This window comes from Cyclobacterium xiamenense, from assembly GCF_042140265.1.
In the GTDB taxonomy this organism is placed as follows: Bacteria; Bacteroidota; Bacteroidia; order Cytophagales; family Cyclobacteriaceae; genus Cyclobacterium; species Cyclobacterium xiamenense_A.
The window spans coordinates 3,381,955-3,439,625 of record NZ_CP159481.1 but is presented as its reverse complement, the minus strand read 5'-3'; the positions used below and the strand labels follow the sequence as shown (position 1 = coordinate 3,439,625).

44 protein-coding genes (2 of these 44 only partly in view) are annotated in these 57,671 nt (G+C 47.9%); 32 read left to right on the top strand and 12 right to left on the bottom strand.

Annotated features, from left to right (window positions below):
- Positions 1-1,021, top strand: the 3' portion of a protein-coding gene (locus ABWH99_RS14100; RefSeq protein WP_375582490.1) for a class I SAM-dependent RNA methyltransferase. It extends 176 nt beyond the left edge of the window; only the last 1,021 of its 1,197 coding nucleotides appear in the window; its start codon lies off the left edge, out of view; the stop codon is at positions 1,019-1,021.
- A 63-nt stretch (positions 1,022-1,084) separates the two neighbouring features.
- On the opposite strand, the gene ABWH99_RS14095 is transcribed toward ABWH99_RS14100, so the two are convergent.
- The 5 genes from ABWH99_RS14095 to ABWH99_RS14075 all read right to left on the bottom strand — a co-directional run bounded on the left by ABWH99_RS14095 (position 1,085) and on the right by ABWH99_RS14075 (position 8,794).
- On the bottom strand, positions 1,085-3,193 hold the full coding sequence (locus ABWH99_RS14095) for a M28 family metallopeptidase (RefSeq protein WP_375582489.1): 2,109 nt from the start codon (positions 3,191-3,193) through the stop codon (positions 1,085-1,087).
- 2 nt (positions 3,194-3,195) lie between these two features.
- Positions 3,196-4,356, bottom strand: coding sequence for an NlpC/P60 family protein (locus ABWH99_RS14090; protein WP_375582488.1), 1,161 nt, complete (start codon positions 4,354-4,356; stop codon positions 3,196-3,198).
- Between the two features lie 61 nt (positions 4,357-4,417).
- On the bottom strand, positions 4,418-5,713 hold the full coding sequence (locus tag ABWH99_RS14085) for an amidohydrolase family protein (RefSeq protein WP_375582487.1): 1,296 nt from the start codon (positions 5,711-5,713) through the stop codon (positions 4,418-4,420).
- Positions 5,714-5,733: 20 nt separating this feature from the next.
- Positions 5,734-7,122 carry an amidohydrolase family protein gene (locus ABWH99_RS14080; RefSeq protein WP_375582486.1) on the bottom strand — a complete coding sequence of 463 codons (1,389 nt, stop codon included), beginning with the start codon at positions 7,120-7,122 and terminating at the stop codon, positions 5,734-5,736.
- Entirely contained in the window at positions 7,112-8,794 is a 1,683-nt protein-coding gene (locus tag ABWH99_RS14075) for an amidohydrolase family protein (protein WP_375582485.1), read from the bottom strand. Before ABWH99_RS14075 ends, ABWH99_RS14080 begins: the two co-directional genes overlap by 11 nt.
- A 275-nt stretch (positions 8,795-9,069) precedes the next feature.
- On the opposite strand from ABWH99_RS14075, the gene ABWH99_RS14070 reads away from it, so the two are divergent.
- From ABWH99_RS14070 to ABWH99_RS13950, 25 genes are all read left to right on the top strand, one after another.
- A complete protein-coding gene (locus ABWH99_RS14070; protein ID WP_375582484.1) occupies positions 9,070-9,615 on the top strand; it encodes a class I SAM-dependent methyltransferase in 546 nt (181 codons plus the stop codon).
- A 41-nt stretch (positions 9,616-9,656) separates the two neighbouring features.
- Positions 9,657-10,721 carry a PA0069 family radical SAM protein gene (locus tag ABWH99_RS14065; RefSeq protein WP_375582483.1) on the top strand — a complete coding sequence of 355 codons (1,065 nt, stop codon included), beginning with the start codon at positions 9,657-9,659 and terminating at the stop codon, positions 10,719-10,721.
- Positions 10,718-10,969, top strand: a complete 252-nt coding sequence (locus ABWH99_RS14060; RefSeq protein WP_375582482.1) for a hypothetical protein — start codon at positions 10,718-10,720, stop codon at positions 10,967-10,969. Before ABWH99_RS14065 ends, ABWH99_RS14060 begins: the two co-directional genes overlap by 4 nt.
- Positions 10,970-10,978: 9 nt before the next feature.
- Entirely contained in the window at positions 10,979-11,548 is a 570-nt protein-coding gene (gene msrA / locus ABWH99_RS14055; RefSeq protein WP_375582481.1) for a peptide-methionine (S)-S-oxide reductase MsrA, read from the top strand.
- Between the two features lie 94 nt (positions 11,549-11,642).
- Positions 11,643-13,313 carry a DUF6909 family protein gene (locus ABWH99_RS14050; protein WP_375582480.1) on the top strand — a complete coding sequence of 557 codons (1,671 nt, stop codon included), beginning with the start codon at positions 11,643-11,645 and terminating at the stop codon, positions 13,311-13,313.
- 675 nt (positions 13,314-13,988) lie between these two features.
- Positions 13,989-14,585, top strand: a complete 597-nt coding sequence (locus ABWH99_RS14045; protein ID WP_375582479.1) for a DUF4255 domain-containing protein — start codon at positions 13,989-13,991, stop codon at positions 14,583-14,585.
- A gap of 2 nt (positions 14,586-14,587) precedes the next feature.
- On the top strand, positions 14,588-15,445 hold the full coding sequence (locus ABWH99_RS14040) for a hypothetical protein (protein WP_375582478.1): 858 nt from the start codon (positions 14,588-14,590) through the stop codon (positions 15,443-15,445).
- 11 nt (positions 15,446-15,456) lie between these two features.
- On the top strand, positions 15,457-17,430 hold the full coding sequence (locus ABWH99_RS14035) for a phage tail sheath family protein (protein ID WP_375582477.1): 1,974 nt from the start codon (positions 15,457-15,459) through the stop codon (positions 17,428-17,430).
- Positions 17,431-17,464: 34 nt separating this feature from the next.
- The gene (locus ABWH99_RS14030; RefSeq protein ID WP_375582476.1) at positions 17,465-17,893 is read left to right on the top strand and encodes a phage tail protein; all 429 of its coding nucleotides are present in this window, start codon (positions 17,465-17,467) and stop codon (positions 17,891-17,893) included.
- Positions 17,894-17,895: 2 nt separating this feature from the next.
- The gene (locus ABWH99_RS14025; protein WP_375582475.1) at positions 17,896-18,339 is read left to right on the top strand and encodes a phage tail protein; all 444 of its coding nucleotides are present in this window, start codon (positions 17,896-17,898) and stop codon (positions 18,337-18,339) included.
- Positions 18,339-18,488: a DUF5908 family protein gene (locus tag ABWH99_RS14020; RefSeq protein ID WP_375582474.1), complete on the top strand. Its 150-nt coding sequence runs from the start codon at positions 18,339-18,341 to the stop codon at positions 18,486-18,488. The genes ABWH99_RS14025 and ABWH99_RS14020 overlap by 1 nt, the downstream gene beginning before the upstream one ends.
- 5 nt (positions 18,489-18,493) lie before the next feature.
- A complete protein-coding gene (locus tag ABWH99_RS14015; protein ID WP_375582473.1) occupies positions 18,494-19,174 on the top strand; it encodes a LysM peptidoglycan-binding domain-containing protein in 681 nt (226 codons plus the stop codon).
- Positions 19,175-19,178: 4 nt separating this feature from the next.
- On the top strand, positions 19,179-19,820 hold the full coding sequence (locus ABWH99_RS14010) for a phage late control D family protein (protein ID WP_375582472.1): 642 nt from the start codon (positions 19,179-19,181) through the stop codon (positions 19,818-19,820).
- Complete coding sequence (locus tag ABWH99_RS14005) at positions 19,762-20,925, top strand: phage baseplate assembly protein V (RefSeq protein ID WP_375582471.1); 1,164 nt, start codon at positions 19,762-19,764, stop codon at positions 20,923-20,925. The genes ABWH99_RS14010 and ABWH99_RS14005 overlap by 59 nt, the downstream gene beginning before the upstream one ends.
- Before the next feature lie 11 nt (positions 20,926-20,936).
- Positions 20,937-21,230, top strand: coding sequence for a PAAR domain-containing protein (locus tag ABWH99_RS14000; protein ID WP_375582470.1), 294 nt, complete (start codon positions 20,937-20,939; stop codon positions 21,228-21,230).
- 19 nt (positions 21,231-21,249) lie between these two features.
- Complete coding sequence (locus ABWH99_RS13995) at positions 21,250-21,660, top strand: GPW/gp25 family protein (RefSeq protein WP_375582469.1); 411 nt, start codon at positions 21,250-21,252, stop codon at positions 21,658-21,660.
- A 5-nt stretch (positions 21,661-21,665) separates the two neighbouring features.
- A complete protein-coding gene (locus ABWH99_RS13990) occupies positions 21,666-24,839 on the top strand; it encodes a baseplate J/gp47 family protein (RefSeq protein ID WP_375582468.1) in 3,174 nt (1,057 codons plus the stop codon).
- Between the two features lie 10 nt (positions 24,840-24,849).
- Entirely contained in the window at positions 24,850-27,531 is a 2,682-nt protein-coding gene (locus ABWH99_RS13985; protein WP_375582467.1) for a hypothetical protein, read from the top strand.
- An 11-nt stretch (positions 27,532-27,542) separates the two neighbouring features.
- The gene (locus tag ABWH99_RS13980) at positions 27,543-30,176 is read left to right on the top strand and encodes a hypothetical protein (protein WP_375582466.1); all 2,634 of its coding nucleotides are present in this window, start codon (positions 27,543-27,545) and stop codon (positions 30,174-30,176) included.
- 255 nt (positions 30,177-30,431) lie between these two features.
- Positions 30,432-31,961: a contractile injection system tape measure protein gene (locus tag ABWH99_RS13975; RefSeq protein WP_375582465.1), complete on the top strand. Its 1,530-nt coding sequence runs from the start codon at positions 30,432-30,434 to the stop codon at positions 31,959-31,961.
- Positions 31,962-31,973: 12 nt separating this feature from the next.
- The gene (locus ABWH99_RS13970; protein WP_375582464.1) at positions 31,974-33,512 is read left to right on the top strand and encodes a DUF4157 domain-containing protein; all 1,539 of its coding nucleotides are present in this window, start codon (positions 31,974-31,976) and stop codon (positions 33,510-33,512) included.
- 17 nt (positions 33,513-33,529) lie between these two features.
- Positions 33,530-37,087, top strand: a complete 3,558-nt coding sequence (locus tag ABWH99_RS13965) for a DUF4157 domain-containing protein (protein WP_375582463.1) — start codon at positions 33,530-33,532, stop codon at positions 37,085-37,087.
- 9 nt (positions 37,088-37,096) lie between these two features.
- Complete coding sequence (locus tag ABWH99_RS13960) at positions 37,097-37,969, top strand: tetratricopeptide repeat protein (RefSeq protein WP_375582462.1); 873 nt, start codon at positions 37,097-37,099, stop codon at positions 37,967-37,969.
- Positions 37,970-38,018: 49 nt separating this feature from the next.
- On the top strand, positions 38,019-39,323 hold the full coding sequence (locus ABWH99_RS13955; protein WP_375582461.1) for an ATP-binding protein: 1,305 nt from the start codon (positions 38,019-38,021) through the stop codon (positions 39,321-39,323).
- 50 nt (positions 39,324-39,373) lie between these two features.
- Positions 39,374-40,156 (top strand): M15 family metallopeptidase, encoded by a 783-nt coding sequence (locus ABWH99_RS13950; protein WP_375582460.1) that lies wholly within the window; start codon positions 39,374-39,376, stop codon positions 40,154-40,156.
- Positions 40,157-40,497: 341 nt separating this feature from the next.
- On the opposite strand, the gene ABWH99_RS13945 is transcribed toward ABWH99_RS13950, so the two are convergent.
- The 3 genes from ABWH99_RS13945 to ABWH99_RS13935 all read right to left on the bottom strand — a co-directional run bounded on the left by ABWH99_RS13945 (position 40,498) and on the right by ABWH99_RS13935 (position 45,168).
- Complete coding sequence (locus ABWH99_RS13945; RefSeq protein ID WP_375582459.1) at positions 40,498-40,722, bottom strand: hypothetical protein; 225 nt, start codon at positions 40,720-40,722, stop codon at positions 40,498-40,500.
- Positions 40,723-40,845: 123 nt separating this feature from the next.
- Positions 40,846-43,155 (bottom strand): SUMF1/EgtB/PvdO family nonheme iron enzyme, encoded by a 2,310-nt coding sequence (locus tag ABWH99_RS13940; RefSeq protein ID WP_375582458.1) that lies wholly within the window; start codon positions 43,153-43,155, stop codon positions 40,846-40,848.
- Positions 43,156-43,302: 147 nt separating this feature from the next.
- The gene (locus tag ABWH99_RS13935) at positions 43,303-45,168 is read right to left on the bottom strand and encodes a hypothetical protein (RefSeq protein WP_375582457.1); all 1,866 of its coding nucleotides are present in this window, start codon (positions 45,166-45,168) and stop codon (positions 43,303-43,305) included.
- Between the two features lie 291 nt (positions 45,169-45,459).
- Here ABWH99_RS13935 and ABWH99_RS13930 point away from each other — a divergent pair, with 291 nt between their 5' ends.
- From ABWH99_RS13930 to ABWH99_RS13915, 4 genes are all read left to right on the top strand, one after another.
- Positions 45,460-46,320, top strand: coding sequence for an AraC family transcriptional regulator (locus tag ABWH99_RS13930; RefSeq protein ID WP_375582456.1), 861 nt, complete (start codon positions 45,460-45,462; stop codon positions 46,318-46,320).
- 455 nt (positions 46,321-46,775) lie between these two features.
- Positions 46,776-47,066 (top strand): DoxX family protein, encoded by a 291-nt coding sequence (locus ABWH99_RS13925; protein ID WP_375582455.1) that lies wholly within the window; start codon positions 46,776-46,778, stop codon positions 47,064-47,066.
- A 12-nt stretch (positions 47,067-47,078) separates the two neighbouring features.
- A complete protein-coding gene (locus ABWH99_RS13920) occupies positions 47,079-48,425 on the top strand; it encodes a DEAD/DEAH box helicase (protein WP_375582454.1) in 1,347 nt (448 codons plus the stop codon).
- 33 nt (positions 48,426-48,458) lie between these two features.
- Positions 48,459-49,688, top strand: a complete 1,230-nt coding sequence (locus tag ABWH99_RS13915; protein ID WP_375582453.1) for an NAD(P)/FAD-dependent oxidoreductase — start codon at positions 48,459-48,461, stop codon at positions 49,686-49,688.
- A gap of 82 nt (positions 49,689-49,770) precedes the next feature.
- Here the strand turns inward: ABWH99_RS13915 and ABWH99_RS13910 are convergent, their stop codons facing one another.
- From ABWH99_RS13910 to ABWH99_RS13900, 3 genes are all read right to left on the bottom strand, one after another.
- Positions 49,771-51,513 (bottom strand): ABC transporter ATP-binding protein, encoded by a 1,743-nt coding sequence (locus tag ABWH99_RS13910; RefSeq protein WP_375582452.1) that lies wholly within the window; start codon positions 51,511-51,513, stop codon positions 49,771-49,773.
- Positions 51,514-52,030: 517 nt separating this feature from the next.
- Positions 52,031-53,728, bottom strand: coding sequence for a gamma-glutamyltransferase (gene ggt / locus ABWH99_RS13905; protein WP_375582451.1), 1,698 nt, complete (start codon positions 53,726-53,728; stop codon positions 52,031-52,033).
- Positions 53,729-53,873: 145 nt separating this feature from the next.
- A complete protein-coding gene (locus ABWH99_RS13900) occupies positions 53,874-54,227 on the bottom strand; it encodes a hypothetical protein (RefSeq protein ID WP_375582450.1) in 354 nt (117 codons plus the stop codon).
- Between the two features lie 438 nt (positions 54,228-54,665).
- Here ABWH99_RS13900 and ABWH99_RS13895 point away from each other — a divergent pair, with 438 nt between their 5' ends.
- Positions 54,666-55,310, top strand: coding sequence for a hypothetical protein (locus ABWH99_RS13895; RefSeq protein ID WP_375582449.1), 645 nt, complete (start codon positions 54,666-54,668; stop codon positions 55,308-55,310).
- Here ABWH99_RS13895 and ABWH99_RS13890 read toward each other — a convergent pair whose 3' ends face one another.
- The gene (locus tag ABWH99_RS13890; RefSeq protein ID WP_375582448.1) at positions 55,311-55,928 is read right to left on the bottom strand and encodes a deoxynucleoside kinase; all 618 of its coding nucleotides are present in this window, start codon (positions 55,926-55,928) and stop codon (positions 55,311-55,313) included.
- A gap of 468 nt (positions 55,929-56,396) precedes the next feature.
- On the opposite strand from ABWH99_RS13890, the gene eat reads away from it, so the two are divergent.
- Positions 56,397-57,671 carry the 5' portion of an ethanolamine permease gene (eat, locus tag ABWH99_RS13885; RefSeq protein WP_375582447.1) on the top strand. 51 nt of this gene lie beyond the right edge of the window, so only the first 1,275 of its 1,326 coding nucleotides appear in the window; it begins with the start codon at positions 56,397-56,399; its stop codon lies beyond the right edge, outside the window.

The window sequence follows — 57,671 nt, the reverse complement described above, 5'->3', positions numbered from 1 at the left end:
GGCCAGCCATGTGCTGTTCGAGATCGAATCGTTTTCCCTGGATCATGTTCAGAATTTATATAAAATTGTAAAAAATATCGCCTGGGAAGATTTTATCGATCCAGACGGCTATTTCTCCGTAATCAGCAATGTCAAACACGAATCGGTAGATAATCCCCTATTTGTAAATGTAAAGATAAAGGATGCCATTGCGGATCGCTTTCGAGAGAAATTTGGTGTTCGACCAGACTCGGGTTCCAGTTTAAACGAAGCCGTATTTCAGTTTTTCTGGAAAGAGGAAGCCGCCAGCCTGTACATCAATACCAGTGGCGATACGTTAATCAAACACGGCTACCGGAAAATTCCGGGAGCAGCTCCGATGATGGAATCCTTGGCTTCCGCATGCATTCTGGCTTCCGGTTGGGATGGAAATAGTCCCTTTGTAAACCCAATGTGCGGATCGGGTACGGTGGCGATTGAGGCGGCATTGATGGCTACTCATCGGTATCCGGGTTTTTTTCGGGACGATTATGCCCTGATGTACATCAAAGGCTACGACGCGGGTGTCTATTACGGGTTGAAGGAAAAAATGAAGAGCCGTATACGGTCGATCGATCCTCAAATAATCTGGGCTTCGGACATTAGCGAGCGGGCGGTAAAGGCCAGCCGGGAAAATGCCCGGTTTGCGGGTGTTGAAGAGTTGATTCAGTTTGAAGTCTGCGACTTCAGGGACTCGACTCTACCGGAAACCGAAACGGGCCGGGTTTTCCTGAATCCCGAGTACGGGGAAAGGCTGGGCAATGCGGAGGAACTGGAGGAGACCTATCGGGAAATTGGTGATTTTATGAAAAAACGATGCCCGGGATACACCGGGTTGGTTTTTACCGGAAATTTGGACCTCGGTAAAAAAATTGGGTTAAAGCCGAAACGAAGAATCCCCTTTTATAACGGCACGATAGACAGCCGCCTGCTGGTTTTTGAATTGTACCGCGGAAGCCGCGTTCCGGGCAAAGAAGGATTCCAATCCCAGCAAAAAGGATAAAAACAACGCGCCATTGATGGCGTCTAAAACTCTATTTTATTGAAGCAGGCCCGTCACTACGGATCAATCTGCAGTCAATACACGTTCGATACGTTGGACGGTTTGAATCAGGCGATGCAGGGCAGCCTCGTATTGTTCGTCCAGCAGCAGGAGATTTTCCGTGCTCTTTTTGGCAATTTCGTATTGGATCGCGGGTAACATCCAGGAGGCGTACCCACTGAACGGGTCATTGGATGCGTACAGGGATTGGTACCAAGGTCCAAAGGGCATGCCTTCCTCTACCAAAAAGCTTTTTTCCAACCGCAGCAATTCCCGGTTGACGGCAGTGATTTTCCGGGCTTTGGGTTCACCGGTTGCAAGGGTAGTTTGCAGGAGGCTTGCCACTTCGGTGCTTGCTACTTTTAGCGTTTCCAATGCTTCCTGACTGCGGGTAAAGCCTTCGAATCCGGAAGCATAGGCTTGAATGCCTGAGGTCGCATTGCTTAAATGGAGACTCAGATCTTCAGCGTACCGGGGCAGCTGGTAGGGGATAAACGAGGCGTTTGCCAGGCGAAGGGCCATGATACCTGCCCATTGGGCGATTGTTCCGCCCATTTGAAACGTTGGGTCTGCAAATTTCTCGTAAAAGTAAAAGTCGTCATAGTTAGTGTGGTACAAGGTTGGTCCGCCGGCCCCTCCGCTGAGGGACGGAATCCCTGCATGCATGTAAAATGCGATATGGTCCGAGCCCCCACCCAGGTTGCCCAGACTTGGCTCTTTCTTGTCCCCGGCCCAAACTTCGAATACAGTTTTAGAGGAATCGGGGTATTTGACCCTTTTTGCGGCCTCCGTCATGACTTTCTTCAAGCTGGGTGCTGCAGAACCCCCCATGTTTTTTCCGGAAACACCCGCATCGAAGTTCAAATAAGCCACGGCTTTCGCGGACAACTCCTCTTTCATTTGTTCCACCCACTCGGTGGATCCGATTACTCCGTGCTCCTCGCCGTCCCAATGGGCGATCAGTATGGATCGTTTGGGGCGATGCCCCTCGCGCGCCAGCTTTCCCAGGGCTTCGCTGAGGGTAAGTAGCATGGACGTACCGCTGTTGGGGTCCGTGGCCCCGAAAGCCCAGGCATCGTAATGACATCCTAGGATGACCCATTCATCGGGATATTCACTTCCTTTTATCGTGCCAACTACGTTGTAAATAGGCACCAGGTCGATGGGCTGGTCCACCATCAATCGCAGGGTAAGCTGAGGTCCACCTTCCAACCGATAGGTAAAAGGAAGGCCGCCCTGCCAACCTGCGGGAACGGGCTTTCCTTTCATCTGTGCCAAAATTTTTTCCGCTTCTCCATAAGGAATGGGCGTTACCGGGATGCGGTGTAGCTGGGTTTCCTCTGGGCGCAACCGTTTCGTTTTGGTTTTGCCATCGGTAGGCAATGCAGGCTCGAAGGGAGTCAGGGGGTCTCCCGTAAAATTTTCGGTTACCAGCGAGCCCCGTTGAATGGCACTTTCGTTGTAAAAGGGGCCTTCAGGGAAGACCAGTCCCCTGGTATAGCCGCTGTCCCCTGGGTCGGTATAGATAATCAGGCCTGCCGCCCCGTACTGCTCGGCAAATTTCGCCTTATAGCCCCTGAAATTTCTACCGTAGCGGGCGATGACTATTTTTCCGCGCACCTCGATTCCCATGGATGCAAGCTTTTCAAAATCGGCCTGGGTTCCGTAATTGGCATATACAATTTCTGCGGTCACGTCTCCCGAACCGGAAAAGGCATTCCAGCCTTTTTTCAGTTCCGGATGTCTGGAAAAGGGATCTTCCTCCAAAATGTATTCCCGTTGATTGAGCAAACTGCGTTTGGGCGTGACAATCTCTACCAGGGATTCACCGGGCTCACTTGGCAGGTAAACATCGTAAGGGTATAGGGTCGTTTCCAGCCCGGCAGCATCCATCACCGCTGCCAGGTAATCCCTCACGGCTTCGTTCGCTTTGGTTCCGGCACTATGTGGGTGCCGGGTCATGGTGGCCAAATGGGTCTTGAAACTTTCAAAGTCGACCGTTTCCAAAAACAAGTTTTCCAATTCCTCTTGCGCACGGCTTCCCTCTGTGGAAAACCCGTCCAGGTGTACTTCTTGGGAAAAACCGCTACTTAGGCTGCATGCGAGGAAAAAGAATACCGTTAATTTTTTCATGACTATTGGAGAATTTGATCTACCGAAAGGATACGCTCACTTGGTTGATTACGGATTCGTTTGGTTCGCAAATACCGATCGAGCTCATAGGCATCGAAATTCTCATCGTCGGGATCAAAGCTACTGATTCGTACCCGGCCTCTGGAGTGAATGAACCGATTTTCCCCGATCCACATCCCCACGTGCACCACCCGTTCTTTGGTGTCTGCGGTAGCCGGAACGCCAAAAAATAACAAGTCACCCACTTCCAGGTCCTCCCAGTTTTTTTCGGTATCAACCAATTCTCCTTCCAGGATTTGCTGCGAGGCGTCTCTGGGAATCACCTTTCCGTTTAGGAAATAGATGGTTTTGGTAAACCCGCTGCAATCCATCCCCTTGGGAGAAGTGCCCCCCCACAGATACGGGGAGCCCATCATTTGTTTGGCAGTGTTTATCAGCGAAAGGTCATCGGTGCTTCGACTGTTTTTCCAACGTTCGTACGGTACTGCGTGAGCAATTGGTACATATCCGGTTCTTCCATCGGGCAATTGGACGCGAAACGTCTGCTCGTTAGTTTCAAGCAATTCCAAAACGTTACCGGCGGTGACGTCACTAACAATCTCGTTTTTATTTTCGTCGCGATAGATGTTGCCGATCATTTCGGTTACGACCACTTTTTCTCTTCCCATCCATTCTTCCATAGCCTGTGGATCCAGGCGGACGATGGCAGCTGCGTCTACCCAGGAAATGTATTCATCCGGGGTTTGCACCAGGTACCAACTTCCGGATTTCTTGAGAACCTTCAGCGGAGTGCCCATCAAGGCCTGCATAGCCAATTCGGCGGAGTGCCTGGGGTCGCTGCGAATATTGGCTACGGAATTGGTGACCAATGCCAGATGAGCGGCGCCGAGATCGGTTTCCGGGAGCAGGCGCACACTGTCTGTATAGTCAATCTCTTTTTCTCTCAGACGTTCAAGCAGTGTCCGGTGGGCTTCCGGTAGATTGGTTTCTCCGGATAATACCCCTTGTTCCCAGGTAAGGTCGAAACGTGCAATGCGCTTGTCCGGAGCAAATTCTTCCCGAGTGGCCTCTATAAGTGGCTGCACCAACTCATCCCGGTTGCTTACCTGGCAGGCTGGGTATAAAAAAAGTAGCAGAGAGTAAACAGAAACTAACTTTTTCATGAAATTACGTTTATCTACGGGCAAATCTAGTTAAAATGTCAGGATAAGCGAAAAAAGGAGTTTAATTCTCTGGTTGCATCTCTCGGTCCAGAAATTCCTGATACAGGCGAATGTGACGATTGGTCATCGGGATCTTGTACCCATCGATAAAGACTTGCTCGATTTGGGTTTTGGGCTCGAAAGGGTCCCCGTCCGCAAGGAATAGGGTGGCACTTTTCCCAACTTCCAGGGAACCAAGCTTGTCATCCACTTGAAATATCTCGGCGGGATGTAGCGTAATGGCCTTTAGCGCCTCCTCGGTACCCATTCCGTAAGCGGCCGCAAATCCGGCATGGAAGGGCAGATTCCGTACATTCTCGGAATCTTGTGTTCGAAGAGCTACTTTTACACCGGCTTTTTGAAGCCTGGAAGCATTCGTATACGATGCATCGTAGGGATCAGATTGCCTGGATGGCAGGGACAGTACCGGTCCGGCAATGACCGGGATTCCGGCCGCGGCCAGTTTTTCTGCGACCTTCCAGCCTTCCGCTACGCCAGTAAATACCGGACGGATGGACTTTCCATCTACCCATTCCATGGCCCGCAAAATATCCCCGGCTGCATTTACTTCAATAAATAGGGGTAGCTCTCCGGAGCTAACCTTTGCCAGCTGGGCCATTTCCGGATAGTAAGCGAGGCGGCCCCCTTTTTCCTGAATGGCTCGGTAGGCTTCTGCTTTTTCCCAAAGCGCATCAATTTCTTTGATTGCTTTATCGGCTTCCTCTTGAATCGTTTCCGCAGACCTGTTATCGTAGCTGCCCGCTTTTGCTGCAGAAGGAAAATTCATCAATACAGCCCGGAAACCGGCATCCATTTGATCCGGTGTATAGCCATTCAATTGAATCAAGGCGGCCGTTCCTGGGAAGTAGCCTCCCCGGGGTTGGGTAAGCACGGTGGTCACCCCGCTCACCCGCGTTACCGGTATGGCGACCGCATTGGGATTGACCGCGGTAAGGGCCTGCATTTGGGGGGTTACCTTTCCGAGTTCCAGATAATCCTGTGTTTCCGGTAGAGAATTTACCTCTACCAGTCCCAGGCTTGTGCCACTATCGATAAGCCCGGGATACAGGCGCTTTCCGGTGCAATCGATGAGCAAATGATTCTCTTCTGGCAGGTTTTTCCCGATAGCAGCGATTTTCCCATCCCTAATCAGCAAGTCGGTGTCTTCCAGTGTTCCCTGGGATACGGTATAGATTTGCGCGTGTTGTAACAGGAAATTGCCTTTATAAGGCTTGATTACCTCCCCGTCAATCTGTGCCCGGAGGCTGAAGCAAATAAAAAGCAGTGGAAACAGTAGCGGTAGGAATTTATGTATCATGATGGTGCTGGCGGGTAGGTTTAATGGCTGTGTTGAAATAAGTTTCTACCAAATCCGGTAAAAAAGAAATCCACATCACGCATGCAATTATTGTGCGAAACGTGCAGGTACATGGGTTCCAGGGTTTCTTCAGGGTCAACCTTTAAGCGCTGATCGGTCGTATCGCTCGTTCGGTTAAAATAGTTCACACCATCTACCCAGGTCATTTCCGGGATGGCATAGATGGACAGAGGATGGTGGTTAAACAATACCAAATCTGCCTGTTTCCCTTCCTCAATGGATCCCACCCATTCATCGATTCCCAATTGGCGGGCGGGATTTATCGTGATCAATGCGAGCGCCTCGTCATCCGTCAAGCCTCCGTACCGCTGGGTTTTGGCCGCTTCGTGGTACAAATGCCGGATCAATTCCGCCGAATCGGAATTGATAGAGGTGATGACTCCGTTTTTGGTAAGGATGGCCGCATTGTAGGCCGTGGAATAATACACCTCAAATTTATACGCCCACCAGTCGGAAAAAACGGAGGCTCCCATGGTATGTGCGGCCAATTCTGGCGCCACTTTAAAACCCTCATTAACGTGAGAAAATACGATCTTGTCAATTCCGTACTCTTTACATACTTGAATGAGCATGTAAATCTCGTCGGCGCGGTAGGAGTGGCAGTGAATGATGATCTCACCCTCCAGAATGTCTACCAGCGTTTCCATTCTGGAACTGAAAGAGGGAGGGGACTGTTGTTTCCTGGTTTGTTCGGAAGCTTGATTCCAGGCTTCCCACTTGCTTTTGTACTGCAGGGCTTCTTCAAACCCGTTTCGGATCACTGCTTCTACGCCCATTCTGGACCTTGGCTGGAGATTTTTACCTCTTCCATGTACGCGAATGGGATTTTCTCCAAGGGCGAACTTGATGGTACGAGGGGCCTCTTTCATAATCAGCTCGGCAGGATCTCTGGTACCATAGCGGTGCTTCAGTGTGGTATTTTGTCCCCCAATCGCGTTCGCAGAACCATGCATGGCGTGGGAAATGGTCGTACCGCCCGCCAAAGCCCGGTAAATACCGATATCAAAAGGGTCCACGACGTCTTCCATTTTAACTTCGGCCGTAATCGGGCTACTTGCTTCATTGATCGACTCAAGTGCCACGTGAGAGTGGGCGTCAATGATGCCTGGCATCAGGTATTTTCCGGTGCCATCAATGACCGGAACGCCCTTGGGAGCCTGAAGTTGGGTTCCGATACGATGAATCAACCCATCTTTTACCCAGACATCCGTATTTTCTTTCAGACCGTTCGTAATGGTAAGTACCCGCGCGTTCCGGATAAAAACGTTTCCCTTTTTTACGTCCTGGCCCGGACTCGTTGTGACGAAACCAAGCAGGGCTAGTCCTGAAAGTAGTAGCTTATAATTCATTGCTTTTCTCTGGTTTGTCTTTTTTATCGGCTTTGACCGGAAAATTGTCGTAGCCAATTAGTTTCATTTCTCCCGTAAACGAGTTACCGGAAATCTTGCCGTAAACCGTCACCTCTAATTTCTCCTCTGCCAATGGGACCGAAAATGAGAAACGCATGCGTTCCGTTCCCATTTCTTCGATATCGGTGGGCCTCGTGACGGTCCCGGGCCCCTCCGGATTTTCATAAGTGACGGAGCCAGACCATTTCCCTTTTCTTCGGATAAATTCCCAGGTGCCACTGGAGGTGCCTCCCGGGGTTTCAGCCCGGTATTCCCAAATGATTTTTTCGTCTTTGCTTTTTTCGGAGATCTCTGTATAGTCAAAAACGTAACCATCGCTAATGACCATCTGTACTTTTGCTCCTGCTGAGAAAAGAGTGTCAGACATAATCAGAAGGTTGGCCATCTTTCCTTCGGCTACTGTTCCGGCAATATCTGATATCCCGAGCAACCGGGCAGGATTTACCGTCAATGCCGCGAGGGCACCTTCGCTGGACAATCCGTTTTGGATCATCAGGCACAGATTTTTGTAAAAATCACCACGGGGCAAATGTTTGGTGGTAAGCGCAAACGGAATACCGATGTCTTCAACCGTTCCGGCAAAAGCCAAAGAACGATTGTAGGCGGCTTTGATCCGTTCCCTCCGGGCGTCATAATCATCGCCCGTATCCACGGGTTCGGTGCCCGAAAGTTGATCCGCCGGAAGGTGTAAGGTCAGTACCAGCCCGATCGATCGTTCTTTTATCAATGGAAGTAACTGATCCCCCTCATTCACGCCGGTAAGGATCAGGCGGAGTTGGTTTTCTTCCTGCATTTTCAACGCTCTCCGCATGTCCAATTCATCCGATGTTTCCAATAGTACGGGCATCTCCCGATCAATCACCGGAATCAAGGCGGCTAAAACCGGATTTTTCTCGACTCGGGGGATACGTTTATCCAACGCATATTGTGACTGGCGGGCTTTGTATAGCCGTGCATTTTGCACGAGGTCCCGCCAGGTAGCCATGACACCCAGGGTGGTGTTCGGGTAAACACCTCCCACCGTACTAAATTTAAAATAAAGTGACTGGTTTTCCACCAATAGATTGTTGTTTCCTTCCTGCCCGTATAGATACAAGGCAGATGTTCCCGGAAGCATGCCTTTCCCTAGGGGTAGTTTTTGTGCAATTGTAAATCCCAGCTTCTGCCATTCTTTATCGTGGGGGTTGTCTTCCTGATAGGACAAAGTGACTGGGAAGTGCGGATGAATTCCCGCGATTTCGGGATCCGGGCTGGATGAATCGAAATTCTCGGGTTTCTCCGGGATCTTCGGCTCAACGACCCCCGTTTTATTGGCCATGTCGATAAACCCGGCGTACACAAACAGGGAATCTCCTTTGATCTCCACCGCATCTGGCGGCAGGCGGATGCTTTTTCCGATGGCGGTAATGACCCCGTTCTCGAACAAAATGTACTGGTCCTGCAGCATTTTTCCAGGCTCAGGGACCAACGTGGTATTCGAGATAAAATAGCTGCTACCTAATCTTCGTTTTCCCTCTTTATCGCTCTGTGCACCAACGGAAAAAGAAACGAGTAGAAACAATAAAAAAGGCCAGATTAAAATGGATGAGGTAGGTACGGCTTGGGAGTTCATTATCCGAAAGTAAGTAATTTTCAAACGGTAAATAAAATCAGAAACTTTCATTTAAGTAAATATATTTCTTTTTAACTGGCGGATTCCTACAGGAATGGCTCATCTTCAGTAGTTTTTGAAATCAGAGCCACAAATCATTTTCCTTTTTTTAGTAAAACATGAGTTTAATGAAGTCGATTTTAGTAACTTTGAAATTTGTGAATAATTTAGGTACCGATACCAAACCCTACTTCGCCTAGCATTCATCTATTTCCCGGCTTAATACCAATAACCAAATGAATAAAAGTTCGCTTTTTAAAGAATTGTTTGTCAATATTAAAACTACAGGTGCTGTAACATTTAGTTCAAAATCGCTGGTGAATAAAATGTTGTCTTTTGCCGATTTTAAAGGAGCAAAGATAATTGTGGAATTGGGAGGAGGTGACGGTAGCATCACCCGAGGGATTATTGATCGAATGGACGCCGATTCGGTGCTTTACGTTTTTGAGATCAGCGAGCATTTTTGCTCCAACCTGCGCCTTCAGTTTGGCTCCGACAATGTAAAGATTATTTGTGATTCGGCAGAGAACATGGATAATTACCTGGACGGGCAACGGGTGGATCTCATTCTTTCCTCGCTTCCCTTTAGCCTGATACCCAAAGAATCCCGAACCGCAATTTACGAAAAAAGTAGTTTAATATTGAAGCCGAGTGGTTTTTTTATTCAAATTTGCTATTCTTACCTGCTTCGGTTTCAATTTGCATCGTACTTTCGTAACATCCGAACAGCCTTTACACTCAAAAATTTCCCTCCGGCATTTATCATCATCTGCAATACCTGATTCGTCGGTTTTTTTAAGATCCTTTTTCTATATTGGCGGGGATGAATCCAAACGTTCCAAAAGGCAGGGGAACCGGAAACCGGCCGGCAAATGTGTTTGAGAAAAGTAAATTGGTGAAGGAATTTCCCGAGGGGATTGACGCGATCGATGCCGAGACAGGCCCGCTTACTGAATTTCTCCCGGTCGAAAGCAAGTCGGTATTGAGCTTCAACGATAGTCCGGATATTCCCTTTAGCTATTCGATCAATCCCTATCAGGGCTGCGAGCACGGCTGTGTGTATTGCTACGCAAGAACCAGTCATCAATATTGGGGTTACGATGCGGGCCTGGGCTTTGAGAGTAAAATTCTTATAAAAAAGGATTGCATCGGATTACTCCGAAAAACATTTGAAAAAAAGACCTATCGTCCAAGCCCGATTGTACTTTCCGGGAATACCGATTGTTACCAGCCTGCCGAGCGCAAGTTCAAACTAACCGCCGCCATCCTTGAACTTTGCCTGGAATTCGGCCATCCCGTGAGCATCATTACCAAGAACAGTTTGATCGACCGGGATCGGGAGACGATTCGCGCGCTTGCCGAAAGAAAGCTGATACACGTTTATTTCTCGATTAACCACCTGGACTCCAGGCTAAAGCAGGTAATGGAACCCAGAACGGCGACTTCTGAAAAAAAACTGGACCTTATCCGAAAATTTTCCGCGCTGGGGATCCCCTGTGGCATCATGGTTGCTCCAATTATTCCAGGCATTAACCTGGAAGCGATGCCGCAACTCATTCAGCAGGCAGGGGCTGCAGGAGCCCGAAAAGCGGGGTATACCGTCATCCGGCTGAATGGACCCTTGAAGGAACTATTTCAGGATTGGCTGGAAACGCACTTTCCCGACCGTAAAAACAAAGTCATGCACCAGATTGAATCGCTGCATGGCGGTCAATCGAATGATACGCAATGGGGCCGAAGGATGAAAGGAGAGGGGGCGTTGGCCCAGAGTATTTCAAATTTGTTTCGAGCCTCCGTGAATAAATACATGGATCCGCAACGGACCATGCCGGAATTTGATTTTACCCAATTTAAGCGAAACGGACAATTGAATCTTTTTAACCCATGAATTACCTGGACAAAGACATACTCGTGGTGGCCACCATGGAAATGGCCAAAAGAAAGAAAGGCAGCTTCTTTCCTGCCTCCGATGTAGTACAGTGGATCTATCCGAATGATTGGCACTACTTTATGGAAGAGGAGATGGAGGCGCTTATGTGGCTCCATCAACATGGTTTTTTGGAGGTTGAGGCTGCAGGTCGGCCTTTAGCGCCAAACTTTTTGCCCGCAGATCCTGTTACCATACGACTAAAATAACAAGTAAATATGATACCACTACCGAAGACCGAAATTCATGTACCCGAGGGAAAATCCATTGCCACTTTGGGAACCGGCTGTTTTTGGTGTACCGAGGCCATATTTCAAAAATTGAAAGGGGTAGCGACTGTAGCATCCGGTTTTTCGGGCGGACACGTGGAAAATCCTTCCTACCAACAGGTGGTAACGGGCACAACCGGACATGCGGAGGTGGTTCAACTTGTGTTTGATCCTTCCCTCATCAGTTTTCCGGAGTTATTGGAGGTATTTTGGTCAAGTCATGATCCAACTACCCTTAATAGACAAGGAGCCGATGTAGGTCCCCAGTACCGGTCTGCGATTTTTTACCATACCGAGAGCCAGAAAGAAGAGGCGAAGAAGTACCTGGAGTCGCTGGAAAAATCCAAGGTGTTCAACGATCCGATCGTCACGGAAATTACGCCGTTCAGCAATTTTTATCCGGCAGAGGATTATCACAGGAATTATTTTGAATTGAACGGCAATCAGCCCTATTGTCAGTTCGTCATCCGTCCCAAAGTAGAAAAATTCAAGCAGGCTTTTGCTGACAAATTACGGTAGAAAAGGGGTAGGGAGCTCTGTAAAACCAAGGGGCCGGCATCTTTTTTAAGGTAAAATCCCGTAGTTTTGAAAAATTTTTAACCGTCACATCTCCATGAAACGTACCAAAGCCCAGGAATCCCGATCGGCCATCGAACGACTTTACATCACGATGCGGCATTTATTCATGCGGGGAAATTACAAGCCTACTGGAATTTCCGGGGAGTCCCTGGTTCAGGCACTGCTTACGTTGAGTCCGGAAATTTACGGATACGTCACGGATCCTGAAAAACTGGAACTGGACGGTTTGCTGTACGTGATGGAGCGGTTGCCACGAGGAATTGAGGAATGTAGATTCATTCGCTTAATTAGTAGGGAAGGGTACGAGGAATCCGGCTTTACGGCCCTTGTGCCGGCCAAGCGTAAACGAAATTGTTACCGTGTGGACGAAGAGCAGATGTACGTGGAAATGACACGGGGGAAAAGCGATATCTACGATATTTTGACCCATCTGACCTTTCTTTTTATCGAGTCGGAAAAAATCCGTAAAAATAGCACGGATCCCAAAGGTCGGATCAATCTGAATTGGCGAAAATTACAGGAAGTAGTAAGTAAGGAAATTCGGGGGGAAGAGTTTAGCAGGGAAGCCGCTTGTTCCTACCTGTCGCATCTTACCGGCAGAACCTTCGAAGAGACAAAAGCGGCGGTTAGGAAATTCGAAAATTCCAAGAACAGCAACAGCCTTTTTTCCATCGTGTATCACATGGGCAGGTTATCCATGGAGGAGGCGGTCGACAACAACGACCGTGAAATTTCCTTTTCTGCTACCTTAAGGGAGCGGGTGGGACACCACGTGTACGGGGAAACCTGGGCCAATACCATAAAGCGGGTGTTGGACGAGGAAAACCTGCTGGATCGTCCAATTCACGTCATCAGTGCCAACCTGCACAGCGTGGTAAACACGGTCTACGGGCACCAGGCGCTGGGCCTGGATAGCTACGAGGCCATCGAGGAGATGGCGTTGAAAATCAGCTTACGGTCCAAAGGGAACAAAGAGAAGGAGATCGAGGAGTACGCCAGGAATTTCGGGTTAATTTCGGTGCCCGATACCTCCGGTACGAATATTGGCGTACAGGTGATCGATACGGGAAGAATGACTTCGGAAACGCTGCTACCTGGAGTACCTTTACCGGAAGATGGCAGAAAACGTCCGGTACTGGTAATCATGGACTATGCGTTTGGCGAACAGGCCTACGAATGTTTCGACGAGCTATTGAAACCCTACGGCTCAGGAGATGAAAAGCGACCGCTTACCATCGTTTCCACGTCTATCATGGGAAAAGCGGGAATTCTGGAGGGAAAAAAAGGAGATTTGATGATCCCGAATGCCCACGTATTTGAGGGAACTGCCGACAATTACCCCTTTAAAAATGAGTTGGATGTGGATGACTTCGCAGGATTTGGGTTGGGTGTGTACAAAGGTCCAATGATTACCGTACTGGGAACGTCCCTGCAAAACAGGGACGTGCTCAGCTACTTCATGGAGTCTTCCTGGAAAGCGATTGGTTTGGAGATGGAGGGAGCACATTACCAAAAGGCCATACAAGCCGCCAGTAAGATTCGGAATAGCATTCGCAAAAGTGTAAAGGTGATGTATGCCTATTACGCCTCGGACAATCCACTGGAAACGGGGAGCACCCTGGCCTCCGGTGCCCTTGGAAAAGACGGGGTACGGCCGACCTACCTGATTACCTACAAGATTTTAGAAAAAATCGGGAAGTCCTGATGTCCGGCGTTTTAGTAGTAGAAGTCGGTTTGTCAAAATGCGATTAAACCCAACCCGCGACCCGGTACGATTGCAGAACAGCTAAAGTAGCACTTCCAGGTGGCTGTTGGGGGTTGAAGCTGAGTGGGGTTTGTTCGGAAATAAATGGCGGAACTGCCTGATCTATGTCCGGACGGGTCGGTCCGGTCTTTAGCCGGGTCTATTGGGGGCCATCCCGATCCGATTGTTCTACAGAAGGGATAGCCGTTTTTTTATTATTATTCTAACATTTCCGGTGTTTTAGAAAGCAAAGGCGCTAGCCGGACCCTTTTTGCCTGTTGACTTGCTATCCTTACCTGTGGGTGCATAAAATAAATATTCTTTTTTAGTTGTTAAATACCAAAATTCCAGTTTGTCATGAAAACTGTATTTTTGAATGTTTTAATTCTCATTTTTTTAATAACATTTATTCGTAAAAAGATTAGGAATTGATTCAAATTTCTTCCAAATTTGAATGGGTAGCGAATTCTTCTGGGGCTTTCAGAAACTCCAAAATTTATCTGCTACCAAATTGTGTTTAGGTGGTTATTCTGCTGGTTTCCCAAGTATCCGGTAAGAAATGACTAAAGAAATTTCGATACCGCCTTTTTTGGCGTGCGGAGTTGTATTTCTTTTCTACGACTGAGGATAGACCCTATGATTTTTGAAATTTTTCAGATTTTAACCGAAGAGATCAATCACTACTTTCAGCAAGTAGGACTGGAGGATTCGGAATTGATCATTGACAACATCGCACTTGCCGAAGGATCCTCTGAGGCAGCGGAGGCGATGCGGGATAAGATGGTATTATCTCTGGTCAATCTTCACGAAGAAGGGACCATGAAGAATTTTCCCAATCACCAATTCAGAGAAGATCAGATCCAATACCGCAATCGGGTCATTCACCTGCATCTATTTCTGTTGTTTTCAGCAAATCGAAATATGTACAGCAAATCCCTGAAAGATTTATCGGCAGTGATTGCTTTTTTTCAGGGTAAAAAGCTTTTTACCCAGGGTAACACTGTTTTTGACCGGGAATTGGACTCCATGCAGCACGTAGGTAATTTTCGGTTTACGATGGAGCTTTATACGCCCACGTTTGAAGAGTTGAATTTTATCTGGGGCACACTTGGAGGCAAGCAGTTACCTGCAGTATTGTATCAGTTGAATTTATTGCCGTTGGAAAGGGAGATGGGGCAAGCGGAGGCGCCGCTGATTCAACACATCCGTTCCAATGTAAAAAATCAGTCTTGATCATGGGTACTGCCAGTTATACGACCTTGTTTTCCGTTCGCATTCTGCATGATTATTATTTAAATAACGGGGAGGAGTCCTTTGACAGCATGTCAGCGCAGGATCAACAGGCTGCGCTGTCGGGCTATCGCTGGCAGGATTTTTTGTCCATTCGACCCTCTTCGGAGACTGTTCGACGATGCAGTAGATTTCACCTATTGGTCAAATACCGTGCAAACAGCCTGACCGTATTGGTGCGAAAACGAGACGAAGATGTCCAGGAAAGTTTTATCGCACTGGACCCGGATTTGACCTTGGCGTTTTTTATCGAATACCGGGATCCCGATTTCGAAAATTTCACACAGATGCCCTTTCTCTCCGGGCAAAAAATGTTTTTTTCCAATTTTCAACCGGAAGCGCCCGAGGATTTGGCTGCGGAGCTTATTCCGTTGGATAACGACGCGGTCATTTTTTCTGAAAATTGGCTCGTACCCGAGGAGGATTTTCAACAGTTGAGGGAAGGGTATACGGCAGGAGGGTTGGAAGCGGGTCCGGTAGGATTGCTCTTAATTCGTATGCATGGGGAAACCGGAGCCCGAAACGTAATCAATCTGGACCGTTCCTTAAAAATAAACCCGACCGTTTTCAAAATCCATTTTTCTAACCGAAGTACCTATTGGAAGTACAAACAGGCTACAAGCGGTGAAGAGATAGAAACGAACCAACCCAAACCGCTCACGAAAAATGGTTTTGTGGAACTCGTTCCCGAAACCGATTTCGATGTGGCGCCAGAAATAAGCAGTCAATTCCGGTTCCCCAATCCGGGGATTAAGCACATTTACTCAGATGGAAACAATTATTATTCAGAAATCACTATTTAACAGGATGAATCATGGCAGCAAATTACAGAACCCCGGGTGTTTACATTGAGGAAATCTCCAAATTTCCTCCCTCGGTAGCACAGGTGGAAACCGCTATACCTGCATTTATTGGCTATACGGAAAAAGCCAGGGAAAAAGAAGCAGACACCACCGAAACCCTCTTGAACCAACCAAAGCGAATCGTTTCCTTGCTGGAATACGAAACGTTTTTCGGCGGTCCCCAACCGGAAACCGGTATACAAGTACAGGTGACCGAAGAACAAGGAGAAAAAAATGTCTTGGTACAACATCCGAATGCGGAAGACAAATCTCCGTTTTTAATGTACTACTCCCTGCAAGCCTATTTTGCAAATGGAGGAGGACCTTGCTACATCCTTTCTGTGGGCGTCTATGCAGATGCCGATCCGGTGACTCCCGTTACGATGGCGGCGTTGAACGCCGGTTTACAGGAACTGGAAAAAGAAGATGAGCCCACGCTGATACTTTTTCCGGATGCTACGGCATTGCCTGAGCCAAGTGAATTTTATTCACTTTACAACAATGCACTCGCTCAGTGCAGAAAAATGAGGGATCGGTTTACGATCATTGATACCTACACCAATACGATGGAAACCGAGATTTCCCTGGAAACGGGAGTGAGGGAATTGATTACCTCAGACTTGGAAGAGAAAAAGTACGGTGCCGTATATTTCCCCTATGTGGAAACAATATTGACGTATCAATACGACGCCGGGCAAATCGAACTTACGCATTCCATTACCGATGCTTCTCCGGTTTCTGATATATTGGAGGAACTGGACGACATTTTGGGAGAAGCAGAAGGAATAATGGCGGATTTGCCGGCGGATACCACTGCTTTTTCGGATGCCGACACCAGTATTCAGGCGGGTTCAGATCCCGACGCTGTGACGAACAAGGCTTCGGTAATCGATCCACTACAGGTAATCGTGGATGGTTTGAATGGTTTTGTAGAGTTGATGCAAGAGGTGGTGGAGGATGCCAATAACGTGGCCGCACTCGCCGCAGAAGTGGATGCCGCACTCGCTACGGTCGCCACTGATGCGGCTGCTGCCTTGAATGACGAACTGGAACCTGCTGCTACTTTGCCTACCTTATTACAGGGATTGCAGGGACATCTGGATACGCTCAATGCGACCGAAGACGGACCGACTGTAAAGTCTGCTTCAGGCGATGCCCAAGCGGCTATCGCCGGCGCCGATATGAACACCCTGCTGCAGGGGATACTGGATTTGATCGATCCACCGATTTTGGACGCGCTACTCGATATAGAAGAATTGGACATGGTTTCGGAGGGTGAGTTAGATGGTTTATCCCTCAGCGAAGTCGAGTCCATTGACAGCGCCACCTACAATACGATCAAAGCCGAAATCAACAAATTGAAGGTTGTCCTTCCGCCGTCTTCCCTGATCGCTGGCGTCTATGCACGGGTAGATTCCAACAGCGGCGTTTGGAAGGCACCTGCAAACGTATCCTTGAAGTATGTAGTGAAGCCAAGTCTCAAAATTACCAATGACATGCAGGATCGCCTCAATGTCGATACCACGGCCGGCAAATCTATCAATGCCATCCGCGCATTTACCGGTAAGGGCACGCTGGTTTGGGGAGCACGTACCCTTGCCGGCAACGATAATGAGTGGCGTTATGTGTCGGTACGTCGGTTCTTTAACATGGTCGAAGAATCGGTAAAAAAAGCGACCGAACAGTTTGTTTTTGAACCCAATGATGCCAACACCTGGGTAAAGGTTCGCGCCATGATAGAAAACTTTCTGATTCAGCAATGGAGGGCCGGAGCACTGGCCGGAGCAAAACCCGATCATGCCTTTTACGTGCGGGTGGGCCTGGGACAAACCATGACCGCTGTGGACATTTTGGAAGGACGGATGAATGTCGAAATCGGTATGGCCGTCGTACGGCCTGCGGAATTCATTATCCTGAAGTTTTCTCACAAAATGCAGGAATCCTGAAAAAGTTAAGTCATATCTTTAAACGTAACAAACCATGAGTTATCCATTATCAAAGTTTCACTTCCAGGTAGAATGGGCTGGAACGAATATCGGGTTTACAGAAGTTTCCGGACTGGATGTGGAAACAGAGGTCATCGAGTATCGGCACGGAGCTAGTCCCGAATACAGCAAGATCAAAATGCCAGGGATGCAGAAATTCAGTAACATAACCCTAAAAAGAGGGACCTTTGCTACCGACAATGAGTTTTATGCCTGGTGGAATTCGGTGCAATTGAATCAAATTGAACGGAGAGACATCACGATTTCACTCCTCAACGAGGAACACGAACCAGTGGTCGTATGGAAGGTAAAAAATGCCTGGCCAACCAAGGTTCAATCGACTGATTTAAAAGCGGACGGAAACGAAGTTGCCATCGAAAGCATGGAGTTGGTGCACGAAGGCCTGAGCATTCAAAACGAGTAAAGATGGCGATTACCTATCCTCCAGTCGGATTTCATTTTTCTGTGGGTTTTTCTGGACTCGAAGGAGAGGAGATAGATACCCAGTTTCAATCCGTATCCGGACTGACGGTTGATATGGAAACAGAAGAATTTGCCGAAGGCGGTGAAAACAGGTTCAAGCATACATTTCCGGTCCGCACCAAATATCCCAATTTGGTTTTAAAGCGTGGGATGGCGATGAATTCGGAGTTGATTCAGTGGTGCAGGGATGCCATGGAATCGTTCACGTTTTCCCCAAAAGACCTGACGGTTCGGCTGTTGAACGAATCCCATGAACCCCTTCGCACCTGGAATGTCGTCCATGCGTTCCCGGTCAAATGGGTGATAGGCGACTTTCACGCAGAGGAAAGCAAACTGGTGATCGAAACCTTGGAATTTTCATACCAATATTTTAAAGTGCTCGATTAATGCCCATAGAGATAAAAGAATTGCATATTAAAATTCACGTGGATGAGCCCGCAAAAAAGAGTTCAGGAAAAGGGAGCGCAAAGGAAGAGGTGGTAGCACTCTGTGTGGAGCAGGTCATGGAACTTCTTAAGCTTCAAAAAGAACGGTAATAGCGATGAGCGAAGGAAAGTTAGAAAAGTTAAAATTAGTAGCCTACAGCGACCCGGAGTTTAACGAAAAAGTTTCGGATGGCGAGTTTTCCACGTTGCTGAATCCGGAGAAGTACCTTTATCGGTACAAAATTGAGCAAAATGAGGACCAGGCACCGGGTACCAGTGCCGCACCTACGCGGTTTAATAAAAAGCTTCCAGAGGAACTTGACCTGGATTTTTTGTTTGACCGCACGGGATTGGTTCCTGGAAAGGAAGCAGTGGAAGATGGCGTCATCGACGATATCGAACATTTTAAGAAGGTGGTGCTCGACTACAACGGTGACGAACACAAGCCAAATTATGTAATGATATCTTGGGGTAGCCTTTTGTTTAAAGGCTGCCTTACGGAAATGACGCTGGAATTTAAGTTGTTTCGGGCCGACGGCACCCCCCTCCGGGCACTGGCCAAGGCAAAATTCAAGGGGTTTGTGGAAGACAATCTACGGGCAGCCAAAGAAAACAACCGCTCTCCTGACCTTACCCATTTCAGGACCGTTAAGGCCGGAGATACCCTTCCGTTGATGGCCCATCGAATTTACGGTGACCCGGCGTACTACCTGGAGGTGGCGAAAGCCAACAAACTGGTGAACTTTAGGAATTTAAAGCCGGGACAGGCAATTTATTTTCCACCCCTACAAAAATAACGACATGCGCAATAACGATGTAATCCAAACCGGACGCAGTGCCGACTTAGTGACCCTGGAACTACTGGTCGGGGGTGCATTGGTTCCGGATACCGTTCACATACAGTCCGTGATCGTGCATCGGGAGGTTAACCGAATACCCTATGCAAAGATTACTTTGCTGGATGGCGATGCTCCGGGCCGGGATTTTCCATTGAGCAACGAAGAAACCTTCCTGCCAGGTAATGAAATAGAAATACTGGCGGGTTACCACAGCGACAATTCACGATTGTTTAAAGGGGTGATTGTGAATCACCGCTTACGCATTCGGGATGCAAATCAGCAATTACTTATTGAGTGCAGAGACTCCGCCTATAAAATGACACAAGGCCGAAACTCGGCGTATTTTTACGAGCAATCCGACGGTGAATTGATGGAAACGCTCATCCTGAAACATGGGCTGAAAGCAGAGGCGGAATCCATAGACTACGTGCATCCCGAATTGATTCAGTATCAGTGCTCGGATTGGGATTTTCTGGTAACCCGTGCTCAGGCCAATGGGAAAGTAGTTCGGGTAGAGGACGGGACGGTCTACGTGAGCAAACCGGATGTGTTCTCAGGAAGTATTGGAGACAGCGACGTTTGGCGCCAATATATTGGAATTTGATGCAGAAATGGACGGCAGAACCCAATTCGCATCCGTGGATTCCTTTGCCTGGAATACAACGGACCAATCGATGGTGAAAATTGAGGGCACCGATCCGGCGTTGGGCTTTCCAGGGAATCTATCTGCGGAGCAATTAGCGGAGAAAATGGGAGCCGGACCACTGGAATTGAAAAATGGCGGGCGTGTTTCAGAAAGCAGCCTGCAGGAATGGGCAGACGCCAATTGGCTCATTCGGCAGTTGGCAAAAGTACGGGGAAGAGTGAAATTTCAAGGAATACCTCAGGTACTCCCGGGCAAAATTATTGGATTAAACGGCGTGGGGGACCGTTTTTCGGGCAACGCCTACGTTTCCGGTGTGCTGCACCAAATAGCCTCGGGCAACTGGACCGTCGACGTGCAGTTTGGATTGGATCCTCAATGGTTTTCGGAAAAAACACCCCTTCATGGACCTCCGGCTTCGGGGCTCTTTGCCGCTGTCAAGGGACTGCAGGTTGGGAAGGTGTCTCAGCTGCAGGACGATCCGGAGGCGGAAGAGCGAATCATGGTGACCCTCCCCGTCATCAATGACGCAGAGCAGGGGGTCTGGTGCAGACTGGCCTCATTGGAAGCGGGAGAAGAACGAGGTTTCGTATTTCGACCTGAAATAGGGGATGAGGTCATTGTGGGTTTTATTAACGAAGACCCGAACCAAGCTGTGGTATTGGGTTCGTTGCATAGCAGCAAGAACGTGAGCCCCATTCCGGGCAGTGACGATAACCACCAAAAAGGATACGTCTCTCGAACAGGGATCAAATTATCGGTAGATGAGGAATTGGGCTCCCTGACGCTCGAAACGCCCGCAGGAAAAAAATTGCAACTGGATGACGATGCCGACCAGATAGCCGTTTCGGACGAACACGGCAATACAATGGTTTTTAATTCTGAAGGCATGGTATTCGAAAGTTCGGGGAACATAACCATCAAATCAAGTAGCGACTTGATTTTAGAGGGAACCAACGTGACCATTGCCGCCCAGGCGGAATTTTCTGCCGAAGGCGCTGCAGGGTCCACCTTATCGAGTAGTGCCGTTACCACTGTCAAAGGATCATTGATACAGATAAATTAATCGATAGAATTATGGGAATGCCCGCAGCAAGAATCACTGATATGCACCTGTGCCCGATGGTAAATCCCGGTGGACCACCTCATGTAGGAGGACCTATTATGCCTCCAGGGGAACCTACGGTTTTAATCGGGGGATTACCTGCGGCAAAAGTGGGGGACATGGCGACCTGTTCGGGTCCGCCCGACTCCATAGTATCGGGGTCCGCGACCGTTTTGATTGGTGGGATGCCCGCGGCGAGAGTGGGCGATAGTACGGCACATGGAGGGTCCATTGTGGCTGGCCTGGCCACTGTTTTAATTGGTTAACAAGGTAAATTGTCAGTATATGGAAGATGAAATGGGATTTCTTGGAAAAGGTTGGAGTTTTCCCCCGGCATTTAATTCGAGCACCGGTACGGTGGACCTGTCTTCCGGTACGGCCGATATTCAGGAAAGTTTGTGGATCCTGTTGTCCACTCGATTGGGTGAACGAATCATGCAACCCAAGTATGGGTGTCAGTTGGACGAACTTCAGTTCGATACCCTGAACCGTACAACACTTACCTATGTATCGGAACTTATCCGCACAGCCATTTTGTACCACGAGGCCCGGATAGATGTAGAAAAAATTGACATTGAAACAGAGCAACTAACGGAAGGCAGATTGACAATCAACCTTAGCTATACGGTACGAGGGACCAATTCCCGGTTTAATTTGGTCTACCCCTATTACCTAAATGAAGGAAACGGAATATAGCATTCATGCAGCCAGAAAACCTGAACATATTGCGAATTTTGTGGCGGAAGGGCCGTTCCCGGGAGGAAAGAGATCAACCCGACCTCGATCCGGACAATCTGGATCTGATGGCATTGGATGTGGAAGACTGGTTGTTTTTTGCGCATAATTTTGCTCGATTTATTCCTTTTTTACTAATTTCGGATCAAGGGCAACCGGTGCAAAACTGGCAGATTTTTTTCTCAAGCCTGCTGGAGATCGAAGAAGTGCCCCAAAAAGGTAGTCGAGCCTACGAAGATTTGAAAAAAGACGTTCGGGACAAGCTTCGTGCATTTTCAGCGTCCGGAAAGCTAGCGCCCCAGCTTACCGTGCTGGTGGCTTTTCTGGAATTGCTGGAATACTCGCGCAAGCGAATGAATGGAATAGGCAAGCGGCACCTTGATTTTTACTACCGCTCAGTCCTGAACATACCTAACAAGATTGCCACTCCCGACGAGGCTTTTGTTGTGGTGGAAATCGCAAAGAATCAGCCGGTCCACCTACCAGCAGGAACGGCCTTTGACGGAGGAAAGGACGAAAGCGGCATCAACCGATACTACCGCACGCTAACTGATTTTTTTCCCAACCGAGCACAGGTAACTCAAATGAAAAATCGATTTACCGATGGGGGAGTAAAGCGCATAACGGTCAGCCAAATGGCAGGGTCGCTGGATGGTGCCGGAGCCTCCTTTCCCGCTCCCAATCAAGGCTGGTGGCCTTTTGGCCACCCGTTATCAGAAAAGGATTGGCCCGCACTGGAGTCCGCTTCGTTTGGGTTTGGACTATCGTCGTCGACACTCTGGTGCTCCGAAGCCGCCGATAGGTATTTATCTTTTGAATTCGAGTTTAAAAAAAATCTTCCCTTTACCGGAAGCCAGCAGGATGTAGCGCAGCTCTTTTCCTGCCATTTTACGGGGGAAAAAGAATGGATCTCCCTGTCTCCGACCAATCATCCGGAACAGGGGATGGTCTGCTCGGTAGGGGCTAACCGCCTGGTCCTGGTCCTGTATCTGCCAAAAAGCATGGGAGCCCTGGTAGAGGCACAGGAATCAATTCACGGATCAATCCCGGGCAAGGGGGATCCAGTGATCTGGTTTGACCTGAGGTGTACCTCCAGAAAAGCCTTTGATTGGATCAAGGGGCTCAGCGAGACGGCTCTCAAGAGCCTTCGCCTCACCACACGAAATACGGGTATCCGACAACCGGTAATAGAATCTGATCTGGGAGTTCTCAACCCTGAAAAACCCTTTCAACCCTTTGGAAGTATTCCGAAGAAAGGGAGCAGTTGGTACATTCGGTATCCGGATTGGGATAAAAAGGCTCCCAGTAAAGTGCGGGTAAAAGGAACCTGGTCCAACACACCAGAAGACTTTAAGGACTGGTATTTTGGTTACCGGGATTTGGGTAGCGATTACCTGAGTAAAGACACCTATCTTGCGCAACATTTCCGACCGGTTTCGGCCTCGACTCCTTCCGTGAAACGTTTACTTTGGCAGCAGAGCGGTTTAAAAGCTCCCCTGCTTGCCAATCAGATTGTCGTGAATACCGACCCGATGAATCTTCTGGTAAACAACGAATCATTTTTTCAAGCCTCGCTTTCGGTGGGAGACGGGCAATCCTGGACCGACTACCTATCCTCGGAGCCATTATTTGTCAGGGAATCGGGTAGATACGTGTTGGAATCCGAAATTACCGCCAAACCTGCCAAAACCAGCATCCCCGCAAATGGCGGAATGAAGTATACCTTACTACAGTCGTTTTTTCATGAGTTTTTCCCCAGACTCTATGCGTTGTCTATGGCAAGTGATCAGCCTGAAACGCCAATCCCGAACGAACCGTATACGCCTTTGCTGGAAAACCTGGAAATCAGCTTTGATACGGAACACAGCTTTTCTCTTTCCTCTCTTCAATCCGGTGACATGCGATTGTTTCAACGGGATGATTTTGGGTATTTTGAGGGCCGCACGGCTGATAATGCTGCCGGCGGTACGGAAGAAAGGTATTTGCTGACATCTCCGGGATCGGGGGGAGAGTTGTTTTTGGGAATCAAAGATCTTCAAAAAAATCAGCAACTTTCGCTCTTGTTTCAGGTGCTGGAAGGTAGTGAAAATCCCTCCCATGCCAATGCTGCACAAGAATCAGCCCTACAATGGTTGGTTTTGGCAGATAACCATTGGAAGCCTTTGACCAAAGATCAAGTAGTCTCCAACCAGACGCAGCATTTTTTGCGTTCGGGAATTTTGGTGGTGACCCTCCCGGAGGAAGCATTTGATTCCCAATCCCGCATGCCTGAAGATTTGGTATGGATTAAGGCGCGTTCGACTGCTCCATTTGACGCAAGCAGCCGAATGCTGGCCGTATACGCGCAGGCTGTAAAAGCACGTTTTGAAAACCGTGGAAATGAACTGGGACATCTCAAGCACGGGCTACCGGCTGAGAGCATAGGTAAGATGGTCGAGCGAAAAGCGGGAGTCAAGACCGTTTTGCAACCGTTTAATTCCTTCGGTGGGAGGGCCGAAGAAACCGATCAGGCATACTATACCCGGGTCAGTGAACGGTTGCGCCACAAAAACCGAGCGGTGTCCCTTTGGGATTACGAACATCTGGTATTGCAGGAGTTTCCAGAAGTTTACCGGGTAAAATGCCTCAACCACAGTTCCGCTGATTCGTTTTTGACTCCAGGGCAGGTACTGCTGGTCGTGGTGCCGGATACCGTAAATAAAAATGTTTTCGATGTTTTTCAGCCTACGCTAAGTAGCGCCAAACTGGCCGCAATCGAAAGCTTTTTGCAGACCAAAGCCCCTCCAAGAATCGTACTGCGGGTAATCAATCCCATGTATGAGGAAGTCAAAGTCAGAGTACAGGTACGGTTCAAGTCCGGTTTGGATGCGGCTCATTACCTGAACGAAATGGAAAGAGCGCTGATCGGATACTTATCTCCATGGACCTCCGGTGATCGGCAGGCGATTGATTTTGGCAGCTATATCAACCGGAGTGGCTTGATTTATTTCTTTGAGAAACTTAACTACGTAGACTTCATTCAACAGCCGATGCTGTATAAAAATGGAGTAGAAATAAAGGAGGATGTATTTCCAAAAAGTCCGATACACATTTTGGTGTCTGCGAAATCCCACGATATTTCCCTGTATGAAATGAGTTAATTTGTTCACGATGCCAGAAAATTCCACATATAGTCCCCTTTCCAAGAATATTCGCAGCAACGACGATTTGGACTATCAGTTTTTGAGGGAAAAGTGCATTTCGTTGATTCAGGAGATGAGTCGCTCCCTCTGGACCGATTACAATACGCATGACCCTGGAATAACCCTACTGGAGATTTTGTCTTATGCCATTACTGACTTGGGATACCGACTATCTCTGCCCGTGCAGGACCTTATCTATAGCGGTGATAAACGAAACTTTCTCACCGACCATTTCCACCTGGCCCCCGATGTTTTGCCTTGCAAAGCGCTGACCGAGTTGGATTACCGCATGGTTTTCATTGATTTGAAGGGGGTTCGAAATAGCTGGCTGAAGCCCTATAAAAAGACGGTATATGCAGACTGCAAAAATCACGTATTGTCTTATGAACCGGAGGTTTGGGAAGGACTGGGTCAAAAAGACCGAAAATCGTTTGAGCTGAAGGGGTTGCATCACATTTTGCTGGACCTTGAGCCAGGGGTATCGCTTGAATCAATCAAAAGACAAGTTTTCCGGCAATACCATGCCCATCGTAATCTGTGCGAGGATTTGGTAGAGGTTACGGAAGTAGGTACCCAGGAAGTTCAGGTTTGCGCGCTCATCGATTTGGCTCCCGAGGCCGATGAAGAGCAGGTGTCGGCCCTCATACAGTGGCAAATTGAGCAGTATTTCTCCCCCGATCTCCGATTTTATTCGTTTCAAGAAATGCTTGAGAAAGGATATACCACGGATCAGATTGTGGAAGGACCCTTATTGAAACACGGCTTTTTGGATCCGAGGGAGGTTGATAAAGCCAATCTGCGAACAGAGGTCCGCCAATCGGACATTATTCAGTTGATCATGAACGTGGCGGGGGTGAAAGCGGTTCGAGACATTCGCATCAATAATTGTGAGGAAGGTGCCGGCAGCGGAGCTTGGGTTTTGTCCATCGATCCGGGTAAAAAGCCAGGTCTTTGTGCGAAAAGTAAGTTTAATTTCTACAAAGGCTTGCTGCCTGTAAACGTGGATGAGCAGCGGGTACAAACGATTAAGAACGGTTTAACCCAAGATCAATACCGCAACCAGTACCGGGAGAGAAGCAAGAATTACCCGTTTCCAGAGCCTGCGTTCTATGCGTTGGATGAGTTTTTCAGCATTCGAAACGATTTTCCAGAAGTGTACGGAGTGGGATCGATAGGACTGCCCGAATCTGCTTCTGCCGAGCGTAAAACCAAAGCAAATCAGTTCAAAGCGTATTTGACCTTTTTTGATCAGATTCTGGCGAGTTATTTCAAGCACCTATCGCAGGTCAAATCCCTTTTGTCTGTATTTACAACCTCTGAGAGAACTTATTTTTCTCAGTCGGTAACAGACATCGGCGATTTTGGGGATTTTTTACCTGATTTCTACACTGACACATCCTTCCAGGAAGGACTTTTCTCCTCGTTTGATCGGGCAACCACCAGAAATCAAAAATTTAAAGACCACTTGTTGGCAAGGTTTGCAGAAAAGTTTAGTGATTACGCCTTTTTGATGAAAAAAATCTACGGGCAGGGTGTCGATCAGCAAATCCTGGAGACCAAGGCCCGTTTTTTAGGCGAATACGGAAAGTTTAGTGCAAATAGAGCTACTGCAATGAATTATTTCCGTCAGTCTCAGGAAAATCTGTGGAATACGACGAATACCTCCGGATTTGAAAAGCGGGTGGCATTATTGGCCGGTATTCGCCGATTTATGCGAAAAAACCTGGCCCGATCGTTTGTTGAGATTTATCCACTGACCAATGCTCAGGGGGATGCCGTGTACCGCTGGAGAATCCGGGACCAACATAGGAGCGTGTTACTCAGTGCGACGGAGGACTATCCCAGCCGATCGGCGGCCCATCGGGAGATTTATCTGGCCATTCAATTGGTAAAAGCGTCGCCGAGAGAGAGCTTGGTTCAGTATTTTCAGGAGCTGGACGGGATACCGGCCGAGGTTTTTTCCGTGGGTTGTTTCCGTGTAACGCGTTCGCCCTCTGGGAGGTTTTCCTTCAGTATTGTCGACCCGTCTGTGCCGGATTCCGAGTCCCCTGATTACATCATTGCCAGTCAGTACCGGTATTTTTCTTTTTCGAATTTCCCGGCCGCATTGCTGGCATTCAAGGACTTTATGGACCAAGAGTTTGACGACGAGGGCATGTTTTTGGTGGAGAATTTATTGACGCGACCGGATTTTGATTCAGAAAGTGAAGAGGAGAAAGCATTCTTGCCCTTTTGTGAGGAAGATTGCCAGCCCGGTTCTTGTCTCGACCCCTATTCGTACCGAGTGACGGTAGTGTTGCCCGGTAATACCTTTCGGTTTGCAGACAGGGATTTCCGGGATTACCTGGAGAACCTGATACGGGAGGAACTGCCCGCGCACGTGCTGGCCAAAATCTGTTGGATAGGCAAGCCTCAGACTGGAAACCCGGACCAACCGGATCAACTGGCCGAGTTTGAAGAAGCATACCGGGATTTTCTATTCGGGTTAAGCCAGGGGAGCTTTTCTGCCCACAAAGCGTTTATCCGAATCCTTTCCGAATTGCGCTCCATCTACCCGACAGGAACCCTGTACAATTGCGAAAAGGAAGACGAAAGCGAGGCCCTTCGCGATACCATTATACTAGGAAGAACGAATTTAGGAACCATTTAATACCATAGGCCATGTCAAATAAACTGAGTTCCATTATTTACAATTACCGGCGGTACAAACCGGATCAGGTGCTTACCCACACCCAGCTCAATGAATCCATTTCCTATTTTGAGGATCAGGATCGCCTTTCACGACTTTCGCTTCACGGAGCCGGAATTATCCACGGCTTTTCGCTTACCCTGGAAACGGTGGAGGGAATTCCCTCGGTTTCCGTTAGCCAGGGTGTGGGCTTGACTACCGATGGAGATTTGCTGGTACTGCATGAGCCAGTCCCGGATAGCCAACCCAGGGAAAATACCATCGCGATTTCTGAGTTGTCCTTTACCCACTTTCGTGAGTTTTTGGATGAAAATGCCTCCTATACGCCGTATTTTTATCCGGAGGGAACGCAAATGCCTCTTTGGGATTTATGCGGACCGGAAGAAGAAAATGCCCAGCCCTTGAGCGAACTACCGGGTTGGGAGGACAAGGTTTTTTTATTGTACCTGGAATGCTACCCCAAGCCTCAGGATATTTGCGGAGACATCAATTGCGACAATCAGGGTATTGAGCAAGTCAGCCAGATGCGCCTGTTAATGATGGACGAAGGGCAAACGGACTACCTGGTCAGTCAGGACTCCTTGTTTATAAGAAAACGAAGGACGGAGGAGGCACTTTCTACGCTTTCCCCACTTCAATTGCTGAAAGTGGTACATCAGAAGGAAAACGCTGTCTCCCTTACGCAGCTGGATCGTTTGTACCGGGAGGCCATTTTTGAAGGAAATACTGTCGCAGATTTTCAAGCGGGCGTCCATCTTCTGCTTACTGAATTTGGGTTTCTGCTGGAAGAGGAAATTCGGAGTACTCTTGAAAATCAATTTGATGAATTACTCCTCCAGCATTTCGGCTTGGAAGAAGAAAGCGGTTTTCAGTTTAACCAATACCGCTACCTATTGATGAGGGATTTGCTGGAAACATTCAACATGCTTTTACGGATGTTGAAGCAACTGGATGGATGGCCAAATCCAGAGCTGAATGCATTTCCGAAACACCTGTTGTTAGGGAAATTAGGCGACGATACCTATCGCCACCATTTTTATCCCTCGCCTGGAAGCAACCATGCAGCCCAGCAAAAGAAGATCAATACGCTGGTAAAAAAGATCTACCAGTTGTTGGTTTCCTTTAATCTGGAAGATAATCTGGGTTTGAGAATTGTTCCTGGTGGAGGAAGCCATCCGGACGGGCGGTTTCCAACCGTGCCTTTTTATTACCAAAACAATCCGGACCTGACGGAAAGCTGGCAATGGCCACATGTGCCGATAACCTATCACTACGAAATGGGAAGCAATCCCTTGCTGATGGACCATTCCCACGTCGACCGCTACCTGGTGGGTGGACATTTGAACGCCCATGCGGAAAATACCTTTCAGTCTATACAATCGATGGTGAAACAGTTTGGATTGGAATTTGAAGTGTATCATTTTGACCTAACGGCCAGTGCTGCAGGTTTCAGGGCATTTTTGGAAAAGCATCCCTCTTTGAAATCCCTCGGGGGCGTTCCTAAATCCGGTACCTACGTTTTACTTAGTAATGAAAATCGGGTGATCGGAGATTTGGCGCTGGATTACCGAGTGACGGATCTTCAGGGTACATCCGGGCCCGGACACATTCGCGTGGCCGCTTGTTCCTATCCCTGGATTAGTAGCTTAAAATACCTGAATAACCTTTCCCGAAGCCTTAAAGGAAGCAGGCGCAGATCGGGTTTGCAACCCGAGCATTATCGATTGGTCGTGCAGGATTACCGCATAAACGGTCACCGAATGATTTCGGGACCGGTGACGCTTCTCATCCCACTTGAGGCCATATTCAATCGCCGGATGCATGCCATTACCGAGGTATTGAACGAGCGGTTTCCGAATGGTTTGGTGTTCGACTTTGATGAATCCTTGAAACGTTTGGTGATTAGCAGAGCCTACGACGATAGGTATGAAGTAAGTTTTGCGGACACTACCCTGAGCATAAACAGCCCTCTCTATACCTATACACAGGATGGCATGGTCAAATCGGACCAGACGTTTCGGCTGCAGGCCGTTCGTTGCGAGGAAGTGCGTAAGTACCGCCCCGCGACCTATTTGCAATTACAGGAAGAATTCGCACCACAGGACAAGGACGACGATTACGGTGCATACAAGGGGAAATGGCAGGAATGGTACCGGTTGATTGAGCAATTGAAAACAGATGCGCGGTTTACGGGTACCAATAAACCTCGTATCCCGGAAAGCTTCGATGATTTACCGGCTTCCCTTCAGCGAATTATCCGCCCGCTTCAATCTGCTTTGTCCACGGCGGAAATTGACCATCAATTGTACCTGACCGGAGATTGGGTAAATGGCAGTTGGGCAAGTGTGGAAATGATCAACGAATACCGAAATACAACCAATACCAATGACTTAATATTCCGATTTCTGAATCTACGGGCAAAACTTCATGAAAAGGAGCAGGCCACAAAGGCCTCCCTATTTGTCGTGCTGGCCCGGGAATCGGATCGCACAACCGTAGAAACCTTACTAAGCAGTTGGACGGACCGGGTAGATGTTTATATCGAAGGACCGGTGATCGGTAGAAGAAGAGTGATTGATGGGATTGAAGAAAAGCTACGGTTATGAAAAGGGACCAATCGCCTAACTTCCGGATGACGATTGATCCCTCATGGGCTTCTTTCCTAGTTCTGCAATCTTTACTCGTTCATCTAGTAACTTAGCGACTCAACGTGATGTAAACAACACGAAACGAACGCATGTTCCAGACATTTCGACTTATGATTACTTCCTATTCCATACTTATTGCCAGTAAAATACTGCTTTCGTCTAATGACGTAGCGTGGTAAATATAAAAAATAAATAATCGGGATTCAACAAATAATGGGCAAAAGTCACGCACATACCGTACAAAAAGTGACCATCGACGTATTCACCAGGTCTACCGAAGCAGGCAAATACATGGAACGCACCGCTACGGACTATTTTTGGGAAGAAATACTTCCCATACTGGAATCCCACTTGGATGCTTTGGCCGCTCAGTTGGAAAACCAAACGCTTGAAATTCCCCACCTCAGCTTTGAATTTTCACTAGATCCTAAGAATCTTCCCAAAGCTGCTGATTTGGAAGCCCACTTTCGTTCGCCCATGCAGGAGCTTCGGAACGAACTGCATCCTTTGCTCTCCTCTGAAAAAATACCCGGAATGACCTCCTCTCCACCTGTTGGCATTCTCAAGGAAGGAGATAAAAACAGCGGCATAGTAGACCAAAAGGGAATACAGCTTCGGGAAGATTCGGAAAGGTTGTTTGACGCCTGGCTTTATTTTCTCCGTACAGGTTCCCTTCCCTGGTGGTGCGCAGATCGGGTAGCAGCACAGGCGTTTAGTCTGCCCTTCCTTGTATCCGATTTGCTCGTATCCACCCACCGGCGCGAGAGATTCCGAATCCTGCTGTCCGAGGTTTCTGTTCGGGAGAGATTGGTCAGGCATCATACACGGCCCGAACTCGAAGGCCTGTTGGAAACGATTTTCGGTGAAGAATTGCCGTTTAATGGAAAAACCTACGGCATGCTTTTGCAGTCGTACGGACCCTCGGAACGAAAAGGGGTGGTAGCATTATTGCTGGCCTTCTTTTTTCATCTCCGCCAGCGAGAGAGCGAAAAGACGGATATTTTGCTTGAATACATTGAAAGTAGTTCGGCTGACTTGCGGAAGCGGATGGAAGCTGCTTTTGGAAGGCAGCTTGAGAATGAATTTGGAGGGGATATCGGAAGTGAACGGAGTACCCAACAGCGTTCGACTTGGTCAGCCTTTACGAGAGATGTTGCACGACTGGGAACAAAAGTAAAAGACTCCTTGAAAAAGGAATCCGCGTCTCCTTTCAGGGAGGCTCCATTGCCAGAGGAAGTTGCGGAGGGCGAGGATCAGCATTATCTGGATCGAGCTGGATTGATTTTAGTTCATCCTTTTTTGCCTGCGTTTTTTGCCGATTGTGAGTTTTTGGATAAAAAAGGAAATCTGGTACAGCCTGAACTGGCCGCAAAGGCCGTCCATTACCTGGCTACTTTGAACGAAAGCCCTTTCAACTTTGAGTTGGTTTTTGAAAAATTTCTGTGCGGCATATCCCGGACCACCGTCCTATCCAGGCAAGTTCAATTGCCCGACGCAGTAAAAAGTAAATCGGAGAAATTACTGGAATCCGTTATTTTACATTGGAAAAAGCTAAAAAATACGGGATCGGATACCGTTCGGCAGGAATTCCTGAATCGAAAAGGTAAATTGGTGATCGAAGAATCAAGCGATCGCTTGTACGTGGAGCGAAGACCCCAAGACGTGTTGCTGGAAAGTTTACCCTGGAACCTGTCCCTGGTCAAGCTTCCCTGGAGAAGAAAACTTATCGTCGTAACATGGTAAAATGACACAAAAATGAAAAAGCAGGTATACCGAAAATCATCCGTAGGCATCGTCAATCCCGTTTTTCAGAACAGGTCAGAGAATCTTTTTTTTAGTTCATCCGCTGCAGGGGCCCAAGAGCGCATGTCAACGAAAGAGGAGGAGCAAACACCCGCGGTCCAGCTCCAGATGCAAGCCGAGGAACAGGAAGCCGAGGAATCCCTGCAAATGAGGGAGGAAGAAGAGGAATCTGTCCAAATGAAGGAGGATCTTCAGCTTGAGGAAGAAGAGGAATCCGTTCAGATGAAGGAGCGCCTGCAGCTTGAGGAAGAAGAGGAATCCGTTCAAATGAAGGAGGACCTTCAGCTTGAGGAAGAAGAGGAATCCGTTCAAATGAAAGAGGACCTTCAGCTTGAGGAGGAAGAGGAATCCGTTCAAATGAAAGAGGACCCTCAGCTTGAGGAAGAAGAGGAATCCGTTCAAATGAAGGAAGACTTTCAACTTGAGGAGGAAGAGGAGTCTGTTCAAATGAAGAAGTACCAATCGCAGGAAAATGGAGTTAAAGAGCAGCGTGCCGACCGGATAGAGCCCATCTTAACGCAAGAAAAAGGAAGAGGAAACCCAATGGATACCGCAACTCGTCAGGCAATGGAACAGGCTTTTGGAGCCGATTTTGGCCAGGTCAGAGTGCATACCGATCCCTCGGCCCAATGGATGAATAAAGTGATGCATGCCAAAGCCTTTGCCCATGGCAATGACATTTTCTTTAACGAAAACAACTATCAGCCCGGGACCAAGGATGGCAAAAAGCTGTTGGCCCATGAGCTAACACATACCCTACAGCAAAAGGGCCAAAAAGCAAAGCAGGTACAAGGCCATTGGAGTAAAAGTGAACGATACGAAGGATTCGAAAAACAACGCATTCGGGCAAAGATTCATTTGCAGTTCAAGGGAGCCGTTTGGAACAAAAGTGCCAATGCGGGCCTCGATACTGGAGGTCTGGCCTCTGCCGCAAAGACGCAGATCGAAAACAGTTTTCGCGGGAGTATGACAAAAAAGATCATGGGAATTACTGTTCACTACGAGGTCTCCACTACCGCCTCCCTTCGGGTCATTTCAACGCTGTCGGAGTTGCAGTTTGGAAACGAGCACCTTCTGGTCGTGCTGGACAAAACACATCCGAAAGTGAAGGGAACCTATGGTCGGGCACCGTTTTATGGTTCCATCGTTTATTTAAACGAAAAGCACGTGCCGAACATGATTTCCGGAGCCGACGCCAACACCATTCCCCACGAGGTAGGACACACAGCTGGATTAAAACACTTGATCGAAAAAAAGGAGGAAAAGTCGGCACTCGGCGCATTGATCAAGGATTTGCACGCCCAGGTGAATCCGGATAATGTCATGTGGAGAGGTGGAGGACACCCCAGCTATTCGGGTGCCGAGGCAGATGCAAAACTAGTAGCAACCAACGAAAACCAACTGGATACCATTGATCAAAACATTCGGAACAAGAAACTGAATCAGCTGGATATTTTTGGTCTGGTGGACTTATACAGTCTGGAAAAATAGTTGACAAACCGCAGCCCATGAAAGTCTTCCAGCGAACATCCGGTAAGCCCAATCAATCCCAGTCTGGTGAGCAAAACGGCGATTTTTTCCAGGCCAAGCTTCAGGTGGGTCAGGCGGGTGACCAGTACGAGCAGGAGGCCGATGCCATGGCCGATCAGGTGCTGCAAAAGCAGGCAGAAGAGGAGATTCAGCAGTCTCCGGATTCTGCGGTTTCTACGGAGGAGGCGGAGTTGGGCGTGCAGCGTGCAGAAAGCACTGCCGAAAACGTGTCACAGCTACCCCTGTCGGCGGACGTGACCCCCTTGTCCCGCTCGTTGAGTGAAAGCGAGCCTGCGGAAGCAGAGGAGGCCGTTCAAACGGAGGAAGAAGAGGCATTGCAGGCGGAAATGCTCGGCCCCAATAGTACATTTTCCGAGGAGGATGAAGCCGGTGTGCTTCAAAAAATGGAGGAACAGGAAACGCCAACGTACAGCGGTCTGGAGGAGAAACTTTCCCAAAGCTCCGGAGGAAAAGGCATGGATACGGGCACGCAAGAGCAAATGGAACATGGGTTCGGAGCCGATTTCAGCCAGGTCCGTATTCACACAGATTCCCAGGCAGTCCAGATGAACCGGGATATTGGAGCCAGGGCCTTTACCCATGGAAAGGATATTTATTTTAACCAAGGCACTTACAATCCTTCCAGCGCATCCGGTCAGCACCTGCTGGCACACGAGTTAACCCACACCTTGCAGCAAGGGGCGACTTCGGCCGCTCAGCCAAAAGCCATTCAAAAAGAAGGCGAAGACGAAATCGACCCGCCGGAAATGCTCCCCCAAACCGGGGTAATTGATGAAACGGCAAAAACGATAACCTTCGACGCCATTCCTATACCTGGATTTAAACTATTGGATCACAGAGGTTCGCTTTATACCAGCAAAGCTCCCCTGAAGCGAAAGAATAACTATACCCGAGGCGCCACAAACCAAAGGGATGGGGTATGGAAAGAGGAAATTGCCACCACAACCATCAAAAGTCAATTAACCACTTTGTATGAAAACCACCACCATACCCCGCCGACTGCCGCCACTACGCACGTGTTCAACGCCGCTATTTCAGGCCGGAGTGTAAAACCCAGCTACATTGGAAACATCGATACCGTTGCCAGGGAATTGACGACCCCCGTTTGGGGGAAAGACAAGGCCTTCAGGAATTTTGATGTAGACCATATCGTGGAACTTCAGTTGGCGAACTGGAATACGGCCACCTGGCCCAACACACTTCCCAACATGGAATTGTTGGATTCCTCCAAAAACAGTTTGAGCGGGTCTACGATCAAGGGGCAAATCACAGAAAAACTGACAGGTTTCCGGGAGCGTCACGGTTCGGAATACCCGGGAGGGGACGGGCATTTTAAAAACAATTATACGCTGGTCTTCACGCAGGCGGAGAGTTTGGCCGGAGGGGATAGCAGCATCAGCGAAAATGAGTTTTGGACGCAAACACAAATTGAAGATGCGGAGCATTTGGATGCAATCGAAGTTGGCAATCTGGCGGATATAGGCAACGAAGGTGAAGTACGTATTTTTCCCAATGAATCCGGCGGTTTGGGGAAACGCTTTATTTGGACAGGAGAAGGTAGTACCGTTCGAAGCGATGAACGAAATTGGTTTGGTAACCCCTTTCGGATCGTAAACAAACAGTTTCAAACGCAGGGCGAGGCGGTAGAAAATACAGCCCATCTGGGTTCGCTCTCCATAAACATCCCCTCCGACGACGAAACCTGGAGTCCTTGGCCGGAAGATAAGGTGATTTCGGTAAATCGGTATCCGGGATCAAAATATGCAGGATACCTCACCAAGCAATCAATAAAGTCAAGCCTGTACGGATTACGAATAAAGAAGGCCAGTCCTGTCGATATCATTGAATTGAACCTCCAACCCAATGGAATCGAGGCCTATGGTCATATTCTACCCAGTATTCCCATTTTTGAGGGAAACCCGATAGAGTTTTTTATTTCGAATGGAGAAATACGGGTTTCTAAAACCTTTCCGATCGAACAAATCAACGTGCCGCCGCCCTTTGAAATCACGGGTAGTTCGTTGACCATTTTCGCCAGTTCCTCGGACGGTCTTGGTTTGACGGGTCAGACCGATTTTGGAATTAATCAGGTCGGGGAAGGCCAAATTAGCGCGACCGCATCCACCTCTGGTGGGTTTGAGTTGCAAGGTACCTTTAATTTTGATTCCGATTTATTCGACCCCGCGGCAATAAACGTGGAGTACAAAGAAAATACCTGGACCATCGGTGGAGAAATAGGTATTGCTGAAGGAACGGTACGGGGTGTCAAGAATGCGACGATTACTGCCTCCTACAGCGAAAACAATTTCTCGGCTTCCGGCGAAGCCGAACTGGATATTCCGGGGATCGAGCGGGGCACGATGGACATACAGTACGGAGAGGCGGGATTTTCCATTGGCGGCAACTTTGCCCTTAGCTCCGATATTCCTGGTATTACCGGAGGAAATGTAGAGGCGAGGGTATCCAAACCAACCGGGGCGGAGGCCTACGAGGTCTTTGTCTCTGGTACCGCCCAACCGGATATCCCTGGTATCTCTACCTCGTTAACCGTTACCTACGAGAATGGAGCCCTCACCATCGAGGGTTCTGCTGCCTATAGCCGCGGTATGCTGAGCGGTAGGGTAGAAGTGGGGGCTACGAACCGTCCCATTGGAGAAGACGGTGAACCTTCAGGTGATCCCGATGAAACCATGCGCGTATATGGAGGAGGGGAGTTAACGCTGCAGCTGACTCCCTGGCTGGCTGCTACAGCCGGAGTTCGGCTTCTGCCAAATGGAGAAATTGTGGTAAACGCCCGCCTGGCTGCCGAAAGCTATGAAGTATTTCAGCGAAGGGAATTCAATAGAAACCTCTTCCGGGTACCCACGATAGAAATCCCCTTATTTGCGATTCCACTGGGCCCCAGAAGCATTGGATTGGTGGCACAAATTGGAGGGGGTCTTGATTTTTCCGCCGGTTTTGGACCGGGAGAGCTGCGGGACCTTTCGGCCGAAATCACCTATAATCCGGAACGGGAAGCGGAAACTACGGTAACCGGACACGGCGAATTTGCTATTCCTGCGGATGCCGGCCTCACCCTGAGAGGAGACCTTGGGTTGGGTGTGAGCGTAGCCATAGCCAGTCTCTCGGGTGGTATCGAACTCACGGGCACCCTTGGACTGGAAGGAGAGGCAGCTGCAGCCGTGGATGTCAACTGGAGTCCCCAAACTGGGTTGGCACTGGATGCGAATGGAAGGATCACGGTAAACCCTAAATTTATTTTTGAAATCAATGCTTTTGCGCGCGCCAGTTTGGGAGTCGGGTTTCTTTCGGTTTCGGAAACCTGGAGGCATAACCTGGCGGCTTATGAATGGGGTCCGGCCATTCAGTTTGGAATCGTTTTTCCGGTTCATTACCGGGAGGGCGAAGCATTCGATATGTCGTTCGACGATATCGAAGTGATCTACCCGGACTTGGACGTGGTTCAGATGGCCAAAGGGCTGGCGTCCGATATAAAGAACGATTTATTTGCTTAAATTAGGGAGATGGATAAAGAAAAAGCGATCGAAAAGAATAATCAAGGTGCAACCTGTTTTCTGAATAGCCAATACGATAAAGCACTGGCGTACTATCAGGAGGCAATCGATTTAGATCCTTCCAACCCTTCCATACTAAATAACCTTGGTCTTTATTTTCACCAGCAGCAGGAATACGCGATCGCAGTGGATTATTTTAAAAAAGCACATGCCTTGGTTCAAAAACCACACTTTTTGGTCAATCAGGGAAATGCGCTTGCGATGTTAGAGAAATTCCAGGAGGCGGATCGTTGCTACGAACAGGCCCTGGTGTTGGATCCTACCCACAAAGGCGCCCGGATAGGTCAGGCACAGCTCGCTATGCATGCGGGAGACTATCAGCGAGCGATTCGTTGCTGGAAAAAGCTGCAGCAAGAGGATGCCGAAAGTGGGTATGCCGTGGAATTGGCAAAAGTGTACATGAAGTTGGAAAGCTGGGAAAAGGCCTTGAACCAATTGCACGGCATACAAATCGAAGACGGGGATGCGCTGGCCTGGAGAATGATCGGACAGTGTGAATACCAGCTCAAAAACTTTGGTTTAGCTGTGAAGGCTTTTAAAATGGCACTGGCAGAAAATCCCGAACAGGTCGGTATTCGTCAACACTTGGCAGTCACTTATTTGGCCATGGGCAGAAGTGAAGAAGGGATTTATCAACTTGAAGTAATACTTCGGTTGGAACCAACAAATTATCAGATTATGACAGAGTTAGCGGTTGTTTTTTTAAGTAAAGGAGAGCGAGCGAAGGCAATCGCCTGGTTAGAGAAAGCACTTTCCATTCAGCCCGACTTTCTGAAAGCAATACGCTATAAAAAATTGGCAGAGACAGCTCAGCAATCGTAATAACGGAACGGATTGAAATTAAGCGCCGATAAATCAGGAGACATTCTTTATGAGGGAAATACTGGAGTTTTTACAAGCGGTAACTAAGAGCAGGCTGGACCACGAGTGCGGAAAAACGCAGACATTGGAAAAACCTCAGCTAGAGCTTTATTTTGATCCCGGATTGCATTTGGGGAAAGTTATTGAAGAACTTGGCATCAAAGACCAGGATTTGTTGCTACTGGCATTGGCCCTTGTTCCGTATATAGACCCCGGTTTTCTTAGCCGCACCATCCAATCCTATTTTCCAACCGGTACGGATTTTCCTGAATTTGGCGGGTACCGGGGCAAGTACCACCGGGGAATTTTGCCCACGGGGGAAACGTTATTATTCCTTTTGGCGGGAAGGGATCCGTCCACACGAAAGAAATACCTGAGTATCTTTGAGGATTCGCTGCTTTTTCGACGTAACTACCTTTTTTTGGGAGATTCAGGTACAGGCGAGCCTTTTTATGCGGGACCGCTTTTACTGGAATCAGAGTTTGCCGATCGGCTTTTGCTGGAGAAGGTGCGCGCACCTAAACCGAGTTCCGACTTTCCGGCGGAATTGATTCGAACCGAACTGGATTGGGAAGACCTGGTGCTATCGGAACGGACCCTGTTACAAATCAAAGGACTGGAGCACTGGTTGAGCTACAACGAGCAACTCATGGAACGGTGGAATTTAAAGAAAAAGGTGAAACCAGGCTATCGGGTCATGTTTTTTGGTCCTCCCGGCACGGGCAAGACCTTGACGGCCGGCTTGCTGGGAAAATATACCGAACGAGAGGTATACCGCATCGATCTCTCGCTGATGGTTTCCAAATACATCGGTGAAACCGAAAAAAATCTTTCCCGCCTGTTTGATAAAGCCGCAGGAAAGAAATGGATCTTGTTTTTTGACGAGGCCGACGCATTGTTCGGAAAACGAACCAACGTACGCGATGCCCACGATAAATATGCCAACCAGGAAGTTTCTTATTTATTGCAGCGAATCGAACAGCACCCGGGCATGGTGATCCTTGCTTCCAATTTCAAGAGCAATCTGGACAGTGCCTTTACCCGAAGGTTTCAATCCATCATCGATTTTGAGGCACCTGGTGCGAAAGAGCGGCTTCTGCTCTGGAAGAAAAACCTTCCCGAGTCCATGGAGTTGGAGAAGGGAATGCAAGTAGCGGATTTGGCAAAGAAATACCCGCTAACAGGTGCGAATATTGTAAACATTGTGCAGCAGGTAGGACTGAAAACCCTGGCCGCTGGATACTCCCAGATCAAGGAGGAAGTAATGATGCAATGCATACGGAATGAAATACAAAAAGAAGGCAAAATTTCTTAAAATTTATTGCGAAATAGGTTTATATTGCATTATACTAACTAGCTTATAGCATGAAAGAAAGAATCATTGTGGTTCAACGCCTTTTGGCAGAAAAAGGACTGTATAGGAGAGGTATTGATGGCATACTCGGAGAGAAAACCCTGGCCGCTTTGCATCAAATTGAGGGAATGGATCCCCGCATGCCGAATACCCGTAAAATTGCCGCGATGATTCAATTGGGGGCCAAGGAGAAGGGCATCGACGCCGGGCCGGTAGACGGTTTGTGGGGCACCCAAACCCAATTTGGTTTCGAAGAATTGGCCTTCTTGTTAGAGCATGGCCGAAGAAGGCCCACCTGGAGGCCGGAAGAGATCCTGCCTGCCAACCGGTGGCCCAAACAAAACACGCCCGAATTCCTGGAATTTTATGGCAACCGGGGTGAAAATCTGGTTACCATCCCGGCTCCATTTGTGCTGAAAATCGCCTGGGACCTTCGATTAAAGGCTACGAAAATTACCTGCCACCGAAAGGTTGCCGAAAGTCTTACCAAAGTACTGGAAGATGTACGGGATACCTACGGAGAAAATGATATCAACTCCCTGCGTTTGAATTACTTTGGGGGCTCGTTCAATAACCGGCCCATGCGTGGCGGAACGCTCTGGTCCACCCATGCCTGGGGAATTGCCCTGGACTTCGACCCGGATAGAAACGCCTTGAGGTGGGGTAGGGATCGGGCTGCTTTTGCGCATCCGGTATACGATGAATGGTGGCGTTGTCGGGAAGAGGAAGGATGGGTCAGCCTGGGCAGGCGTAGAAACTTTGACTGGATGCACGTTCAGGCAGCGGAGGTGTAAGGTATTTGGCTACGAGAGAGCATCGGGGATTGGATTTTTTTACGCGCGGCGATGCCGTTTTTTCAATCCTGCAGGAATAGTTGATTAGACGACTCATTACGATAGCGTTGGCAGTTAAACGTAAATCAACGCGTTTTTCTTGCCCTTGGTGACCGGGCCAGCCATTGAGTTTCTTCGGTTCCACGCCATGCAATAGGCAGCTGGGCAGTAGCAGGATCCCGGTACTTGGTAGGCTGGGCCTTCTTTTTACGGAACCATTGCACCGATGCAGACAGGGGATCGACCCGGAAAAACCACGAAACAATGGCACGATGCCGAGGAAAATAGGGCTTAAACTGTTTTTATCCGATCGCCCAGCTTCCTCGTTCCACCATCCCAATCCCATTCAATGGCTCATTTTCGATTTTTCCTTGCCAGGACCGATAGCTTACCATAGAATCTTTTATTTCTCCTTCTTTAGCAAAAGGCCAGGTATTTCTAATCAGCCGAAGCGTTACTGCTATTGAATGGCTTTGGTGTTGATTGATGAATCCTGCTAAGGAAATAGTAGATATCCTCGCCTCCATCGTATTGCGCGGTCAGGTATGAACGCGAACGAAATGAAAAGCAGGCCAGCATATGCTTGATTCTCCCGGATGGTTACAAGAGCTAGCGAACATCGTCTGCCGGGTACTGGTAGGCGTTTTCAATTATTGAATAACCCATGCCAGATTAAAACTGTAAATAAGCTTCCCGTCGGTCACGTGGATCATTCCGTCCGGTGTCTGCGTTGACGTTATGTAGCCACTTTCCTGTCCATCTTTACGTGAAAGGAGATTGTCTGCTTGCCAGGGAGCGATGGTCAGCATCGACGTACTATCTCCTGTAAGATTGCTTAGTACGCGGCGATGCATGACATCCCAGGATACTCCTTCATCAAAAGATATTGCTACAAATAATCCCGAGATTGATTCAATTTCACCCTCACCATTTCTAGCTTTAAAATCCCCCTGCGCAAAGCCGCTGAAAAGAATGGGAGAACCCTTGCTAAACTCAGGTGTATGCGTGGAGAACCGGAGGCGTAAGAGCGAAAACCTTTGTCCGCTGCTAATTGAAGGAAACACCGTAGGTGACCGCTCCCCGGTATGACCACCATCGAAAGAAATGCTCTGTGGGGCCTTTCCGTCAAAATACTGGCCATTGTCTCTCGCTATGGCCAGTAGGTCTGATTTTCCATCGCCGTCTCTATCCAAAATTTCGATTACGGCGGCGTGTAATCCCGCAATACGTTTTTGATCAGGCGTATTGGATGAGTGACCACGTCTTTCCCAGGTTTCACCGGCATCGTCACTAACGATGAGGCTTCCGGTATTGAATAACCCATCGCCGTCATCATCGGTAACAAATACCAATTCGTTGTTAGTTGTCTGAAACATATTTCCTTGCATTGAGGCGCCGTCATTCAATGCATGATCCACTTCTAAAACCATCTTTACGGGGGACCAATTCGCGCCATTATCTGTACTTTTTCTATAGCCGAGGCCCAGTTTGTCCCATCTTCCTGCCACACCTATACTGGCCATTTGATGAATCGTAAACGTACTATCTGTTCCATTTGCCAAGCGTAAGGAATTGTTCAATAAATTGGAACCGTGCATATTTCGGTCCGCGGCTTTTAGAAACTCTGCAGGTTCGGTCCAGGATAGAGATCCATCTCCATTTCTTTTCCCCCGGGACGCCAGCAGGGTTAGTTCGGGGCCTATTTCACTTTCACCTGAAAACCAGGAAACGAATAGGTCGCCATTTTCGCACCAGGTGATCGTTGGCGAATGATTGTGTGTGTAAAGGTGCCCCGAACTCAGGGGGCTTTGCTTTTTTGAATCAAAACCAAACTGCCGCATTTGTTGATCAGACCCATAATGGCTGCCGTTTTCTGCCTGTGATACCAGCTCATACAGGCTATGAATTGAAAAAAATGGTTCGTCGGTAGGGGCAGCCCATTGAAACCTGGCAGGGTTGACTTCCGTTGCCCAGGGTTTTTTATCAGGCATCAGTCGGGGTGTAGGTACCGGACTATCTTTCGCAATCCTCACGATTCGAAATCCGAGAAGGTAGTGTTTGTCATCCTTTGCTGAAGCCATGCGGTTGGCCGAACGCATATGCTGAATATGGTTGTTATGGCTCCCACCGCGAACCACCTTAAAATCACCTTTGATCGGGCCTGCGGGATCAATGGTTTCCGCTGGTTTATAGACGTCGTACCAGTCCATCACCCATTCCTCCACATTCCCCATCATATCATGCACTCCAAATCCATTGGGACGGTTCTGTCCTACCGTCAAGTCAGCACCCTTGATATCAAATTTACTCGGGTAGACATCCTCCACGCCAATACAGTTTTCGGGTTTCCAGGATACCCAGCTACGACAACCATTGCTAAACGTAAAAGGATACGGCCACTGGTAATTGTATGCAATCATCTGTTCCGGCTGCATTGGATTTAACGAATAAATGTCGCCGCTGATTCCGTCCATATATGGAGTACGCGTACCCGACCGAGCCACATATTCCCACTCTGCTTCTGTAGGCAGTCGATAGCTATAATGCGTGTCATTTTCAGACAACCAGGTAGTAAAAGCAACCGCCTCCTCCCAGCTTACATATACAACTGCTTCATCATCCTTGGTTGAAAGATCCATAAAGTTGCCACGCCACCTGCTATGTTCCGGGTCAAAGGCCTCGTATTGGGCGTTTGTAATTTCGAATTTGGAGATGGAAATGTCGTGGCTGATCGTGATATCCCGTACTGGGAATTCATCCTGAATGAAAATACTTCTCCACACTTCATTCGGGCCGGCTGCAATGTATTTTGGATGCAGGTCCGCCCCCATGGTAAACTGCCCGGCAGGAATGGTGACAAAGTCGATATCATTGATTGTATCCGTGGTTGATTTCTTCTGATTGCAACCGAAAAAGCCAATCAGCGAGATGGTAAGGAATGGGATTATCGTTCTTTTCATAGGTTTATAATGAATTTTAAGCGGTCAGATAGCTTGTCTCGATCATAGTTCTGGAAAATCTTCGCAGATGTAACTCCCATTTCACGGTAGGTCTACGGATGATTTTTTACCTGTTGATTTCATAATGGTAGCCTCCAGTTCATTCTTTTATTTTTTTATGTCAACGCGAACATCATCCAAAAAATAAACAGCTTCTTTACTCAATGGCAAATCTTTTTCCGGCTCCACCGGATTGATGGATATTCCCCGATGGTTGCCCGTCCTAAAGGTAATTCTGTCCAGTGTTTGTACCTTACGGCTGTTGAATACCAGGTCATCCATGGTAACGTTATTGGCAGTGACTGAAAACCTATTGCCAGCTATATCGATTTTCAGTTGGATTTCATTCCATATACCGTTTTGATAGTCAGCTATTACTGAGGTATACTTCCAGTGTTCTATCTCTATTTTGCCATTTGGTGTAAAGGAAATTCTAATCGGTGCGAGATGTTCCGTGTTACCCAGGTCGATTTCGAAGCGGCCATGATCATGCTGCTCCGCCAGCACACTTAGTTGGACAACAAGTTCGTCTTTGCTTTCCTTAAATACTCGGAAAGCTTTTGCATAATCAAATGGATCCCGGTCGGAGAATTTCATGCAGGTATTTTTTTCGGAAAGTCGCTGGGAAATGGTGACAGGTGCCCATGCAGGATGGAAAATATTCCATCTTTGCAATTCTAGTGTTGTTTCGGTACTTTCAAAATCCTGATTAATGTATCCCACAGCTTTTTCTTTCATTGGAACAGGGATTCGGCTGATCCAGATATCCTCTTTACTCATGGAATAGACCACCCAAACATCATCACCAGGAATATCTGCGCCGTTTTCATACAATCCCCGCTGGTAATTACAAGGACCGATGTTCTTTGATCCGCCTTCGTAGCGCATGGTTACCTCGCCATTTACATGCATTGCATGATCGAACGTGATGCCATCCTCGCTGGTCGCCCACAGCATGGGATACCTACCCCAACTCCCTTCGCCCAAGGGTTGCCAACTCGCGGCGTATCTTCCGTCATCTGTGCGCTGTGCCCAAACCTTGGCGTAGCCATCACTGAATGTTTTCAAATCAACCACCTTGCTCCATGTTTTACCCTGATCATGGGATATCGCAGACTTACTGTTTTTCCAAAATGCAATGATTGCGCCATCGGGTCGGCTGTAATAGCTGATTGCTTTTGCAAATTTTCTGTTGCCCTTAACGATTTGTTCGGTAAGTGATTTGGGGAAATTAAAATTTTCGGGGCGCAATTGCTCCCACCAATGCAATGTAACCAGGCGATCATTTCGGAAGGAATTGCAATCTGAGATAAAAACTGAATCCGATGACTGCGTGTAGTAAGGAAAAGGAAATTCATCGGCTTCATACAGACTACTATTCCTGGCGATAAAAAATATCTCTCCAAACCTCCCGTCCTGCTGAATCTCTCGAACCACTACCCCAAAATATTTTTTGGCCGTGTCCTCGCTTCCTTTCTGAGGAATCATTTCGGATTGCGGGAAATAGGCAGTTGTTGCCAGCAGTCTACCGGAGGGAGTAATGTAAAATCCCATCCGATGGTTGCTAAATGTGGGTTCACCTTTATAGACGACATGAGGGAAGATAATATCTGGTTTTGACCAGTTCATTCCATCTGTCGAGCGGGAAAGAAGTATCTCGGTTAAACCTCGTTCTTCATGCTCAGGACAGGCATTGTATAGCACATAGAAATTATCGTTCCAATAGGAAAGCATCGGATGGTGATGTAGCGTAAATCCAAGACCGTCACCGAGGCTGGTATCGCTTCTCACAGCGCGCAAGACCTGGTAGTTTTGCGCTCCTATGACCGGTGGTAGTTTTCCATCGGGCCTATCAAAAGCAACATCCAGGTTTCCAACAAACCGTGCGGGCTCCTCAGCACTACCTGGCTGCGCCATGACTTGTGTCAACGCAAAATTCATGATGATTGCCAGAAAACTTACTTTTAATCGCATATACCTATTTTTTTTAAAAACAGAGAGATCTACCGAATCGTTGTGGGGGAGTCGACATCCTTTTTAGCCAACCCGGATACCTTTCATACATTCAAAGTTATACCCTATCAACCAGTTGAAGTTTCATTAATATTCGCATATTCTGATGGTATTTTGCTCTTGCCGCGGTCGATTATTTCCAAAAAATGCCGAAGCCTGCATGGCTGAAAAGAATAAGTATAGCAGTTAATTTGTAATTAATTCGCTATATTATGATAGTATATTACCAATTGTCATCATTCGAATGTTTTCATGAAACACCGGAAAAAACTGATCATTGTCCCCGAAAGCACCTCATTTAACCTTAAAAGAGCCGTCATGACGCCCAGGACTTATCGGATACACTCGCACAAGAACTTTGAATTGAATTATATCGTGGATGGTTGGGGAAACCGAATCGTTGGAAACACTATGGAAAGCTTTTCCCGTGGCGACCTGGTACTTATGGGACCTGACCTTCCTCATTGCTGGGAGGTGACGGGTGTATCAAATGGTTTTTCACCGGAATGTATCACCATTCATTTTCATGAAGACTTTTTCGGACAGAAAATCAAGCGATTACCTGAGTTAAGCCCTATTTTGGATCTTTTCAAGTTAGCGAAGCGCGGGGTTCAGTTTTATGGCAGAGAAATAGAAGAAATCCGATGTATACTGCAGAAAATTCCGGAAGTAAATAACTTTAGAAAATTGATTTACCTGTTAGAGATTTTTGATTTGCTGATTCGCACAGATAACCGAAGACTACTTGTAAATGAAGGGTTTATCGAGGATGCTGATGATACAAACAACCTAAAATTGAAGCGCGTATACGAGTATATTTTGGTGAACTTTTCCAAAAAAATAAGGCTCGAGGATGTAGCAGAACACTGTCACCTCTCGGTAAGTGCGTTTTGCAGGTTTTTTGAATCAAATACCGGAAAGTCTTTGTTTAATTACCTCAAAGAGGTTCGGATTGGCTATGCAAGCAAGCTGCTATTGGACTCAGATTTATTGATTTCCGATATCTGCTACCAATCCGGCTATACCAATCTTTCACATTTTAACAACCAGTTTAAGCAGATCAGCGGCGTCACACCCAGCCAATACCGCAAAACCTTTAAACAACTGAGCTAGGCAGATACCATTCACCGGGAAGCATGCCAATTCGGTTACTTCCGGCCTTGCGTTGTTGACCAGCTGGGATTATTCCGAAAAACCATTTTAGTATCCAAGGAACGAAGTACGCGTAACGAATGGTATTTGACACGACATCGGTGAGACATCCGGTAAGCTAGCAGCCCTCTCTACCGCATTTCCCCTCCCATTAAAACTCGTTGGTTTGAAATACCGGAAATGAGCATTCAATGCCTGGCGTGCAAAACCGGTTTTTGGCTTCCCTGCCCAAGTAGAGCTACGGTACGACCCTTGTTACGGCGATTACGTAAAATAAATACAGTAATACCTGGGTAAATTTTTGTATTACCATTTGGAAGTCCTAATTTTAATGAATAAAGAAATTTATGCAATCAATTTTTATGGATGAAGCTTTTCTTTATGCAATGGCAATTTTTTATATAACCGCCGGTTTCATGCATTTTGTGAAAGCGAGGTTGTATATCCGTATCATCCCACCCTATATTCCTGCACCAAGACTGGTTAATCGGATCGTAGGAATGGTGGAAATGGTATTGGGATTGGGGTTGGTTTTTCAGCCTACCCGAAGCCTGGCTGCCTATGGAATCATCCTGTTATTGATCGCAGTATTTCCAGCCAATTTGTACATGTACCAGAAGGAGAACGTTGGACTTCCCCAGTGGTTGTTATTACTTCGACTTCCCCTACAACTTGTATTGATTGGTTGGGCTTATGTGTATACTTAAAAACGAGAAAATTTGACCTTTAGTGAATTTAAATTTGTTCCCGAGCTCCAGGAAGGTCTGGACGCCATGGGATTTGAAAAACCCACCCCGATACAGGAACAGGCTATTCCGTTAATTTTGGATGGAAAAGACCTGATTGCTACTGCGCAAACGGGAACCGGGAAAACAGCTGCTTTTATTTTGCCAGTATTGAATCAAATCAGTCAGAGTCAAACCAAGGGCGTAAAAGTCCTCATCATCGCCCCAACCAGGGAACTGGCCATTCAGATTGATCAGCAAATACAGGGACTGGCTTATTTTCTGGGAATCAGTTCCATTCCCATCTATGGCGGAGGTGATGGAAATACCTGGGAACAACAACGCAAGGCCTTGGAGCTGGGTGCCGAAATCGTCGTGGCCACACCGGGTAGATTGATCGCCCTTTTGGCCGGAGGCAAAGTAAAGTTTGATGCGCTTCAGCATTTGATCCTGGACGAAGCGGACCGCATGCTGGACATGGGTTTTTCCGAAGATATCCTTACGATCCTTCAGCATTTACCCCAGAAACGGCAAACGCTACTTTTTTCTGCAACCATGCCGCCCAAGATCCGCAAATTTTCGCAGCAAATACTCCACGAGCCAGAGCAGATTTCGATTGCATTGGGCAAAACTGCCAAAGGCGTGAGTCAATACGTCTACCACGTGTATGACAGTCAAAAAGAAGCCCTGGTTCAACAAATCCTCAAATCCCAGGACTTTCAGGCGGTTATTGTTTTTTGTTCCACCAAGGATAAGGTGAAATCCTTGTTTAAAACCCTTCGTAAGCATTTTCAAGTGGAAGCGTTTCACGCAGATCTTGATCAGTCAGAACGGGAGCAAATCATGTCTTCGTTTAAGAACAAATCGTTGAAGATTCTGGTAGCCACAGATATTCTGTCTCGGGGGATCGATGTCGAGGACATCGAAATGGTCATTAATTTTGATACACCCAATGATCCGGAAGACTACGTTCACCGTGTGGGACGTACCGCCCGCGCCGAGAAAAAAGGAAAGGCAGTAACTTTTGTCAACGAAAAGGATCGCTACAAATACCGAAACATCGAAAACCTGATTGGACTGGAAATTGAAGTGGTACCGAACCCCGAAGATATTGGTCCGGGACCGGACTTAAAAAACGTGGGTCCAAGAAAACAACGATCCGGGGAGAAACACCATGGCTCGGGCAAACCGAAAAACAAACGAAACAAACCTAAAAGAAAAGCCCATGGGGCATCCAACCCGGAACAAAAGGCTACTGCATCCGGTAATGATCCACAAGCAGCGAACCATTCGTCCGAAAAAGGTAAGTTTCGAAAGCGTCGAAACATTCGGGAAGAATAGGTTCGTCGGCCTGCACATTAAACCCTAGAATTCATGAACGAAAAAAGCATCTACATCATAGGCGCTGGCATTTCCGGTTTGGTGGCGGCGATCGAGCTTGAAAAAGCCGGATATTACCCCGTAATCCTGGAAGCACAGGGAGAGGCTGGTGGTAGGGTTCAGACTCTGGAAGTAGAAGGATATCTCTTGGACAAGGGCTTTCAGGTACTACTGACTGCCTACCCGGAAATCCGTCGATACCTGGATCTGGAAGCGTTGGAATTAAAAAAATTTAAATCCGGTGCGATAATATTTCGCCCGGGGTCAACCTTCGCCATACACGATCCCATGCGGGACCCAATCAAGGGAGTTGCCATGGCCTTTTCCCAGGTCGGGACTTTGTTGGACAAACTGCGGCTGTACCGGCTGACGAAAAAGCTGAAAGCAAAAAGTACCGATCTCATTTTCTCCTCGGCGGAGAGCAGTACGCTCGATTATTTGAAGAATGCGGGCTTTTCCAAGCGCATCATCGAAAACTTTTTCGCGCCGTTTTTTACCGGTATTTTCCTGGAAACTGAGCTATCAACCTCCTCTAGAATGTTTGAGTTTGTGTTTAAAATGTTTGCAGAAGGTTTTGCCAGCGTTCCAGCTAAAGGGATGGGACAGATCACAGCACAGCTGCTGGCCCAATTGAACCATACTCAGATTCGTTACCATACCCCGGTTTCCGGAGTAAAAAAGAACCAAATCTTGTTAGCTGACGGAAACACCATCACTGCCGATGAAATCATCATCGCCACAGCGCATGGAACACTGACGGGGCATCCTGAAGAGACGTTTCATCAAGTTACCAATCTGTATTTTACGCTGCAGCAATCCTTTATAGGAAAGCCAATGATAGGCCTGGTTACCGACGACAAATTCCTGATCAACAACCTGGCGTTTATGACGGATGTGAGTCCCGACTATGCGGCTGACGGCAGGGCCTTATTGTCGGTATCTGTAGTAAAAAACGTCACGGGCATAGAAAACCTGGAGGAGCTAATCGCCTTGGAATTAGAGGTGCTTTCTGGAATCAGTGCCAGCTATTTTCAGCACGTAAAAACCATTTCCATTCCCCGTGCTCTGCCCTGTATCGAAGACCTGAAGAATTGGATACCTCCACAACATGTTAAACTGTACGATCACGTGTACCTGGCCGGAGACCATATGTTGAATGGTTCCATCAATGCCGCGATGACTTCGGGGCGGCTGGCGGCCGAGGCATTGATCGCCGGAGAATGAGGACAGAATGGCTATCTATCGTTCATTCGCATGGGTTTTCCAAGGTAGCCTAGTCCCGGATAGAAGGTCTCGTTTTCGGGACTTATATTCTTGCCTGAAAGGTATACAAATCGTAATACCTCCCTTTTTGGTGTATCAATTCCTCGTGGCGTCCACTCTCCACAATTTTGCCTCCTTCGATCACCAGAATTTGGTCCGCCTGACGAATGGTACTCAATCGGTGGGCAATCACAAAGGTGGTTCTTCCCTGCATCAATCGTTTAAGGCTGGATTGAATGTAGTTTTCGCTTTCGGCATCCAGGTTGCTGGTGGCCTCGTCCAGGATTAGAATTCTCGGGTCCGCCAGTATCGCCCGGGCAATGGCCAAACGCTGCCGTTGTCCTCCAGATAGTTTCACCCCCCGTTCCCCAATAACGGTATCCAGCCCTTTTTCAAAATGATCCGTAAACTGATTTACATAGGCGGATCGAACCGCCTCCTGAAAAGAAGCTTCGCTTGCCTGGGGCCTGGGAAATCGAATGTTTTCCCGAATGGTACCCTCAAAGAGAAAATCATCCTGCAAAACTACACCCAGCTGGCTTCGAAAGGAATTCAGATCAACTTTGCTTAGGTCTTCCCCGTCGATGCTTACCAGTCCCTGAGTAGGCACCAGAAAGGAAGCCAGCAAGCCCGAAATGGTAGTTTTTCCGGATCCGGAACTACCTACCAATGCGGTGACCGACCCAGGTGCAGCTTCAAAACTGATCCCTTTGATAACCGGGTTTTCCGGTTCGTAGCCGAAATGAACGTCCCGAAAAACCACGTGCCCTCGGATTTTTGGTAGCTGTACACTTCGATCAGTCGCGTCTGCTTCCAGGGGAAGGTTCATCAATTCTTCGGTTCGGTCCAGGCCCGCAAATGCCTCGGTCAACTGACTTCCAATATTGCTCATTTGTAAGATAGGAGCAATCATAAACCCCAAAAGTAAGGTAAAGGCCAGGAAATCACCGAAGGTAAGCTGCTCTTCCATGATCAGGTACCCTCCGATGCCCATGATACCTGCCGAGGCCAGGCCGAGTAGAAACGTGGCCGAACTGGTCACGATACTGGTGGCGGTAAGACTACTTTTTACATTGAGAAAGAGGCGGTTGACTCCTGCTGCGAATACCTCGGTTTCCTGTTTTTCTGCATTGAATCCTTTGATTACCCGAATACCCCCGAGAGTCTCGGTCAGTCTTCCGGTTACCTCTGCATTCAACTTGCCCCTTTCCCGGAAAATTGGTCGAATCTTCCCGAAGGCCTTCATGGAGATCAATCCAAAAATTGCTACAGGAACCAATACGTAGAGGGTCATTTTCGGGCTAATGTAAATGAGTAGAACCAGGCTAATCAAGGAGGTGAGTATACCGCCGACCATTTGGGCCAGGCCGGTACCCACCAGGTTCCGGACACCTTCCACATCTGTCATGACGCGGGACACCAGCTCACCCGTTTTGGCATTGTCGAAAAACCGAATAGGTAAACGGATGATGTGCGCCTGCACTTCTGTCCGCAGCTTAGCAATCAGGTTTTGTGCTTCCACACTCAGTATTTGCGTCAGGCCATAGGAGGTCACTGCTTGCAAGGTGACGGCGATGGTTACGGCCAAAATCAACCATTTCAGCAGATCAAAATTATTGGAAGGAATCACCTCATCCACCAGGTATTTACTTGCGTACGGGAGGACGAGGCCGGACAGGCGACTGATCAAAATCAATCCCAATCCTATAAAAACAAACTTCCTGCGGGGCCAGATGATCGTTTTGAAAACGTTTTTCAAACTGACATTACCAGACTTTTTCTTCATTACACATGATAAAATTCAAATGGAAAGGTAACAAATAATTTAGCAAAATGGCTCTTTTCGGGAAATCGTGGGGCCGAGATTGATGCGGAAAGGAAGCCTGCAACATCTACCGCCTGCAAGCACACGACCACGAAATGCCTTTGAAGATCTACCTTTAAATCAGCCCGAGCAGAATGGTTTTTCAGCTCCTGCGATCCGGTTGGCTATCTTTCAGCCAGCCCTTGGTAGTCCAAAGAAAGCGACGGAAAAAAGGCCCTGTAGGCCAAGGAACAGGCCACTAAAGGACTTGTACAAGAGGTGTTTTTAAAGTAAAAAAATGATTGAAGGGAGGCACACCGTTCCTTCGGGTCGGTATTGCCAGAACTGAAAGGTATAGCCATCTATTGGCGCGAGGACCGCGCTTTGGCCAAACCATAGCAGGCATGAAGTGGGATTCATGGAAGCAAAAACGGAATCTCCTGACGGATCCATGCATCGCTGGGATGCATCCATCCGTCAGGCAAATTCCGCGACGGGATCAGTAACCCGAGGCCGCATCCATTCCTCGGGGATCTGCGGCTCCTTCGAGCAGCCCGTCTTCGCGCACCAGTATCGCGTCGACCCGGCCGATGCCGCCTCTTTCCACCAGTTCGTGGCCTTTTGCCCGTAACCGTTCGAGAATTTCGGTGTTGCTGTATTCCCTTTCATAAGCGATCACATCCGGTTTCCATTGGCTATGAAATCGTTTTTCATTGACCGCCTGCTGCATGCTCATGCCAAAGTCCATCACGTTCACAATCGCCTGAAAAACCGAGGTGGGGATGGTGGAGCCGCCTGGCGTTCCGACGACCATATACAATTCACCGTTTTTTTCCAATAGGGTAGGAGTCATGGAGCTAAGCATCCGTTTTCCGGGCTCGATTTTGTTGGCTTCGCCTCCCAGCACACCAAACATGTTCGGAAACCCTGGTTTGATTGAAAAGTCGTCCATTTCGTTATTCAAAATAAAACCTGCGCCGTCTACCAGTACTTTGGACCCCATGCCGCCATTCAACGTGGTGGTACAGGATACCGCATTTCCCTGTGAATCAACGATCGAAAAATGTGTAGTTTCTTCACTCAGGGAAAGAATGGTGCCTTCTCTGATGAGATCCGACGGAGTGGCCGATTCGGGATCAAAATCTTCAAAGCGTTGGGAGAGATAAGCTTTGTCCAGCAATCCGGAAACGGGCACGGGGAAGAAATCGGCATCTCCCATGTAAGCAGCCCTGTCTGCAAAAATCCTTCGCTCCATCTCTGTTTTCAAATGCAGGTAATCCGCGTAGGCTTCGTTTTCGTTTGTGACCACGTAGTCCTCCAAAATTCCTAACATCTGCAAAAGGATCAAGCCCCCACTGCTCGGCGGCCCCATGGTGATAATTTTGGCGTCTTTGTATCCTCCTACCAATGGGGTGCGCCAGGCACTTTCGTACGATGATAGGTCCTCATGACTAATAATGCCCCCGCCTCGCTCCATCTCAGCGACAATAAAATCAGCGACCACTCCTTCATAAAATCCTGCTCGCCCAAGATCCCGAATTAGGGTCAGGGTATTTGCTAATTGAGGTTGAACGATTACATCACCTTCTTTCCATACCTTGCCTGTGAAATGTACCGGATCAACCGTAGAGTATTTTTTAAGATTCTCGGAAGCCCGGGTGTAGTAGGATGCCTCGCTTTCGGTTAGCTCGAAACCGTCAGCAGCCAGTTTGATTGCCGGGTCGATTAAACGAGCCCACTCCATGGAGCCCAACTTCTCATGGGCCTTTGCCATGCCGTCCACCGATCCCGGAACGCCGGAGGCCAGGTGTCCATTCTGACTCTTTTCTGGCAGGGCATCTCCATTTTCGTCCAGGTACATGTCTCTTCCAGCTGCCATGGGAGCCTTTTCCCGATAATCCAGGGAATGATAGCTTCCATCTGCTTCACGCACGACCATAAATCCTCCTCCGCCGATGTTTCCTGCTTGCGGGTATACAACGGCCAATGCCATGTGCACGGCAACCGCTGCATCTACGGCATTACCTCCTTGCTTGAGGATTTCGTTTCCTACTTCAGAGGCCAGGGGGTGTGCGGATACCACCATCGCATTTGGCGCTAGTAATCCGGTGGTTGTTTCTTTCGGTTGACAGGAAAAGACAAGGACGAGGATACTGATCATGAACCCGGATGCCCCTGCGGTAAGGTGGTTTTTCATAGGGATGTGTTAGTGGTTAGAAATTGTTAACGGCAAAAGAGATGGTTATCGGTTGATTGGTTTATCTGCAGTGAAAACTACCTGGGTCAATTTGGAGGGCAAAATATTAAAAACATCTCAATAAATGGATGCACTGCATAAAAAATTAGCTTAAATCTTTTCGATCAACGGTTTTTTTTAAAAAGGCCTGCAGGTCTTTTTCCAGTTCGTCCAATAACACCAGCAGCTCCTTGTGATAAATCGGGAAACGATTTTGTATATCTTCTTCGATGGTTTCAATGTGCTGATTGACTCCCGATGCACCCAAAAAGCCAAAAACTGGTTTTGATTTGTGGAATTTTTGCTTTATCGCTGCCACTTCACCCAGTTCGTACAGTGGCATTAGGTTTTTTAGATCCTGAATATTCAGATCCACGACCAATTCAAGAATTTCATTGATCAGGTCTATGTCCTGATCAAAATAATGAAAGATCATGTCCGGCTTGATCTGTTTGTACATAATAAAATACGAAGGGTAAAATTTGGCGGGGGATCGGTTGGTTTCACCGATACCCAATGTTTTATAACGCAATATTACAGCAGAAAAGATGTAACATAAGAATAAAAGATACATAATTTTATTTACAATCATAGGAAAATCTTCATTTTAGTGACAGATCAGCGTGTAAAACCAGGTTTTTTTGAAAGAAATAAACTAGCGTGGTTTGGGAACTATTTTCTACTGTGCCAGTTTTTACACATGAATCAACGGACATCCCATGAATCGAAACAAATGGATATTTTTAATTTTTGGGCTACTATTTCTGATCGCTATGTTCCTTATTGGTTGGGATATGTCATCAAAAACTACCTTTCCGGGTTCCAAAGGGAACCTAAAAGAACGAATCGAAAAAAATCAGCCTTGAATTGTCTACCTTTGTTTTTTTAACCTAACAGCATGCACCAGCTCCTCGTTTCCCGCATTTTACAGGCATTGGATGCTTGTGATCTACCCTACGAAGCAAATGTAACATTGGATGTACACTTCTCCCGCTTACGAGGAAAGGGCGAAGAATTGCTTTCCTCCGCATACGATGAGTTGGGGGGAAAAGCAGATTTCCCGCTGCTTCGTCAATTGAGGCTTCCCGTAAAGATGGGAAAACATCTGTTGGTGTACGATGACGGAAATCATTTCAACCGATACAGGCTGCTCACGTTGAAATCGGAGGTATACCAAGTATTCAATTTTTCCTGGCATGCGGCGTACCTGCGCTTGTGCCGTTCACATGAGCGGGAATGCTTGCTTTCGGGATTGCAGGAGCGTGTTTGGGCGGGGCCCCCAATTGCGCGATCGTGTTTTGGTTCTGCTGAGTCACCCGGAGACCTGAGTGGTTCCGGTGCACCCGGGTGGAAACTAAATGCGTACAACGACTTGCAATACGATCTTATCTCCCGGTTGGAGGGGTATCGCTTGCATCGAATTCCAGCCTACGAAAACCTGATGATGGGGGGAAGACTTCAGCGAATCGATAAACTCTTGCTACGACCGGATGATGCAGTACTTCGGGCCATCGGTACCTGGTTGCTCCGAAAGATGAACTAGTCATCGGAAGAGTCCGAATAATTCGCGATCAATGAGGCTGACAATTTCAGAAAAATCCTGGCGATTTTCTACAAAGTTCATGGCATTGGCGTCGATGACCAGAAGTTTGCCCTGCTTGTACGAACCGATCCAGTTTTCGTAATGCTCATTTAGGCTTTTTAAGTAGGATATTTGAATGGTTTTTTCGTAATCTCTCCCTCTTTTTTCGATCTGTCCCACCAATTTTGGGATGTCTGCCTTTAGATAAATCAAGAGGTCCGGAGGGCTGATGTAGTTCTCCATGGAATGGTATAACTCCAGGTAATTTCGGTAGTCCCGGTTGGAAATCAGCTCCGAAGCGTGCAAGTTAGCGGCAAAAATATGGGCATCTTCGTAAATCGTGCGATCCTGTATGGTCGATACCCTGCTTTGCTGGATGCGCCGTACTTGATTGAACCGGCTGTGCAAAAAATGGACTTGCAAGTGGAACGCCCATTTTCGCATATTTTCATAAAAATCTTCCAAATAGGGGTTTTCTTCCACCGATTCAAATTCGGCAGACCAGCCGTAATGACCAGCCAGTTTTTCCGCAAGAGTGGTTTTTCCACTTCCTATGTTTCCTGAAACGGCTATATGCATGCTGCGTAGGTTGTTTCGTGTTGGTTGGTCAATTTTTGCCGGTTCGTTTTGTCGGGTATCCAAAGAGGCGAGCCCCTCCGCGGACAGAGGCGCCGACCGATTGCTACATAAAGGCAGCTTTTGCCAAAATGGTTCCGCCTTTTTTTCAAATTTACCACCCAACTCAGACCGACCGCTGCGCCCGTTTTTTCCCTGCTGCTCCTATTGGAAAAAATACCCGGGATGTATGCGTCTCGGCCGAAAATTACTTTTTTTTGGCTCAGGGCATGGCTTTATGCACAGGGCGATTTTTAGACTAGGTTCAATATGTTTTAAAAAAGGTGCGGGTATATCTTTTATTCCAAATTAATTTTTAATTTTATTGCTGCCTTTTTATAAAATTTTATTTACATGTTCCCGTCTGACGTCACCGAATAGTTAATGGTAATTTACGATGGTATGTTTATCCGTTAATCTAGTTTAATACCTATGAATCAATCAACCACTGACAACGAAAATCAACTTAAAAAGACATTGGGCCCCTTCATGCTTTGGGGCCTGGGGGTAGGGTATGTAATTTCCGGTAATTATTTTGGTTGGAACCTTGGATTGGCCGAAGGGGGAACCTGGGGTGCCGCCATCGCGGTATTTTTCGTCATTCTTATGTACGTTACATTTACCTTCAGTTATACCGAAATGGCCTGTGCGATCCCCCGGGCTGGGGGGGCATTTTCCTATGCGGAAAGGGGCCTGGGAAAGCATCTTGGCTTTTTGGCAGGAATGTCACAGAACATCGAGTTTATCTTTGCTCCTCCAGCCATAGCCTCGGCGATCGGTGCCTATTTTGGGATATTTTTTCCGGAATGGGACGTGATCTGGATTGGGATCGGGGCCTATTTGATATTCACCTTGCTGAATGTTGTCGGGCTTCAAATCGCTGCTACCTTCGAATTGTTTATCACAATTGTTGCGGTCTTGGGTCTGCTTTTTTTCGCGGGTGTGACACTTCCGGCCTTCGATGCTTCCAACCTCTCGATAAAGGGTTTTCACCAGGGATACATGGGCATTGTCGCTGCAATTCCCTTTGCAATTTGGTTTTTTCTGGCGATTGAGGGAGTCGCCAATGTGGCCGAAGAGACGATCAATCCCCAGAAAAATATTCTCCGTGGCTTCGGTTCCGCCCTGTTGACGCTGGTCATTCTTTGCCTATTGACCTTCGTTTCGGCAGTGGGAGTGGGTGGTTGGGAGGCCATTGTGTATCCGGACAATTCCGGTACAGCCTCTGACTCTCCACTCCCGTTGGCCATGGAAATGGTGGTGGGACAAGGGCACCCGTATTATCAGGCATTGACCTTCATTGCTTTGTTTGGATTGGTGGCTTCGTTTAACGGTATCATTCTGGCGGCCGGCAGGACGACGTTCGAATTCGGTAGAGTAGGCTATGCTCCCAAAGCGATTGGAAAGGTAAATAAACGATTTAAAACTCCGGGAAATGCCCTGCTGTTCAATATGATTGTTGGGATCATTGCCTTGTTAACCGGTAAGACAGGAGAAATCATCACCATTGCGGTGTTCGGAGCGCTGGGATTATATATTCTTTCTATGATCGCGTTCTTTTACTTGCGAAAAAATGAACCGAATCTGGAAAGACCCTTCCGGGTGCCCATGTATCCGCTCTTTCCGCTGGTGGCCTTGATTATTGCCAGTATCTCTCTGATCGCCATGACTCTTTATAATCCGATGCTGGCTCTCTTGTTTTTTGCG

Excerpts from the sequence above, each read along its gene's own strand:
- ABWH99_RS13910 (WP_375582452.1), bottom strand. The coding sequence starts at position 51,513 with ATGAAGAAAAAGTCTGGTAATGTCAGTTTGAAAAACGTTTTCAAAACG.
- ABWH99_RS14010 (WP_375582472.1), top strand. The coding sequence starts at position 19,179 with ATGCGCAATAACGATGTAATCCAAACCGGACGCAGTGCCGACTTAGTG.
- ABWH99_RS14060 (WP_375582482.1), top strand. The coding sequence starts at position 10,718 with ATGAATTACCTGGACAAAGACATACTCGTGGTGGCCACCATGGAAATG.
- ABWH99_RS13915 (WP_375582453.1), top strand. The coding sequence starts at position 48,459 with ATGAACGAAAAAAGCATCTACATCATAGGCGCTGGCATTTCCGGTTTG.
- ABWH99_RS14070 (WP_375582484.1), top strand. The coding sequence starts at position 9,070 with ATGAATAAAAGTTCGCTTTTTAAAGAATTGTTTGTCAATATTAAAACT.
- ABWH99_RS13950 (WP_375582460.1), top strand. The coding sequence starts at position 39,374 with ATGAAAGAAAGAATCATTGTGGTTCAACGCCTTTTGGCAGAAAAAGGA.
- ABWH99_RS13985 (WP_375582467.1), top strand. The coding sequence starts at position 24,850 with ATGCCAGAAAATTCCACATATAGTCCCCTTTCCAAGAATATTCGCAGC.
- ABWH99_RS14085 (WP_375582487.1), bottom strand. The coding sequence starts at position 5,713 with ATGATACATAAATTCCTACCGCTACTGTTTCCACTGCTTTTTATTTGC.
- ABWH99_RS14025 (WP_375582475.1), top strand. The coding sequence starts at position 17,896 with ATGGCGATTACCTATCCTCCAGTCGGATTTCATTTTTCTGTGGGTTTT.
- ABWH99_RS14000 (WP_375582470.1), top strand. The coding sequence starts at position 20,937 with ATGGGAATGCCCGCAGCAAGAATCACTGATATGCACCTGTGCCCGATG.
- ABWH99_RS13945 (WP_375582459.1), bottom strand. The coding sequence starts at position 40,722 with ATGGAGGCGAGGATATCTACTATTTCCTTAGCAGGATTCATCAATCAA.
- ABWH99_RS14090 (WP_375582488.1), bottom strand. The coding sequence starts at position 4,356 with ATGAAAAAGTTAGTTTCTGTTTACTCTCTGCTACTTTTTTTATACCCA.
- ABWH99_RS14095 (WP_375582489.1), bottom strand. The coding sequence starts at position 3,193 with ATGAAAAAATTAACGGTATTCTTTTTCCTCGCATGCAGCCTAAGTAGC.
- ABWH99_RS13930 (WP_375582456.1), top strand. The coding sequence starts at position 45,460 with ATGAAACACCGGAAAAAACTGATCATTGTCCCCGAAAGCACCTCATTT.
- ABWH99_RS14075 (WP_375582485.1), bottom strand. The coding sequence starts at position 8,794 with ATGAACTCCCAAGCCGTACCTACCTCATCCATTTTAATCTGGCCTTTT.
- ggt (WP_375582451.1), bottom strand. The coding sequence starts at position 53,728 with ATGAAAAACCACCTTACCGCAGGGGCATCCGGGTTCATGATCAGTATC.
- ABWH99_RS13990 (WP_375582468.1), top strand. The coding sequence starts at position 21,666 with ATGCAGCCAGAAAACCTGAACATATTGCGAATTTTGTGGCGGAAGGGC.
- ABWH99_RS14040 (WP_375582478.1), top strand. The coding sequence starts at position 14,588 with ATGGGTACTGCCAGTTATACGACCTTGTTTTCCGTTCGCATTCTGCAT.
- ABWH99_RS14015 (WP_375582473.1), top strand. The coding sequence starts at position 18,494 with ATGAGCGAAGGAAAGTTAGAAAAGTTAAAATTAGTAGCCTACAGCGAC.
- ABWH99_RS13975 (WP_375582465.1), top strand. The coding sequence starts at position 30,432 with ATGGGCAAAAGTCACGCACATACCGTACAAAAAGTGACCATCGACGTA.
- ABWH99_RS13925 (WP_375582455.1), top strand. The coding sequence starts at position 46,776 with ATGCATTTTGTGAAAGCGAGGTTGTATATCCGTATCATCCCACCCTAT.
- ABWH99_RS13935 (WP_375582457.1), bottom strand. The coding sequence starts at position 45,168 with ATGCGATTAAAAGTAAGTTTTCTGGCAATCATCATGAATTTTGCGTTG.
- ABWH99_RS14005 (WP_375582471.1), top strand. The coding sequence starts at position 19,762 with ATGTGTTCTCAGGAAGTATTGGAGACAGCGACGTTTGGCGCCAATATA.
- ABWH99_RS13965 (WP_375582463.1), top strand. The coding sequence starts at position 33,530 with ATGAAAGTCTTCCAGCGAACATCCGGTAAGCCCAATCAATCCCAGTCT.
- ABWH99_RS13960 (WP_375582462.1), top strand. The coding sequence starts at position 37,097 with ATGGATAAAGAAAAAGCGATCGAAAAGAATAATCAAGGTGCAACCTGT.
- ABWH99_RS13900 (WP_375582450.1), bottom strand. The coding sequence starts at position 54,227 with ATGTACAAACAGATCAAGCCGGACATGATCTTTCATTATTTTGATCAG.
- ABWH99_RS14080 (WP_375582486.1), bottom strand. The coding sequence starts at position 7,122 with ATGAATTATAAGCTACTACTTTCAGGACTAGCCCTGCTTGGTTTCGTC.
- ABWH99_RS14020 (WP_375582474.1), top strand. The coding sequence starts at position 18,339 with ATGCCCATAGAGATAAAAGAATTGCATATTAAAATTCACGTGGATGAG.
- ABWH99_RS13980 (WP_375582466.1), top strand. The coding sequence starts at position 27,543 with ATGTCAAATAAACTGAGTTCCATTATTTACAATTACCGGCGGTACAAA.
- ABWH99_RS13940 (WP_375582458.1), bottom strand. The coding sequence starts at position 43,155 with ATGAAAAGAACGATAATCCCATTCCTTACCATCTCGCTGATTGGCTTT.
- ABWH99_RS14045 (WP_375582479.1), top strand. The coding sequence starts at position 13,989 with ATGATTTTTGAAATTTTTCAGATTTTAACCGAAGAGATCAATCACTAC.
- msrA (WP_375582481.1), top strand. The coding sequence starts at position 10,979 with ATGATACCACTACCGAAGACCGAAATTCATGTACCCGAGGGAAAATCC.
- ABWH99_RS14050 (WP_375582480.1), top strand. The coding sequence starts at position 11,643 with ATGAAACGTACCAAAGCCCAGGAATCCCGATCGGCCATCGAACGACTT.
- ABWH99_RS13895 (WP_375582449.1), top strand. The coding sequence starts at position 54,666 with ATGCACCAGCTCCTCGTTTCCCGCATTTTACAGGCATTGGATGCTTGT.
- ABWH99_RS13995 (WP_375582469.1), top strand. The coding sequence starts at position 21,250 with ATGGAAGATGAAATGGGATTTCTTGGAAAAGGTTGGAGTTTTCCCCCG.
- ABWH99_RS13955 (WP_375582461.1), top strand. The coding sequence starts at position 38,019 with ATGAGGGAAATACTGGAGTTTTTACAAGCGGTAACTAAGAGCAGGCTG.
- ABWH99_RS13970 (WP_375582464.1), top strand. The coding sequence starts at position 31,974 with ATGAAAAAGCAGGTATACCGAAAATCATCCGTAGGCATCGTCAATCCC.
- ABWH99_RS14065 (WP_375582483.1), top strand. The coding sequence starts at position 9,657 with ATGAATCCAAACGTTCCAAAAGGCAGGGGAACCGGAAACCGGCCGGCA.
- ABWH99_RS13890 (WP_375582448.1), bottom strand. The coding sequence starts at position 55,928 with ATGCATATAGCCGTTTCAGGAAACATAGGAAGTGGAAAAACCACTCTT.
- ABWH99_RS14035 (WP_375582477.1), top strand. The coding sequence starts at position 15,457 with ATGGCAGCAAATTACAGAACCCCGGGTGTTTACATTGAGGAAATCTCC.
- ABWH99_RS14030 (WP_375582476.1), top strand. The coding sequence starts at position 17,465 with ATGAGTTATCCATTATCAAAGTTTCACTTCCAGGTAGAATGGGCTGGA.